Raw genomic sequence first — 56,382 nt, 5'->3', positions numbered from 1 at the left:
GGACAGGAAGCGTTGGATTTTACGCGCGCGCATCACAGTCAGTTTGTCTTCGTCAGACAATTCGTCCATACCCAGAATGGCGATAATATCGCGCAATTCTTTGTATTTCTGCAGGGTGGACTGTACGCCGCGCGCCACGTCGTAGTGCTCTTGACCCAAAACCATCGGATCCAATTGGCGTGAAGTAGAGTCAAGCGGATCGACTGCCGGGTAAATACCCAAAGATGCAATATCACGGCTCAATACGACGGTCGCGTCCAAGTGGGCGAAAGTTGTCGCCGGAGACGGGTCAGTCAAGTCATCCGCAGGTACATATACGGCTTGGATGGAAGTAATGGAACCGGTTTGGGTAGAGGTAATACGCTCTTGCAAACGGCCCATTTCTTCGGCCAATGTCGGTTGGTAGCCCACTGCAGACGGCATACGGCCCAGCAATGCGGATACTTCGGTGCCGGCCAGGGTGTAACGGTAGATGTTGTCCACGAAGAACAATACGTCGCGACCTTTGCCGTTTTCATCTTTTTCGTCACGGAAGTATTCCGCCATCGTCAAACCGGTCAATGCGACGCGCAGACGGTTGCCCGGAGGTTCGTTCATCTGACCGTAAACCATCGCCACTTTATCCAATACGTTGGAATCTTTCATCTCGTGGTAGAAGTCGTTACCTTCGCGGGTACGCTCGCCCACGCCGGCAAATACGGACAGACCGCTGTGTGCCTTGGCGATGTTGTTGATCAACTCCATCATATTGACGGTTTTACCTACACCGGCACCGCCGAACAGACCTACTTTACCGCCCTTAGCAAACGGACACAGCAAATCAATCACTTTAATACCGGTTTCCAACAATTCGGTCGTGGAAGACAGCTCGTCGAATTTCGGGGCGGTTTGGTGGATGGCGCGGCTCTTGTCGGTATCGATCGGGCCTGCCTCATCAACAGGCGTACCCAATACGTCGACAATACGGCCCAACGTACCTTTACCTACCGGTACAGTAATGGGCGCACCGGTATTGCTCACAGTCATGCCGCGTTTCAAACCGTCCGAGCTGCCCATCGCAATGGTACGGACTACGCCGTCGCCCAAAAGCTGTTGGACTTCCAAAGTCAGACCGTTCTCGTCCAATTTCAGGGCATCGTAAACATGCGGAATCGCGTCGCGTGGAAATTCCACGTCAACTACCGCACCAATAACTTGCACGATTTTGCCTTGGCTCATTATCGTATCCTAATTTCCTGTTCAGGCTTCAGACGGCATCAAACTGCCGCCGCACCTGCTACAATTTCTGACAATTCCGTGGTAATCGCGGCTTGGCGCGATTTGTTGTACACCAGGCGCAATTCTTTGATGGCATTGCCCGCATTGTCTGTTGCAGCTTTCATGGCAACCATGCGGGCTGCCTGTTCGGATGCCATATTGTCGCTCAACGCCTGATAAACCACAGACTCTAAATAGCGGCGAACCAGATATTCCAACACTGCAAGTGCAGTCGGTTCGTAGCGGTATTCCCAGCTGAACGGTGATTTGGGAGCTGAATCGCCAATCACGTTCTCACCGATAGGCAGCAATACTTCCATTCTCGGTTCCTGACGCATGGTATTGACAAAACCCGAATACACCAGATGGATTCTGTCAATTTCATGTTTCTCATACCGTTGGAAGAGTTCTGTCAAAGGTCCGAGCAGCATTTCCATTTTTGGGGTATCGCCCAAATTTACGGCACTGGCAACCACATTCAGACCAATGCTCTGACACGCCATCAGACCTTTACTGCCAAGGCATACGATTTCCTCTTCAATACCTTGATTCTGATACTCTTGAACTTGTGCCAAAAACTTTTTCAGTACGTTGGCGTTCAAACCGCCACACAAACCCTTATCAGACGTAATCAAAATAAAACCGACACGTCCGATCTCCCGATGAGATTCCAGTAACGGAATACCATGATCGGTATTGGTTTGCGCAAGATGGCTCATCACCATACGCACTTTTTCGGCATACGGACGCGCCAAACGCATCCGTTCCTGAGTCTTCCGCATTTTAGAGGTTGACACCATTTGCATCGCTTTAGTGATCTTTTGGGTATTCTGAACACTGCGGATTTTGGTGAGAATCTCTTTTCCTACTGCCATTTCAGACTCCTTTCACTTCAAGCCTTATGCCTGATAGGCGTAAGAAGATTTGAAGGATTTCATGGCTGCTTCAAGCGTTTTCTCGCTCTCGTCGGACATTGCACCTGAAGCATTGACGGCTTCCAAAACTTCCGGATGTTGGGTACGGACAAAGCTCAAAAATTCAGATTCAAAAGCCAGAGCTTTGGCAACCGGAACATCAGAATACGAACCGTTGTTGATTGCCCAAAGGGTCAAAGCCATTTCAGCCGTATTCAACGTACTGAACTGTTTCTGTTTCATCAGTTCGGTTACGACTTCGCCATGCTCCAATTGTTTGCGCGTAGCTTCATCCAAATCGGATGCAAATTGCGAAAACGCCGCCAATTCACGATATTGCGCCAATGCCAAACGGATACCGCCACCCAGCTTTTTAATCACTTTGGTTTGTGCAGCACCGCCTACGCGGGATACGGAAATACCGGCATTGATTGCAGGACGAATACCGGCGTTGAAGAGGTCGGTTTCCAAGAAAATCTGACCGTCGGTAATCGAAATGACGTTAGTCGGAACGAAAGCAGATACGTCGCCCGCTTGGGTTTCGATAATCGGCAACGCGGTCAGAGAACCGGTTTTGCCTTTTACTTCGCCGTTGGTCAATTTCTCCACTTCGTGTTCATTGACACGTGCCGCACGCTCCAACAGACGGGAGTGCAGGTAGAATACGTCGCCGGGATAGGCTTCGCGGCCGGGCGGACGGCGCAAAAGCAGGGAAATTTGACGGTAAGCCACAGCCTGTTTGGACAAATCGTCATAAACAATCAAGGCATCTTCGCCGCGGTCGCGGAAGAATTCACCCATCGTACAACCGGAGTAAGGTGCGATATATTGCAATGCCGCCGCTTCAGATGCAGTCGCAGCAACCACGATAGTGTGTTCCATCGCACCATGCTCTTCCAATTTGCGCACTACGTTGGCAATAGAAGATGCTTTTTGACCGATAGCCACATAAATACAGATAACGCCTGTACCTTTTTGGTTAACGATGGCATCCAGTGCTACGGCTGTTTTACCGGTTTGACGGTCACCAATGATCAGCTCACGTTGGCCACGACCAACCGGAACCATAGAGTCAATAGCTTTCAGGCCGGTTTGCATGGGTTGGTCAACCGATTTACGTGCAATCACACCCGGTGCGATTTTTTCGATTGGAGCAGTCAAAGTTGTATTGATTGGACCTTTACCGTCGATAGGACGACCCAATGCATCAACTACGCGACCAACCAATTCGCGACCGATCGGCACTTCCAAAATACGGCCGGTACGGGTAACTGTATCGCCTTCTTTAATATGTTCGTACTCGCCCAACACTACGGCACCGACGGAGTCGCGCTCCAGGTTCATCGCCAAGCCGAACGTGTTGCCCGGGAATTCGAGCATCTCACCTTGCATTGCATCTGACAAACCATGGATGCGAACGATACCGTCAGTTACCGAAATCACCGTACCACGGGTACGCACTTCAGCATTTACAGACAGATTTTCGATCTTGGCTTTAATCAGATCGCTAATTTCAGCAGGATTAAGCTGCATGAAAACTCTCCTAATTCGTCATAGTCGTGTACAAGGCACTCAGTTTGCCTTGTACAGACAAATCCAAAACCTGATCACCCACTTCAACTTTTATGCCGCCAATCAGCTCCGGTTCGATTTCGACAGAGATTTTCAGCTCGCTGTCGAAACGCTTATTCAGCATTTGCGCCAACTCGCCAACCTGTTTGTCGGTCAACGGATAGGCACTGTAAATGACGGCAGATTTGATATGGTTGAATGATAAGGTCAAGTCTTGATATTGAGCATATACTTCCGGCAATATCGACAAACGTTTCTGCCCGGCCAAGACGATAACAAAGTTTTTCAACTCCTTGTCTTTCAAACCGACCAAATCGATGAGGATATCTGCTTTTTCTGAAGCATTCGTTTCAGGACGGTCAATCAATGAAGCCACCTTCCCTTCCTGAACAACCGCCGCAAGTTTTTCCAGTCCGCCCAACCAAGACTCAATTTGGTTTTTTTCCTGAGCCAGACCGAACAATGCCTTTGCATAAGGTCTGGCGATCGTTGCGAACTCTGCCATAAGATTACAGCTCCTGTTTCAGGGTATCGAGCAGTTTTGCGTGTTTGGAAGCATCGACTTCGCTGCGCAAAATAGATTCGGCACCTTTGACAGCCAACACGGCAACCTGCTCGCGCAGGGATTCGCGCGCGCGGAACAATTCCTGCTCCACATCGGCCTTTGCCTGAGCTGCAATGCGCGCCGCCTCGGAAGAAGCCTGTTCTTTGGCTTCTTCGACAATTTTGGCGGCACGTTTTTCGGCGTTGGCAACCATTTCGGAAACCTGATTACGCCCTTCTGCCAAGAGTTCTGCAACCTTTTTTTCAGCCTGCTCGAAATCGCTCTTACCGCGCTCGGCGGCAGCCAAGCCTTCGGCGACTTTTGCGGCACGCTCATCCAAAGCTTTTGCAATCGGCGGCCACACAAATTTCATGGTAAACCATACCAAACCGAAAAAGACGATGATTTGAGCGAATAATGTTGCATTGATATTCACGTTACTTAACCTTCGTATTGGGGTTAATCAAACAGGCTGCGCCTGTACGGAACGGACGAATCCGTCCTGATTATGCACCTGCAAACGGGTTAACGAAGGCGAACAGCAGTGCAATGGCGACACCGATCAAGAAGGCCGCATCAATCAAACCGGCAATCAGGAACAGTTTGGTTTGCAGCGGACCGATCAGTTCGGGCTGGCGGGCAGAAGATTCCAAATATTTAGAACCGACCATTGCGATACCGATAGAGGCACCCAGTGCGCCCAATGCAACGATCAAACCACATGCGATAGCAATCAAACCCATTTTAAACTCCTTAAAGAAACAAAGGTTAAACTACAAAAACAAACTACTTGGGAAAATCAGTGTGCATCGTGCGCCTGCCCGATATAGACGAACGCCAACGCCATGAAAATAAACGCCTGTAGGGTAATCACCAAAATATGGAAAATCGCCCATGCCAAACCGGCAATAATGTGGAATACAAACAGAATCGGATCCATGACTTCAACGCTGCCGGAAGCCGCCCAAGCACCGCCAAGCAAGGCTATCAGCAGGAATACCAACTCACCCGCATACATATTACCGAACAACCGCATACCGTGTGATACGGTTTTAGAAAGAAACTCGACCAAATTCAGCAGGAAGTTCGCAGGTGCGAGTTTTGCACCGAACGGCGCGCTGAACAGCTCGTGAAACCAGCCGCCCAATCCTTTGATTTTGATGTTGTAATAGATACAAATCAGCAACACGCCGACAGCGAGTGCCAAAGTAGTGTTCAAATCGGCAGTAGGTACGACGCGTAGCAGGGCGTGATGATTGCCGGTAATGCCCTGCCATACCATCGGCAGCAAATCGACCGGCAGCATATCCATCGCGTTCATCAGGAAAATCCAGACAAACAGCGTCAGACCCAACGGCGCGACGGCTTTTCTAGACTTTTCGTTGTGAATGATGCTCTTACACATATCGTCCACAAACTCGAACAGGATTTCCACCGCAGCCTGGAAACGCCCGGGAACGCCTGCCGTTGCTTTTTTTGCACCGCGCCACAACAGGAAGCTGCCGATTACGCCCAACAGGACGGCGAAAAAGACGGCATCAAGGTTAATAAACGAAAAATCAGCAATGTTTTTCAGTCCCTGACCCTGAGTAACGTCCGACAAACTGGTCAAGCTCTGCAAGTGGTGCTTGATGTAGTCGGCAGCGGTAATGGTTTCACCTGCCATAATCTTTCACTCTCAACAATACTAAAAAAACCAAATGGCTGACACCGAACAGCCCCATCAAAAACGGGGCGAACACCAGCGATTGATGCCATATTGCAAATACGGCGAGCATAGACAACAGCGACAGCACTACTTTTAAAATCTCTCCGAAGACGAACATCCTGCTTTGCAGGAAGGGGTTTCCCCTGAAAAGTTTTAAAAGTAAAACTGCAACAAACGTGGGAAGCAGGTAGGACAAACCGCCCCCGACCGCCGAAAGGAATCCGGCAAAACCCCATACGGCAAAGGCAACTGCGGCGCATATGGACAATACGGCGGATTGTAGGATGATAATCTGCTTCATAAAGGGAATGTTTCCGCCTCGGATTTGAGGCGCGGCTAATATAATTTAGAAGCCTTATTACGTCAAGCGACAGTTAATCTTTGTGAAACAACGTATCCCAATCCGCCGCACCCGCCGCCTGAATAACGGCGGCAGGTGTCATTCTAACACACATTACATATAATTACAGATTATTGGAAAGTTTGTCCGAATTTCTTTACGTTTTATGTTTCAGACGGCATATCCCGCAAAATTAAGGCAGGTAATCTATTCCCAACTGCTCCAACAGGTGGCCGAACGTTTCAGGCGTATCGAAATACAGGACAATCCTGCCTTTTTTGTGGTTGGCGGTTTTGACTTCAGCGTTGACACCCAGTTTTTCAGTCAGCAAATCATTCAGGCGGCCGATGTCGGCGGCGGCAGTTTTTTTGGGCTCGGGACGTTTGTTTTGAAGGGCGGCCTGGCTGCGGCGTTCGACTTCGCGCACCGACCAGCCGTTTTTGACGGCCTTTTGCGCCAATTCGAGCTGTTCGACGACGGGCAGGGTCAGCAATGCGCGGGCGTGCCCCATTTCGAGGCGGCGTTGGTAAAGCATTTCCTGCACGGGTTCGGGCAGGCTTAAAAGGCGCAGGCTGTTGGAAATCGCGCTTCGGCTTTTGCCGACGGCTTGGGCGATGGTTTCGTGGGTCAGCCCGAACTCGTCGGCAAGGCGTTTCAAGCCTTGTGCTTCTTCGATGGGGTTGAGGTTTTCGCGCTGGAGGTTTTCGATCAAACCCATTGCCAACGCGGTTTCGTCGCTGATGGTTTTGATAACGGCGGGGATTTCGGTCAGGCCGGCAATCTGTGCGGCACGCCAACGCCGCTCCCCCGCAATCAGTTCGTATCGGGACAGTCCGTGTTCGCGCACGATGACGGGCTGTATCACGCCTTGCGCCTTAATCGAATCCGCCAGCTCCTGCAAGGCTTCGTCATCGATTTGAACACGCGCCTGATAGCGGCCGGGCCGGATATCTTTAACCGCAACCGTAGTCAATCGGTCGCCGCTGCTGTTGTCCGCGCCGTTGGCGAGCAGCGAATCCAAACCGCGCCCCAATCCGCCTTTTACTTTTGCCATACCGCCCTCCCGTGCCTATTCAGATAGGATGTTAAATCGGGTATTTTATCGGATATTGGGTGTTGCCGACAATTTGTATCCGTGTTTATCGGATTTCTGTTTTTTCACTATAATAGCCGGTTTGCCGTTGCAGGCGGTTTTATGGGAAAGGCGGATGATGGTACGGCGTTTGATAATCGGCATCAGCGGGGCGAGCGGTTTCCAATACGGCGTGAAGGCTTTGGAACTTTTGCGCGCGCAAGATGTCGAAACGCACCTTGTGGTATCGAAAGGCGCGGAGATGGCGCGCGCTTCGGAAACGGCTTATGCGAGAGACGAAGTGTATGCCTTGGCGGACTTCGTGCATCCGATCGGCAATATCGGGGCGTGCATTGCCAGCGGTACGTTTAAAACGGACGGGATGCTGGTCGCCCCCTGTTCGATGCGGACGCTTGCCTCGGTCGCGCACGGCTTCGGCGACAACCTCTTGACGCGTGCGGCGGATGTGGTTTTGAAGGAAAGGCGGCGGCTGGTGCTGATGGTGCGCGAAACGCCGCTGAACCTTGCCCATTTGGACAATATGAAGCGGGTAACGGAAATGGGCGGCGTGGTGTTTCCCCCTGTTCCTGCGATGTACCGCAAGCCGCAAACCGCAGACGATATTGTTACACACAGTGTCGCACACGCGCTGTCGCTGTTCGGAATCGATACGCCGGATTCGGCGGAATGGCAGGGGATGGCGGATTAAAGGACAAAAATGCCGTCTGAACACGGAATGCGGTTCAGACGGCATCATTTTATACGACTGCCTTATTTGGCTGCGCCTTCATTCCATGCGGCAGGGTATTTGTAGCCCTCGAAGCGTTTGTGCGCGTAGGCTTTGAACGCGTCGGAGTTATAGGCCTCGGTTACGTCTTTGAGCCATTGGCTGTCTTTGTCGGCGGTTTTGACGGCAGACCAGTTGACATAGGCAAAGCTCGGTTCTTGGAACAAGGCTTCGGTCAGCTTCATGCCGCTGCTTATGGCGTAGTTGCCGTTGACGACGGCAAAATCCACGTCGGCACGGCTGCGCGGCAGTTGCGCGGCTTCAAGCTCGACGATTTTGATGTTTTTCAGATTTTCGGCAATGTCCGCTTTGGATGCGGTCAGCGGATTGATGCCGTCTTTGAGTTTGATCCAACCCAATTCGTTCAGCATCACCAAGGCGCGTGCGAAGTTGGACGGGTCGTTGGGCGCGGATACGGTGCTGCCGTCTTTGACTTCTTCCAGCGATTTCAGCTTGCCCGGATACAGTCCCAAAGGCGCGGTCGGCACTTGGAAAGCTTCGGTGATGTCCAGGTTGTGTTCTTTTTTGAAATCGTCAAGATAGGGTTTGTGTTGGAAGACGTTGATGTCCAACTCACCCTCAGCCAATGCCAGATTCGGGCGCACATAGTCGGTAAACTCGACCAATTTGACAGTGTAGCCTTTTTTCTCCAACTCGGGTTGGATTTGTTCTTTGACCATATCGCCGAAGTCGCCGACGGTCGTGCCGAAGACGATTTCTTTTTTCGCCGCGCCGTTGTCGGCGGCGGCAGAAGCGGATGCGGCGGGCGCGCTGTCTTTTTGACCGCCGCAGGCGGCGAGGACGAGCGCGAGTGCGGCGGCGGAAAGGGTTTTGAAGAAGGTTTTCATATTTTCTCCTGATGTTGTGGCGGTTTCAAACAAAAATGACGGGCAGGAAACCCTGCCGTCCGGATTCGGCGTTCAGACGGCATTTGCCGCGAACAGGGGGATTTTATAGCATTTTTCGGATAGCGGTGGGGATTTTGGCGTTCAGACGGCATTCGGGTTTAACGTTTGTCCAATTTCCGCGCCAACGCGTTGCCGGTGCTTTGAATCAGGATGACCAGCAGCACGAGGAGGGCGACGATGAAGACGATGACTTCGGTTTGGTAGCGGTAGTAGCCGTAGCGGATGGCGAGGTCGCCCAAGCCGCCGCCGCCTATCATCCCTGCCGCCGCGCTGTATGACAAAAGCCCGATGGCAAGCACGGTAATGCTGGAAACCATACCCGCGCGCGCTTCGTTTAAGAGGACTTTGCGGACGATGGCAAGCGGCGGCGCACCCATCGCGGCGGCGGCTTCAATCACGCCTTTGGGGACTTCGCGCAGGTTTTGTTCCACCAAACGGGCAAAATAAAACAATCCCGACACGCTCAACACCAGCGAAGCGGCAACCGGGCCGATGGTGCTGCCGACGATGGCGCGTGTCGCGGGTATCATGGCAATCATCAGGATGACGAAGGGGAAGGCGCGCATTAGGTTGACTAAGTTGTCGAGCAGGAAATTTACCGGCTTGTTGTAATGCAGCTGGCGGCTGGAAGTTACGAAGAGCAACACGCCCAACAGCGTGCCGAAAATGACGGCAAACGTGGTGGACAGCCCGACCATCACAAAGGTTTCGCCCAATGCGCGGACGATTTCGCCTTTCATACCGATGATGTTGGAAACGGCTTGTTGGAATGTTAAGTCTGCCATATCAGTCCTCCCGAATCAGTTCGCGCCCGATTTCGGATTGGGCGTGGATTTGGTTGCCGCGTACTTCGACGATTTCGACGACTTTGCCTTTATCCAAGAGGGCGGCGCGGTCGCACAGTCGTCTGATGACGCTCATTTCGTGGGTTACGATGACGATGGTTACGTTGAAGCGTTTGTTGATGTCTTCCAAACATTCCAAGACGCTGCGCGTGGTGGCGGGATCGAGGGCGGAAGTGGGTTCGTCGGCGAGGATGACTTGCGGCTTGGGCGCGAGCGCACGGGCGATGCCGACACGTTGTTTCTGCCCGCCGGACAGCTGGGCGGGATAGTGGCCGGCGCGTTCGGTCAAGCCGACGATTTCAAGGCATTCTTTAACGCGCGCTTTGATTTTTTCAGACGGCCATCCGGCGATTTCCAATGGGAAGGCGACGTTACCGGCGACGGTGCGGTTGTTCAACAGGTTGAACTGCTGGAACACCATACCGATATTTTGCCGCGCCCGGCGCAATGCGGCGGCATTCAGCTTGGTTAAATCTTGTCCGCACACGCCGACCGTGCCGCTGTCGGGGCGTTCCAACAGGTTAATCAGGCGCAGCAGAGTGGATTTGCCCGCGCCGGAATAGCCCATCAGCCCGAAGATTTCGCCGTCGCGGATTTCGAGGCTGGTCGGCTCGACGGCGGCAAAACGGGTCTTGTCGCGCGTTTGGTAATGCTTGGAAACCTTGTCCAAAATAATCATTGTCTTTCCCATACAACAAAGCCCGATGTCGGACACAACGGGCGCGGAAGATAAAGCTGAAATTGTCGGAACGCTTTAGCTGTTATGCCCGCAAGCTGTGTCAAATCGGCAGGTTAATTTTCGTAGGATATTATCGGGAAAGCGTTTTTTTGTCAATAAAGCAGGAAGCAGGCAACCATTTCGGACAATGCCGTCTGAAACGGGCAAAGGCAGCGGTTCGCACCAAAACGGCAAATAATTGAAAAATATATAGTGGATTAACAAAAATCAGGACAAGGCGACGAAGCCGCAGACAGTACAAATAGTACGGAACCGATTCACTTGGTGCTTCAGCACCTTAGAGAATCGTTCTCTTTGAGCTAAGGCGAGGCAACGCTGTACTGGTTTTTGTTAATCCACTATAAATTATGTCGGAAACATTCCAAAGGCGGTGCAGTTTCGGCATATAATTCGGGCAAACGCCTGTTCAGACGGCATTTTGTCTTTTCCAACCCTGACCGTTCAGGGTTCTGATTCTTAAGGAAATCCGATGTACCTACCCTCTATGAAGCATTCCCTGCCGCTGCTGGCGGCTCTGGTGCTTGCCGCGTGTTCTTCGACACACGCGCCCAGCGGCAAGACCCTGGCAGACAATATAGAAACTGCCGGTCTTTCGGCAAGCGTTCCCCCCCGCCCTGCCGAACCCGAAGGAAAAACGCTGGCAGATTACAGCAGCTACCCTTCCGCACTGGATGCAGTGAAACAGAAAAACGATACCGCCGTCGCCGCCTATTTGGAAAACGTCGGCGACAGCGCGATGGCGGAAAATGTCCGCAACGAGTGGCTGAAGTCTTTGGGCGCACGCAGACAGTGGACGCTGTTTGCACAGGAATATGCCAAACTCGAACCGGCAGGGCGCGCCCAAGAAGTCGAATGCTACGCCGATTCGAGCCGCAACGACTATACGCGTGCCGCCGAACTGGTCAAAAATACGGGCAAACTGCCTTCGGGCTGCACCAAACTGTTGGAACAGGCAGCCGCATCCGGCTTGTTGGACGGCAACGACGCCTGGAGGCGCGTACGCGGACTGCTGGCCGGTCGCCAAACCACAGACGCACGCAACCTTGCCGCCGCATTGGGCAGCCCGTTTGACGGCGGCACACAAGGTTCGCGCGAATACGCCCTGTTGAACGTCATCGGCAAAGAAGCACGCAAATCGCCGAATGCCGCCGCCCTGCTGTCCGAAATGGAAAGCGGTTTAAGCCCCGAACAACGCAGTTTCGCGTGGGGCGTATTGGGGCATTATCAGTCGCAAAACCTCAATGTGCCTGCCGCCTTGGACTATTACGGCAAAGTTTCCGACCGCCGCCAACTGACCGACGACCAAATCGAATGGTACGCCCGCGCCGCCTTGCGTGCCCAACGTTGGGACGAGCTGGCTTCCGTTATCTCGCATATGCCCGAAAAACTGCAAAAAAGCCCGACCTGGCTCTACTGGCTGGCACGCAGCCATGCTGCGCTGGGCAACTTGCAGCAGACAGCAAAACTCTATGAACAGGCGGCAGCGACGGGCAGGAATTTTTATGCCGTACTGGCAGGGGAAGAATTGGGTCGGAAAATTGATACGCGCAACAATGTTCCCGATGCCGACACAAACAGCGTCCGCCGCATGGCGGAAGACGGTGCAGTCAAACGCGCGCTGGTGCTGTTCCAAAACAGCCGAACCGCCGGCGATGCGAAAATGCGCCGTCAGGCTCAGGCGGAATGGCGTTTTGCCACACGCGGCTTTGACGAAGACAAGCTGCTGACCGCAGCGCAAACCGCGTTCGACCACGGCTTTTACGATATGGCGGTCAACAGCGCGGAACGCACCGACCGCAAACTCAACTACACATTGCGCTATATTTCGCCGTTTAAAGACACCGTAATCCGCCACGCGCAAAATGTTAATGTCGATCCGGCGTGGGTTTACGGGCTCATCCGTCAGGAAAGCCGCTTCGTTATGGGCGCGCAATCCGGCGTAGGCGCACAGGGGCTGATGCAGGTTATGCCTGCCACCGCGCGCGAAATCGCCGGCAAAATCGGTATGGATGCCGCACAACTTTACACCGCCGACGGCAATATCCGTATGGGGACGTGGTATATGGCGGACACCAAACGCCGCCTGCAAAACAACGAAGTCCTCGCTACCGCAGGCTATAACGCCGGCCCCGGCAGAGCGCACCGATGGCAGGCGGACACGCCCCTTGAAGGCGCGGTATATGCCGAAACCATCCCGTTTTCCGAAACGCGCGACTATGTCAAAAAAGTGATGACCAATGCCGCCTACTACGCCTCCCTCTTCGGCGCGCCGCACATCCCGCTCAAACAGCGTATGGGCACCGTTCCTGCACGCTGACGTACCGATGCCGTCTGAAACCCGCCCGGTCTTTCAGACGGCATTTTTATCCCGAACGGCATTGACGGCGAACCATAAATATAAGATAATCCGAAAATTGTTTTTCCTGCTTTTTCAAGCAGCTTGACACGGCACAAGCCAACCCGTTAGGAGGTGATGTTTCCGTCACGGCGCGTATCCCGCCGCCGCAAGGCACAGCGATACGGTAAACCTTCAACACCGTCTGCCCTACCCTTTCCACCGATATGATGGGCAGATGAAACAACCGAATTTATTAAAGGAAATAAAATGCCTGCAATCCGCGTAAAAGAGAACGAACCCTTTGAAGTCGCTATGCGCCGTTTCAAACGCGCCGTAGAAAAAACCGGCCTGCTGACCGAGCTGCGCGCCCGCGAAGCCTACGAAAAACCGACTACCGAACGCAAACGCAAAAAAGCGGCTGCCGTAAAACGCCTGCAAAAACGCCTGCGCAGCCAACAACTGCCGCCCAAAATGTACTAAACGTTCAAGTACAGATTACAGGTCAGCCCTGTGATATGAGGACACACCGCAAGACCTGCTCTGCGGTGTGTTTTGCTTTTCAGACGGCATCGAAACCCGCCGTTTCCATCCGACATCCCAGCGAGGACATTATGAGCCTGAAAATCCGCCTTACCGAAGACATGAAAACCGCGATGCGCGCCAAAGACCAAGTTTCCCTCGGCACCATCCGCCTCATCAACGCCGCCGTCAAACAGTTTGAAGTGGACGAACGCACCGAAGCCGACGATGCCAAAATCACCGCCATCCTGACCAAAATGGTCAAACAGCGCAAAGACAGCGCGAAAATCTACACTGAAGCCGGCCGCCGGGATTTGGCAGACAAAGAAAACGCCGAAATCGAGGTACTGCACCGCTACCTGCCGCAAATGCTCTCCGCCGGAGAAATCCGTACTGCGGTCGAAGCCGCCGTTGCCGAAACCGGCGCGGCAGGTATGGCGGATATGGGCAAAGTGATGGGCGTATTGAAAACCCGCCTCGCCGGCAAAGCCGATATGGGCGAAGTCAACAAAATCCTGAAAGCCGTGCTGACCGCCTGATTGCCCGAATATCAGACAAAATGCCGTCTGAAGCCCGTATCGCAGGTTCAGACGGCATTTTCAATATCCCAATATCGAATCGGCAGGGGCAACACGGTTTTGATACGCCGAAACGGGTTTTGCCGATAAACGGATTCCGTTTGCGCCCCATCGGACAAAATGCCGTCTGAAACACGATTCCGTTCAGACGGCATAGATTTATTTGACCAATTTCAAACCTTTTTTGGCGGGCCGGGGCGCGGTTTCGGCAGAAGTGTTTTCAGGCGGCGTATCGGGGCGGTACTCCTCCAATTCAAACCCCATACCTTCGCCGGTCTCCCGTGCGAAAAGGCTGAGGACGTGTCCGACAGGTATCCATATGTCGTGCGCCTGTCCGCCGAAACGGGCGGAAAAACTGATCCAATCGTTGTCGATTTGAAGGTTTTGCGTGGCGGTCGCGCCGATGTTGAGCATAATTTCGTTGTCGCGGACGTACTGCATGGGAACGCGCGTGTGTTCGTTGACCCAGACAAGAATGTGCGGTGTGAGGCTGTTGTCGCTGCACCATTCGTAAAGTGCGCGGAGGATGTAGGGTTTGGTGGAAGTGGGCATAATGGGTTCCGTGTTGTACGCCAAAATAGGAAAATGCCTGCAAAACGGCGGGTTTTGCAAGCATTCCGAGCTTATTTGCGCATGGCTTTTTCGGCGGGTGTCAGTGCTTCGATAAAGGCTTCGCGCTGGAAGATGCGCTCGGCGTATTTGAGCAGCGGCGCGGCACTTTTGCCCAGTTTGACATCGTAGTGGTCGAGCCGCCACAGCAGCGGGGCAATGGCGACATCAATCATAGAAAAATCTTCGCCGAGAATGTATTTGCTTTTGCTGAACGAAGGGGCAAGCATCGTCAGTCCGTTGCCGATGGCTTCGCGCGCTTTTGCCTGTTCCTTGTTGGTGGCGGCGGGGTTTTCCAAAACTTGGACGTGGTTGAACAATTCTTTTTCCATACGGTACAGCACCAGCCGCCCCCGGCCGCGCATAACGGGATCGCCGGGCATAAGCTGCGGATGGGGGAAGCGTTCGTCGATGTATTCGTTGATGATATTGGACTCATGCAGCACCAAATCGCGCTCGACCAGTACGGGGACTTGGTTATACGGATTCATGACGGCAAGGTCTTCGGGTTTGTTGTAAATATCGACGTCTTTGATTTCAAAATCCATACCTTTTTCGTACAAAACGAAGCGGCAGCGGTGGCTGAAGGGGCAGGTAATGCCGGAATAGAGGGTCATCATAATAATTGTCGCTCCTGTGTGATGCCTGCAAAACGGCTGATTTATAAAGGTTTAATCGCGCAATTATACGCGTTTTCCGGCACTTAATCCAGAAATTCGGCTCAATCTGTTGTTTTTAATATATTTTCCCCGGTTTTCCGTATCAGTGCGAACTTACTGTCTTTGTTGCGCGGGCGCGCACCCTGCCAGACCGTCTGCCAGCCTTGCGGCGCATCCGCGTTTTGGGGCAGGCGGACGATGCGGTAGCGGCAATGGGTATCGCCGACGCGGTGCGGCAATGTGCCGTACTGTGTCCAAACAATCCGCGTGTGCAGGTCGCCGCTGTCTATGCCGATACACTCGATGCCGTCTGAAAGCTCCCGTTTTAATTCCGGGGAAAGCGATGCCTCCATACTCCGGACGACCGGCGCGTGGCTTTTCGCCGCGTCCAGCCACGGCAGGAACAGCGTCATCAGCAAAGCCCAGGTCAGGGTAACGCCTGCCGCCCAGTTGGTAACCGCCTGCCTGCCGCGTATGTTTTTGCGGGTAATCGCCCACAGCCACAAGGGTGTGAACAGTACGGCAACCGCCATCGGAATGGGATCGATGTCGGGAACGTAATACGGGCTGAAGTAGGCGGCGCGTTCGGCAAGCTTGGCGGGCCAGCCGTAATTCATGGCGAAAAAGCCCGTCCACAGGAACACGGCAAACAGTCCGAACGCCATAATGCCGAACCAGTTGACAAACGCCGCCGCGCCGCGCCTCAGGCTGTCCAGTTGCGCCGCGCCGAACAGGGCAAGCGGCGGCAGCAGCCAGACGAGGTTGTCTTGAAAACGCTGCGGATTAAAGGCGAGCAGCACCAAAACGGCAAGCATCCACACAACACCCAAAATCCCCCAATCGGTCGAAAACAGACGCGTGCGGCAAACCGTCCAAACCGCCAGCGGCAGCGCGGGCAGTGCAAACCAAAGCAGATTTTTCAGATAGTAAAACAAACTGAATGCCGTCTGAATGTGCCGCACGCCGCCGAACGTACCGAAAACGTGATAGTCGAGCCATTGCGCGAACAGCGCGGGCTGCGTTTTTGCCAAGAGCAGCGGGTAAACGGTCATAAGCGGCAGGGCAAAGGCAAGCGAGGCGACTGCCGTCAACATCAAACGCCTGCTTTGCCACGGACGGAAAAACATCAGTACGGGCAGGGGCAGCATCAGGGCAAATGCTGCCGGATAAGCTGCCGCCAGCGACATCAGCGTCCAACCCGTACCGAGCAGGAAAGAGGCGGCAATCACACGGCGGCGTGCCAGCGAGTAGCCGTGCAGCACCAGTCCGGCGGCGGCAAAGGCGGCGGCGGCGGGATTGAGGAAATGGGCAACCGGAATCAGCCCGATACAGCCGATGAGAATCAGGACGACGCTGCGCCCGTGGTGTCTGCCCAAAAAGTTGAAACCGGCAAAGCCGCAGGAAGTCAGTCCGATAACGGCAAAAAATACGCCTGCAAAGCGTGTGGCATCGTATGGGTCGGCAGCCCACGGCGACAGCAAATGTTTGAACGCGGCGGCAACCCAAAGATACACGGGCGGTATGCCGAAATCGGCATGCCCGAACAGATGGGCAACCAAAGGAACGCGGCTGTCTGCCAACGCTTCGACGGCGGTATAAACGGCAGGTTCGGCAGGATTCCATAAATCATGTGAAAATACACCCGGCCACAACCAGGCAAACGCCATCAGCATCAGCAGCCACGGTTTTTCGTGGGTTTTGGCGGGCGGGCGGGTATCGGGCGGGGTATAGGTCAACATAAGCGTAAGAAGAAATGGATGGATTGCCAAGTGTAGCAAATATTTGCACAAAGGTCGTGCAGAGACTGCTTCAGACGGCATCAGACACAAAAAGACCGGCAACAAAAAAGACTGCACGGGGCAGTCTTTGCAGATACTATCTTTTTCATAATATTTTTTCCTGGCCCAACACAGTCCATAGCATATCAAAACTGTTGTTTTCAATCAGGATATATATCCCCAATCCTAAATAAACAACAGCAACAAACCATCTGCTATATTTTTCCAAAGTTTCTCCAACAGAAGGGACTTGTGCCAATTTTTGGGCAGAAAAAACCAAGAGATAAATCATGACTAGAAAGGTAAGTAAAGCCACTATCAAATTCGCTAAATTTAAGGTAGTAAAATATGGGACAAAGACACCAATATTGTCAGCGCCACAACTTGCAAAAGTAATCATAGCGACTAGAAAAATCAGGTTTTTATTATCTTTGCGCAAACCCTCTTTAGCAATAGCCTCTCCATCAGAATCTCCTAAAAGCAAAACTTTGATGCCTAGGAAAATTGGAATAAAGCCGAGCAAACCTAAAATCTCTTTACTAGGAATATAATCTAAGACAAATGCAAAAAGCAAACTTAGCAATATCAGACTAACAGAGCCTAGAAATTGTCCTAAATAAATGTTAATGATGTCTTTTCTGCTTTTTCTTTTGGCAAAAAATAACATTAGGATAATAAGTAAGTCTACGGCTGTCCCAGAATACAGGATTATTGAAGTAACAACATTTTGAATCATAAAACATCTCATTCAAATATATTTTTGAATGTATTCAAACATTAAACTTTGTAGATGTCAACTTCAACCCCGTCAAAATATAGTGGATTAACAAAAACCAGTACGGCGTTGCCTCGCCTTAGCTCAAAGAGAACGATTCTTTAGGGTGCTGAAGCACCAAGTGAATCGGTTCCGTACTATCTGTACTGTCTGCGGCTTCGTCGCCTTGTCCTGATTTTTGTTAATCCACTATATAGATAAGAAGTCAGTGTGCCAAATATTAAAAAGCCCTGCCATCGAAATGATGGCAGGGCTTAATTCTTGCAAAGCGGCAATCAGCGTTTGAACAGGTTGCCGAATTTGTTGTTGAATTTGTCCACGCGACCGGTGGTATCGACGATTTTTTGAGTGCCGGTATAGAACGGGTGGCACAGGGAGCAAACCTCGATATTGAAGTTTTCTTTTTCCATCGCGGATTTGGTTACGAATTTGTTGCCGCAGGAACAGGTAACGTTGACTTCGTGGTAGTTCGGGTGAATACCTTGTTTCATTTGATTTCCTTTCAAAAAAGCGGGCATAGGGGATGTACCTATGCTTCAGACAAGCTCGGCATTCTCGCTATTTTCTGTTGTTTCGTCAAGAGGATATTCGATAAAATGTAAAAAGTTCTTTTGAGGGAGGTTTGATGGGGTCAAAATTCTTTTTCCTGCTGCTGCGTTTTGCCGGTTCGGTGCTGCCGCCGTCGCATATGCGCGGCATCGGCATCATCGGCAAAAGCGTACGCGTATTTCTGGCACGGCGGATTTCTCCGCATATCGGACGCGGGGTCAATATCGAACGCGGGGCGTATGTGTTTCCGGATACGGTTTTGGGCGACGGCTCGGGCATCGGGGCAAACTGTGAAATCTGCCGTGGGCTGGTGGTCGGCAAAAATGTGATGATGGGGTCGGAATGTCTGTTTTATTCAAATAACCACAAATTTGACCGTTCAAAAAAACGCTTTGAGGGCTATACGGAAATCCGTCCGATTACGTTGGAGGACGATGTCTGGCTGGGGCGCAGGGTGATTGTGATGGCGGGCGTAACCGTCGGACGCGGCTCGGTCGTGAGCGCAGGCGCGGTGATTACAAAAGACATTCTGCCCTACTCTTTGGCGGCAGGCAATCCGGCAGTAGTGAAAAAGAATCTGCCGGAAGGTTGAATGCCGTCTGAACGTGTCGGGGCGGATGATCTGAAAAAACAGGAACATCGTTCCTGTTTTTTTTACGTTTCAGACGGCATCGCTATTGCGCCAGCGCGGTATCGATTTCTTGGTAGAGTTTGCCGAAATCGGGTTCGCCGACATAAGTTTTGAGGATTTCGCCTTTTTTGCCGATAAGGACGGAAGTCGGATAAACCTGTGTGCCGAACGCCTGTCCGACGGCTTTATCCGCATCATACATGACGGCAAAGGGCAAGCCGTAGTCTTTGATGTATTGGCGGACGCTTTCTATCGGATCGATAGGTTGTGCAACGGCGAGGACTTGGAAGTTTTTGTTTTTATAGTCATTTGCCGTTTTAATGATTTTGGGCATTTCGCTCACACAACCCGGACAGGAGGGAAACCAAAAATTAATCAGGGTTACTTTGCCTTGCAGGTCGGCGTTGGAAACGGTTTTTCCGTGCAGGTCGGGCAGGGAGAAGGCGGGCGCGGTTTTGCTGTCGGGGGTGAGGACGATGGCAAGGAGGATGCCGATCAGTGCGACGGCGGCGGCGGTGAGTATTTTTTTCATTCGGACAAGGCTTCCAATGCGCGGGCAAGGGTGGCGGGCAGGCTGACGGTGCGTTGTGTGGCGGCGTGGACGGGCATCAGGGTGATGTCGGCTTCTGCGGCGGTTTTGCCGTTTGGCAGTGTAATCTTCTGGGTCAGCACAATGCGGCGCGTACCCGGGGTTTTCAGACGGCATGAAAACTGCAATACGTCGCCTTCGACGGCGGAACGGCTGTATCGGATGTCGATGCGGGCGACAATCAGTATGAGGCCTGCCAACTCGTGCAGCAGTCCGCGTTCTTCAAAAAACGCCCAGCGCGCTTCTTCGAGAAATTCGAGGTAGCGCGCATTGTTGACATGGCCGTAGCCGTCGAGATGGTAGTTGCGGACGGTCAGCTTCATCAGTTCAGGTTGATGGGTTGGAAGGCTTCGCGGGCAAGCGGTTCGTGTTCGAGGTCGGTGATGACGGTAGAAAGCTGGATGTCGAACCATTCGTTGAAAATGTCGGCATCGAGCGCAGGCCACTCGCGTTCGTCTTCGCACCAGTCGGCAAGTTCGGCGGCGAAAATGTCTTCAAAACGGGCTTCGATTTCGTCCCATACTTCGTCGGCGGTTTCACACGGACGGACAAGGTAGGAATTGGCATCGGCTTGGATGTCTTCGAGGGTCAGTCCGTCGAGGTGGTTGCCCGGCAGGGTTTGCAGCCAGTTCCAGAAGGGTTCAAGCGGAATGAGGACGAATACGCTGCGGTTGACTTCGTACATGGTTTTTCCTTTGCTGTCGCGCGGTATGCGCAAAAAAGGGATTATAGCCCAATCTGTAGTGTCGGACTGTCCGTTCCGACAGAAGGGAATGCCGTCCGAACACGGATTTTCAGACGGCATGGCTTTAGGGTTGTGTTCCGGGTTGCGTTTCGGCTTCCCCTGCTGCTTCTGCCTGTGTTTCGGATACGGAATCTTCTTGAACGGCAGTTTCCGCCGCCCCGGTTTCGGCACTTTCGACCAATTCGTCGATGTCGATGTTATCTTCCGTACCTTCGGCAGGTGTTGCACCGGTCTGCCGCGCGCGGACCTTCATATAGAAATCGCGCATATAACTGTATTTGTCGATGGCGGCATCATCAAGGCTGTCGGTCAAATCGAGCAGGCCTTCGCGGGTGCTGACGGCGGAGGCGGCAGCCGTACCCCAACGTCCGGCGGGGGTGCGGAAGACGATATTCTTGGGCGGGTAAACGGAGGTAATGCCCGTGCCGAGCGCGTCGCGGACGGTGGACGGCCCTAAGACGGGCAGCACGAAATAATTGCTGTTTTTCCATCCCCACGAGGCAAACGTGTCGCCCAAAGTGTTTTTATTGTCGGGAACGCCGCCCGCGCCGGCGATGTCGATCAGTCCGCCCAAACCGAAAGTGGTGTTGATGCCGACGCGGACAAGGTCTTCGCTTGCGCGTTTGATATCCAAGCGCAAGATATTGCTGCCGAAGCTGACTACGTCGCGCAGGTTGTTAAAAAAATTGGACACGCCGGCGCGGACGGGTTTCGGCGTGACTTTGCGGTAGCCGCGCGCGGCAGGGGCGAAAATGTAGCGGTCGGCTTGGTCGTTGAATTTGGAAACGGCGCGGTTGTAGCCTTCATAAGGGTCGGCAGGGCGGGTTTCTGCAAATGCAGGGACGGAAGCGAACCCGATCAGCAGGAGGACGGCGTAGGCGGTTTTTTTCATGATTTCAACCAGTCTTTGATTTCGTACAGTTCGGACAGCGCGCGCACGGATTCGGGAATGCCGGTCAGACCGATGCTGTCTTTGCGTCGGCGCAATATTTCGAGCAGCAGCGACACGCAGGCGGAATCGGCACGCTTTACACCGCCGAAATCGACGGCAATGGTTTCTTTCAGACGGCATTGTTGCCGGAAACGCTCAAATGCGTCCCTAGTCAGGGTTTTGACAGTGATGTCGCCGCCGATGTGCAGTGTTCCGTTGTTGAGTTCTGTATGCATAGTGTTCGGTAGGAAAAAATCCATGCCGCCTTCAGACTGGCGGCATGGCTTATGGATTACTTGCTGCCGTTTTTGGCTTTCAACTCGGCAATCAGTCCGTCCACGCCTTTCGCCTTGATGATTTCGCCGAATTGGTTGCGGTACACGGTAACCAGGCTCGCGCCTTCGATGGCGACGTTGTAGGCACGGTATTTGCCGCCGCTTTGGTAGGTGGTGAAGTCCATATTGACGGGCTTCTGACCGGGGATGCCGACTTCGGCGCGGACGACGATTTCCTTGCCGCCTTTATTGACGATGGGATTGTCTTTGACGTTGACGGTCGCGTTTTTGAATTTCAGCATCGTGCCGGAATAAGTGCGGATCAGCAGGGTTTGAAATTCTTTGGCCAACGCTTGTTTTTGCGCGTCGGACGCGGTGCGCCAAGGGTTGCCGACCGCCAATGCGGTCATGCGTTGGAAATCGAAATAAGGGGCGGCGTATGCTTCGGCTTTTTGGCGGGCAGTGTTGGCATCGCCGTTTTTTAAGATGCTCAATACTTGAGTGGCATTTTGACGGATTTGGTTCACTGCGTCGGCAGGGGCGGCAACCGCCATGCTGATGCTCAAGATGCCGATGCTTAGTGCGCTGATGAAAGAGGTTTTTTTCATGATTAAGTGTCCTAGTTTGAATATGATGGTGTACGTTTATTCAGTGGCTTTTGCCGCATCGTCGCCGCCCGCCGCGTTTTTCTCGGCGAAGCTGGTCATGAATTTACCGATTAGGTTTTCCAGAACCATGGCGGAGCTGGTAACGGAAATGGTATCGCCTGCGGCGAGATTCTCGGTGTCGCCGCCTTGTTGCAGGCCGATATATTGTTCGCCCAACAGACCGGAAGTCAGGATTTGCGCGGAAACGTCGCTGCTAAACTGATATTTGCTGTCCAAATCGAGGCGGACCTTCGCCTGATAGGATTTCGGGTCAAGCTCGATGGAACCAACGCGTCCGACCAATACGCCTGCGGATTTAATCGGCGCATTGGCCTTCAAACCGCCGATGTCGCTGAAATCGGCATATACGGTATAAGTCTTGCCGGAATTGCCGAACGCCGCGCCGCCCGCCACGCGGAAAGCGAGAAAGGCAACCGCCGCCACGCCGAGCAGGACAAACAGTCCGACCCAAAATTCCAATACATTCTTTTTCATTAAAGTTCCTTGAATATCCAAATGTTTTTTATTTCGTTTTCAGACGGCCTGTCAATCTGTAAACATCCACGCGGTCAACACAAAGTCGATCGCCAAAATCGTCAGGGCGGACGAAACCACCGTGCGCGTGCTGGCGCGCAAAATGCCTTCCGAAGTCGGCACGCAGTGAAAGCCCTGATGCACGGCAATCAGCGTTACCGCCATGCCGAACGCGGCGGATTTAATCAGACCGTTGATTACATCGTAATGTATCGTGATATTGTTCTGCATTTGCGACCAGAAAATGCCGCTGTCCAAGCCCAGCCAGGTTACACCGACCAAATACGCGCCGAAAATACCCGCCACGTTGAAAATCGAAGCCAAAAGCGGCATGGAAAACACGCCCGCCCAAAAGCGCGGCGCAACCACACGGGCGACAGGGTTTACCGCCATCACGTTCATCGCTTCGAGCTGTTCGGTCGTTTTCATCAAACCGATTTCGCTGGTCATCGCACCGCCCGCACTGCTGGCAAACAAAATCGCTGCCAATACCGGACCCAGCTCGCGCAACAGCGAAGCCGCGACCATATAGCCCAAAATATCGGCGGATTTGAATTTTGCCAGCTGCGTATAGCCCTGCAAACCCAAGACCATGCCGACAAACAACCCTGAAACGGCAACAATCAACACCGACAACACGCCAGCAAAATACACTTGGCGCACGCTCAGGCGCGGACGGACGAAAGCCGTACCGGATTTCGCCAGAATATTCAGCAGAAACAGCGTAATACTGCCGATGGATTGAATAAAGCCGAGGGTTTTCGCCCCGACGGAACGGATAAAATTCATAAATTTCTATATGTAAAGTTCAACGGTTTCAGACGGCACCTGCTCATTTACCCGAGCAAATCCTGCTGCAACGACGTTTGCGCCGGATAACGATATGCTACGGGGCCGTCTGCCAGCCCGCCGACAAACTGGCGTACCCAAGGAGAATCCAGTTCGCGCATTTCCTGCGGCGAGCCGGAGAACATAATTTCGCCGTGCGCCAAGAAAATCACCTGATCGACGATTTCCAAAGATTTTTCAATGTCGTGCGTTACCATAATGCTGGTCGAACGCAAAGCCTTGTTGACGCGGCTGATCAAGTGGGCAATCACGCCCAAGGAAATCGGATCGAGGCCGGTAAACGGCTCGTCGTACAACATAATTTCGGGGTCGAGCGCGATTGTGCGGGCAAGTGCGACACGGCGCGACATCCCGCCGGACAACTCGGACGGCATCAGGTTTTCCACGCCGCGCAGACCGACCGCGTTCAGTTTCAACAAAACCAAATCCCGAATCACCGCTTCCGGCAGGCGCGTCAGTTCGCGCATCGGAAAAGCGATATTGTCGAATACCGACAAATCGGTAAACAGCGCGCCGTGTTGGAACAATACGCCCATACGGCGGCGGTGTTCATACAACTCGTCAGCCGAAAAGCCCGCCAAATCCCGTCCTTCAATCAAAACCTGCCCGGACTGCGGACGAATCTGTCCTGTAATCAGCCTCATCAGCGTGGTTTTGCCGCTGCCCGAACCGCCCATTACGGCAGCAAAATTGCCTTGCGGAATACTGAAATTGATATTCTTCAGAATCGGGCGGTCGCCATATGCAAAGGCGACATCTTTCATTTCGATAAAAGGGAAGGGACTCATGTGCAGGCAAAACGATAGGTTTGACGGCGTGTATTTTAAGGCTTATCGGAAAGACGGGCAATTTTCAGACGGCATACGGACGGTAAGTGTTGTGAAAATGCCGTGCCCGGCAGCGGATTGTTTACCGAAGTGAAAAATGTTATCTTTCAAATGATAATTTTTCTCAAGAAATAACCATGGCAGAAGAATATTTGAACAGCAGCCAATTCGTCAACCTGGTTAACAGCGGGGGTGGAGATTATGTCGAAGGCAGCTACCGTTTCGATACTTTGTCCAACGGCATTTCCATCCACGGCGGCACAGTAACGGCACGGTGTGATTTTTGCAGCAGCCGCCTCGCCGAACCTTATGTGTCGTTCGTACTTTTGCTGGAAGGCTCTTTGAGCTTCGGCATCAACCGGAGCCGCTTCCAAATCGATGCGGACGGCGGCAAGGTCATCCTGATTTCAGTCGGGGAAGAAGTCCTGTTCAGCCGCTATCTTTATCGCGGCGGCAAAACGGTCAAAATGACAATTAAAGGTATGGAGCAATGGCTGCTGCGTCCGGAGTATGCGGGTTTTACACCCATACTTTACCGCGAACCGGTCAGGATATGGGATTTGTCCCCAAACCTGCGCGGCTTGGCGGCATCCTGCCTGCAACCTGCCCCAAGGGGGCATTTGGGCAAAACATTGCGCCGCGAGGCAGACGTTTTGCGGCTGCTGTCGGATTTGTGGGACACGGTGTCGGACAGCATCGGATCGGCGGCAGGAGAAACAGCGGAAGCAAACACCATGCCGTCTGAAAACTTCAGCCGCATCCTGAACGGGGCATTTGCCAACGGCGCACACCAAGTCAACCGGCTGACAGACGCACTGAACATCAGCGAAAGGACGCTGCAACGCCGTATGCGCGACCATTTCGGCATTACGGCAAGCGAGTGGCTGCACCACAAACAAATGCAGCACGCGCTCTATCTGTTGCAAAACGGGGAGAAAAGCATAGGCGAAACCGCATATTTATGCGGCTACCGCCACGTTTCCAGCTTTACTCAGGCATTCAGGCAATATTTCGGCAGCACGCCTGCGGAAACCAAAAAAGAAAACCGGTAAGCCGCATTTAATTTAAAACCCGAAATCTGCATGTAAAGAAACTTGTACGATAATTTATTTGGGAATAAACTAAAACTACATCTGACTACAAAACTGGAGAACCCGAAATGAAACAATTGGCCATGTACATCAACGGTCGCTTTGAAAACGACTTCGACGGCGAATGGCGCGACGTATTGAACCCGTCCACCGAAGAGGCCATCGCCCGCGAACCCAAAGGCGGCAAAGCTGACGTTGACCGCGCCGTAGCGGCGGCACGCGCGGCACAACCGGCATGGGAGCGGCTGCCTGCGGTCGAACGCGGCGCGTATTTGCGCAAAATCGCCCAAGGCATACGCGAACGCGCCGACGAGCTGACCGACACCATCGTTGCCGAAGGCGGCAAAACCAAAGACTTGGCGCGCGTGGAAGTCATGTTCACCGCCGACTATCTCGATTATCAGGCCGAATGGGCGCGCCGTTACGAAGGCGAAATCATCCAAAGCGACCGCCCGCGCGAAAATATTTTATTGTTCAAACGTCCGCTGGGCGTAATCGCCGGCATTTTGCCGTGGAACTTCCCCTTCTTCCTGATTGCCCGCAAAATGGGCCCCGCCTTGGTAACGGGCAACACCATCGTCGTCAAACCCAGCAGCGTAACCCCGATCAACTGCCACATCTTCGCCGAAATCGTCGATGCGGTCGGATTGCCCGCAGGCGTGTTCAACGTAGTGAACGGCCCTGGTGCGGAAATCGGCAATGCCTTGTCCGCCCATCCGCAAGTCGATATGGTCAGCCTGACCGGCTCCGTCGAAGCAGGCCGCCAAGTGATGGAAGCCGCTTCCGCCAACATCACCAAAGTCTCGCTGGAACTCGGCGGTAAAGCGCCTGCCATCGTTTTGAAAGACGCGGATGTAGACTTGGCAGTGAAATCCATCTTGGCTTCGCGCGTCGGCAACACCGGTCAAATCTGCAACTGCGCCGAGCGCGTTTATGTCCACAGCAGCCTGAAAGACGCGTTTATCGAAAAAATGACCGCCGCCATGAAAGGCGTGCGCTACGGCAACCCTGCCGAAGCCGAAGCAGGTGCGCTGGAAATGGGCCCGCTGATTGAAGAACGCGCCGTCAAAGCCGTTGCCGAAAAAGTGGAACGGGCAGTCAAACAAGGCGCGAAACTGGTTTGCGGCGGCAAACGCGCCGAAGGACGCGGCTATTTCTTCGAGCCTACCCTGCTGACCGACACCGACAACAGTATGGACATTATGAAAGAAGAAACCTTCGGCCCCGTACTGCCCGTTTCCGCTTTCGACACGCTTGACCAAGTCATCGCACTGGCTAACGATTGCGAGTTTGGTCTGACCAGTTCTGTTTATACGACTAATTTAAACGAAGCCTTCTACGTTACCCGCCGCCTGCAATTCGGCGAAACCTACATCAACCGCGAAAACTTCGAAGCTATGCAGGGTTTCCACGCCGGTTGGAAAAAATCCGGTATCGGCGGCGCGGACGGCAAACACGGTTTGGAAGAATATCTGCAAACCCAAGTCGTTTATCTGGAAACCGATATTTAATACCGCTTTGAAACCCCGATAGAAAATGCCGTCTGAACCCGATTTCAGGTTCAGACGGCATTTTTACGGTTTCACCGGTAATCAGTCATGACCGATATCGATGGTTTTCTCTTTGTAACGCGTATCGGGGACGAGGACGATTTTTTCATCCACTTTGCCGATGGCTTTCACGTCTTTACCCGGGTAGTCCAACTGGTGCAGGAAGTAGCGGATACAGTTCAAACGGGCGCGTTTTTTGTCGTCGGAACGTATAATGACCCAAGGCGCGTCGCCGGTGTGGGTATGGAAGAACATCGCGTTTTTGGCTTCGGTGTAGTCGTCCCAGCGGTCGAGCGACTGGATGTCCACAGGGGAGAGTTTCCAGTGTTTCAGCGGATCGTCGCGACGGGAGATGAAGCGGCGCAGTTGTTCTTCGCGGGATACGGAGAACCAGAATTTAAACAGGTGGATGCCGCTGGCGACGAGCATACGCTCCAATTCGGGGGTTTGGCGCATAAAGAGCATATATTCGTTGGGTTCGCAGAAGCCCATCACGCGTTCCACGCCGGCGCGGTTGTACCACGAGCGGTCGAAGAATACCATTTCGCCTGCAGTCGGCAGGTTTTGGATGTAGCGTTGGAAATACCATTGTCCGCGTTCGGTAGTGGTCGGTTTTTCCAGTGCGACCACGCGCGCACCGCGCGGGTTTAAATGTTCCATAAAGCGTTTGATCGTGCCGCCCTTGCCTGCCGCGTCGCGGCCTTCAAACAGGCTGACGATGCGCTGGCCGGAGTCTTTGACCCAGCTTTGCACTTTCAGCAATTCGATTTGCAGTTTGGCTTTTTCGGCTTCGTAGGCGGCGCGGCGCATACGTTTGCGGTAGGGGTAGTTTTCGGGCAGCGGGGCTGTGCCGGAATCTTCGGCAGAACCTTTGCCTTCATGTTCCAAAACAGCTTTTTCAAATACTTGGAGCTGGTCTTGCTTTTCGCCCAATTCCACACTTTCAAACGGTTGCAGCTGGTGGTCTGTCATAAAGGTCTCCTTATTGTATTTCAGGTTGGAAATCGAAATTTGTTTTCACAATTTTACACCTTCGCCCCCACTTTCTCTACATAAAATTACATTTTACCGATATTTGCCGAATCGTCTGAAAATATGTGTAAAAAGGGCGTATAATCAAACCATTTGACTGAACCGCCATGCCCTATTTCGCCCTATTTGACGATGCCGTAAGCGGCCGCGCAAAACGCTATCAAAATCATGTAGAAAGCCGTTTTTTCCGTCCCGAAGAACTCGATGCTTTGGACGGCGCGCTGCAAAAGGGCTGGCAAAAAGGGTTGCATTCGGTGTTGTTTGCAGACTACGGATTCGGTTTGCCGCTGATGGGGGTTGAGTCCGAACGCGGCGGCAATCTTGCCCTGCACTGGTTTGCCGACTGCACCGACACCGATGCCGCAAGCTGGCTTGCCCGACATTCAGACGGCCTCCCCGCCGGCATTTCCACGCCGCAATCCTCCGTATCCGAAACCGATTACCTCGACCACATCCGCCAAATCCACGAAGCCATCCGGCGCGGCGACACCTATCAAATCAACTACACCACCCGCCTGCACCTGCAAGCCTACGGCAATCCCGTCAGCCTCTACCGCCGCCTGCGCCAGCCCGTCCCCTATGCCGTCTTGTCCCACCTGCCCGATGCGGAGGGGCAATCCGCGTGGACGCTGTGTTTCTCGCCCGAACTCTTCCTCAAAATCGGTTCAGACGGCACCATCAGCACCGAACCGATGAAAGGTACCGCGCCGATTTTGGGCGACGGACAAGACGAACGCCGCGCCGCCGAGTTGCAAGCAGACCCGAAAAACCGCGCCGAAAACGTGATGATTGTCGATTTGCTGCGTAACGACCTCGGCAAAATCGCCCGAACCGGCAAAGTATGCGTGCCAGAGCCGTTTAAAGTGTCGCGTTTCGGCAGCGTCTGGCAGATGACCAGCACCATCCGGGCGCAAGCCCTGCCGCACACCTCGTTCGCCGACATCCTCCGCGCCGCCTTCCCCTGCGGCAGCATCACCGGCGCGCCCAAAAAAATGAGTATGCAGATTATCGAATCGCTCGAAACCGAAGCGCGCGGACTTTATACGGGCAGCATCGGCTATTTGAACCCGTGTTCCGGCGGCTTGGGGTTTGAAGGCACGTTCAACGTCGTTATCCGCACCTTGTCGCTCACGCCGCTTTCAGACGGCATTTATCAAGGCGTATACGGTGTCGGTTCCGGCATCGTCATCGACAGCGACCCCGCCGCCGAATATCGCGAATGCGGCTGGAAAGCCCGTTTCCTCAACGAATTGCGCCCCGATTTCGGCATTTTTGAAACCCTGCGCGTGGAAAACGGACGCTGCGCCCTGCTCGACCGCCACCTATGCCGTCTGAAAGCCGCCGCCCAAGCCCTTAACCTGCCCCTGCCCGAAGGCTGCGAAAATCAAATCAAACAATACATCGCCCGCTTGCCCGACGGCGCGTTCCGCGTCAAAGCCCTGCTCGCTTCAGACGGCATCAGCCTGTCCCGCGCCGTTTTAAACCATTTGGCTGACAAACAACGCGTCATCATTTCGCCGACCATCCTGTCCGCACAAAACTACCTGCGCCGCTTCAAAACCACCTGCCGCGCCCTCTTCGACCAGGCGTGGCAAACCGCCGAAACACAAGGCGCGTTCGACAGCCTGTTTTTCAATTCAGACGGCATCCTGCTCGAAGGCGGCAGAAGCAACGTGTTCATCAAACATCGCGGACAATGGCTTACGCCCTCTTTAGATTTGGACATTTTAAACGGCATAATGCGCCAAGCCGTATTGGACGAACCGCAAAAATATTTGCACACAAATCAAGTAATCGAAACACATATCACACAAAAAACACTGCAAGAAGCCGAAGAAATCCGCCTCTCCAACGCCCTGCGCGGCGTATTTGCCGCCGCCCTTGCCTGAACGCGCAAAAATGCCGTCCGAACCTGTTTCCAAAGTTCGGACGGCATTTTCCCACCATTCAAAACCGCCAATCCGCCGACACAAACACCTCGCTGTTGCGGCGTTTCGCATACGGCACATTACTTTCCGTCCTGCCGAAACGATAATTCAACGCGGGCACGATACCTTTGTACGACAACTTGTCGTGGCTCAAAGCCAGCGAGACATTCCATTCGCGGTTGCGTTGCGCCTCTGTCGAGAAAGCCGCAACGCCCTTATAGTTGCGGCGGGCATAAGACGCGGAAACCCGACTGTTCAAACCGCCCAACTGCCGCCACTCCTGCACCCAACCGGCATAAACACCGTTGCGCCGGTAGGCGGCATTATTGACCGCGCCGCCCACCGTTTCGCGTTTCGGCACAAACCGCACAAACTGCCAGCCGCCGAACACAGTTGCCGATTCGCCCAAACGTTTTGCCGACGAAACATAAAACCCGTCCTGCCTGCCGTTATTGTATTCCGCCCTATCCTGTTCGCGGTAGCGTTGGCGGTAATGTTCCAGCGCGACCGAAAATTGCCATCCCGGGTTTGGGCGGTAAGTATGGGACAGCTGCACGCCGACTCCGTGCGCCAGCATATACGGCGACAGGCGGCGGTTGTTTACCCGTTTTGTTTTCGCATCAAAGCCGTCGCTGCCCGACAACTGCACCTGATAAAACGGCAAAATCCCCACCGTCTGCCGCGCATTTTTATACTGCCAACCCAAATACGCCCTGCCGAACCCGTCGTCATAAGCTGATTTTTTACTGAAATAATAGCTCGTGCCGCCGATATTGGAACGGAACAACAAATAATGATTATCTGCCAACGCCGTCAGTTTTTCCGCCTCGATTTCATAATTCAACCCTGCCGCCCGCTCCGCCCGGCTGACACTGCATATCTGACTGCCTCCGTTTTGCCAGCAATACTGCGGCGCGGCATTATTGGCATTTCTATTGACCGCCGGGCTGATGCCGCCCGAAAAACGCCAGCCCGTCAGCCCCTCCGTTTTTTTCCGGAAACGCCCCACATTTTCCAAAACCGGCGACGGCAAATCCAATTTTGCCGCCTCCGCAAAATGCCTTTCTGCCGACTTCAGCCGGAAATCGTCAAACTCCGCCGCCGCCAAATCCAGCAAAATCCGCTCGTCTGCCGCATTTTCCCCGTGCAGTTCCCGATACCGCGCCACCGCCTCCGCCGGCCTTCCCGCCAATTTCGCCAGCAAAGCCCGCGCCCTGCCGTACAAAACCGCGTCATAATCCGGCAGCTTGGCATACAAATCCGCCAACGAAGCAATCAAATCCGCCTGATTGCCGTTGAGCGCGTCGCGCAAACTATGTTCCAACATTTTCGGATGCGCCAACAAAAAATCCCCGTCAACCACGCGCGGGGCATCATTTTCAACTTTCCAATCCGATTCCGCCCACTTATCCGACACCGACCGCTGCACCTGCAACAATGCCTTGTCATCCAAAATCGCGGGCGCATCCGCCCCATAGGCGGCAGAAACACCTGCCGCACACCAAACAACCAAAAAACCGTATCTGAAATACAACATATCCTGTCATTTACCTTTCCGGCAAACACGCCGCCGAAACACGTCAAACCATCCGAAAAACAGGCAGAAAACCGTGAAAACCGGTTTTGCATCGCCTCACAAAACAGTTGACATCATATAACATTTAAATTGATAATCAAAACTATTATTAACACATCATCAAGATTGAGTATGCGATGAAATACAAAGCCCTGTCCTTACTGCCGCTTGCCGCCGCCCTTGCCGCCTGTGCCGGGGGGGGGGTAGCCGAACCGCACGTCCCCGTGTCCATCCCCACCGCCACGCCGCTGACCGGTGAGGTAACGTTATCAAGCGATAGCAACAATATCGAAAACATCAACACCGCCAACACTGGAAACACATCCGGCATTTCCATTCAGCAGCGGGAATATCAAGTAACCAGTTACGGCTTCACAAGAACAGAAAAAGCATTCATCTTCAAAACACCTGGCGGTGCGCAATACACCCTTTCATCCTACTCCGACCCCATTGTCCCCAGCTCCTTCTCCCCCGACTACAAAATTCCCGACCGCCACGCAGGGCAGCGGCTCGCCGACGGCAGCCGCATCTTTATCTGCTGCAGCGACTCCGGGGCAACCGATGAAGCGGAAATTACCAAACAAGATTATATGAAATTCGGGGCGTGGATAGGTTCCAACGGCGAAATCGACCTCTTCGCCGGCGGCTTCCCCATCGGCAAAACGCCGCCTCCTGCGTTCTCCTGGGGCAGCCCCACGACCGAAACCGCATTGTCAAAAGGCAAAATCACTTATCAGGTTTGGGGCATCCGCGTCAGAAACGGGCAATTTGTTACTTCCTCTTATACGCCGCCCAAAGGCAGCTCTTGGAGCGGTTATCAAAACACCCCCGTCCTTTCCTTTATCACTGCCAATTTCAACAGCAACAAACTGGCAGGCGAAATCATCGGCAACAGCGATTACGGGCCGAGTGTGAAAATTGAAGACGCAACGATTAACCAATTATCCTTTTCCGGCACTGCCACATCCGGCGGACAAACCGGCAACTTGGAAGGTAAGTTTTTTGGAAAATTCGACGGCGGCTACGGCAACACCGAAACCAGCATAGGCGGCAAAATCACCTTTAAAGACGACCGCTCCCTCGATACCGTATTCGGCGGTGTGAGTTATGAGAAAGACCTTAATAACAGCACCAATCAAGATACCACCCATCTCACAAAATAATAATTAATCCGCTTTTAAAAAGGTTTTCTTATGCACATCCCCTTCAAACCCGTATTGGCTGCCACCGCCATCGCCCAAGCGTTTCCTGCCTTTGCGGCAGACCCCGCGCCGCAGTCCGCCCAAACGCTGAACGAAATCACCGTTACCGGCACGCACAAAACCCAAAAACTCGGCGAAGAAAAAATCCGCCGCAAAACCTTAGACAAGCTCTTGGTCAACGACGAACACGACCTGGTGCGCTACGACCCCGGCATTTCCGTCGTCGAAGGCGGCAGGGCGGGTTCTAACGGCTTTACCATACGCGGCGTGGACAAAGACCGCGTCGCCATCAACGTTGACGGGCTGGCGCAGGCGGAAAGCCGCTCTTCCGAAGCCTTCCAAGAATTGTTCGGCGCGTACGGCAACTTCAACGCCAACCGCAACACTTCCGAGCCGGAAAACTTTTCCGAAGTTACCATCACCAAAGGCGCGGACTCGCTCAAATCCGGCAGCGGCGCATTGGGCGGCGCAGTCAATTACCAAACCAAATCCGCAAGCGATTATGTTTCCGAAGACAAGCCCTACCATTTGGGGATAAAGGGCGGCAGCGTCGGCAAAAACAGCCAAAAATTCAGCAGCATCACCGCCGCCGGCAGGCTCTTTGGTTTGGATGCCTTATTGGTTTATACCCGCCGCTTCGGCAAAGAAACCAAAAACCGCTCGACCGAGGGCGATGTCGACATTAAAAACGATGGATATGTCTTTGACCCAACCAACCCCTCGCCCAGCAAGTACCTGACCTATGTAGCCACAGGGGTTGCGCGCTCCCAACCCGACCCGCAGGAATGGGTAAACAAAAGCACCCTGTTCAAGCTGGGCTACAACTTCAACGATCAAAACCGTATCGGCTGGATTTTTGAAGACTCGCGCACCGACCGTTTTACCAACGAGCTGTCCAATTTGTGGACGGGTACGACCACGTCTGCCGCAACGGGCGACTACCGCCACCGCCAAGACGTGAGCTACCGCCGCCGCACCGGCGTCGAATACAAAAACGAATTGGAACACGGCCCGTGGGACAGCCTCAAGCTGCGCTACGACAAGCAGCGCATCGATATGAACACCTGGACTTGGGACATCCCGAAAAATTACGATACAAACGGCATCAACGGCGAGGTTTACCATTCGTTCCGGCATATCCGCCAAAACACCGCGCAATGGACTGCCGATTTTGAAAAACAACTCGACTTTTCCAAAGCCGTTTGGGCGGCGCAATACGGCTTGGGCGGCGGCAGAGGGGACAATGCCAACTCGGATTACAGTTATTTTGCAAAACTGTACGCCCCCAAAATCCTCGCTTCCAACCAAGCCAAAATCACAATGCTGGTCGAAAACCGGTCGAAATATAAATTTGCCTATTGGAACAATGCGTTTCACTTGGGCGGCAACGACCGCTTCCGCTTGAATGCGGGCATACGCTACGACAAAAACAGCAGCAGCGCGAAAGACGATCCGAAATACACCACCGCCATCCGGGGCCAGATTCCCCATTTGGGTTCGGAACGCGCGCACGCGGGCTTCAGCTACGGCACAGGGTTCGACTGGCGGTTTACCAAGCATCTGCACTTGTTGGCAAAATACAGCACCGGCTTCCGCGCACCGACTTCGGACGAAACCTGGCTACTGTTCCCACACCCCGATTTCTACCTGAAAGCCAACCCCGAACTGAAAGCGGAAAAAGCCAAAAACTGGGAATTGGGTCTGGCGGGCAGCGGCAAAGCGGGCAACTTCAAGCTCTCGGGCTTCAAAACCAAATACCGCGACTTTATCGAATTGACGTATATGGGCGTTTCGTCAGACAACCCTAACAAGCCCACCTACGCCCCGCTTTCAGACGGCACAGCATTGGTCAGCTCGCCCGTTTGGCAAAACCAAAACCGCACCGCCGCCTGGGTGAAAGGCATAGAGTTTAACGGCACTTGGAATCTCGACAGCATCGGGCTGCCCAAAGGGCTGCACACCGGCCTCAATGTCAGCTACATCAAGGGCAGGGCAACGCAAAACAACGGCAAAGAAACGCCCATCAACGCGCTTTCGCCGTGGACGGCGGTTTACAGCCTGGGCTATGACGCGCCTTCCAAACGCTGGGGCATCAACGCCTACGCCACGCGCACCGCCGCCAAAAAGCCGTCCGACACCGTACACAGCAACGACGACTTGAACAACCCGTGGCCTTATGCCAAACACAGCAAGGCCTATACGCTGTTCGACCTTTCCGCCTACCTCAACATCGGCAAACAGGTTACGCTCCGCGCCGCCGCGTACAACATTACCAACAAGCAGTACTACACTTGGGAATCTTTACGCAGCATCCGCGAGTTCGGCACGGTCAACCGCGTTGACAACAAAACCCACGCCGGCATCCAACGCTTTACCTCGCCGGGCAGGAGCTACAATTTCACCATCGAAGCGAAGTTCTAAGCTCCTGATGTGCCAATGCCGTCTGAAACCCGATGATTTGGGTTTCAGACGGCATTTTTTACGGTCGCACCGCCGCCCCCTTTCAGGCTTGTACCAAGCCCAATCCCGCAACTCTCCGTCATTCCCACGGAAGTGGGAATCTAGAAACGCAAAGCTGCAAGAATTTATCGGAAATGACTGAAACTCAACGAACCTGGATTCCCGCCTGCGCGGGAATGACGAAGCCATCCGCACGGAAACCTGCACCACGTCATTCCCACGAAAGTGGGAATCTAGTTCGTTGAGTTCCAGTTATTTAAAATAAATTTTGAAACTTTAATCCCGTCATTCCCACGAAAGTGGGAATCTAGTTCGTTGAGTTCCAGTTATTTAAAATAAATTTTGAAACTTTAATCCCGTCATTCCCACGAAAGTGGGAATCTAGGACGTAACATCTAAAGAAACCGTTTTCCCGATAAGTTTCCGTGCCGACAGGGCTGGATTCCCGCCTGCGCGGGAATGACGGCGGAGCGGTTTCTGTTTTTTCCGATAAATTCCTAAAACTTAAAATTTCATCATTCCCACAAGGACAGAAAACCAAAAACAGAAACCTAAAATTCGTCATTCCCACGAAAGTGGGAATCTAGTTCGCTGAGTTTCAGTTATTTAGAATAAATTTTGAAACTTTAATCCTGTCATTCCAGCGAAAGCGGGAATCTAGGACGTAACATCTAAAGAAACCGTTTTTCCCGATAAGTTTCCATGCCGACGGGGCTGGATTCCCGCCTGCGCGGGAATAACGGCGGAGCGGTTTCTGTTTTTTCCGATAAATTCCTAAAACTTAAAATTTCATCATTCCCACAAGAACAGAAAACCAAAAACAGAAACCCAAAATTCGTCATTCCCACGAAAGTGGGAATCTATTTCGTTAAGTTTCAGTTATTTAGAATAAATTTTGAAACTTTAATCCCGTCATTCCCGCGAAAGTGGGAATCCGGAACGTAAAATCTAAAGAAACCGTTTTTCCCGATAAGTTTCCGCACCGACGGGGCTGGATTCCCGCCTGCGCGGGAATGACGGTATTTCAGTTTTCTGTTTTTGATTTTTTTGTTTTTACAGGAATGACGGTCTTTTCATATCGAAAAAAGTTGCCGTACCGCACCGATAATTTCCACCTGCGCGGAATGAAGATTCAAGTGTTGCCCGAAATTCAAAAAAAAACCAAAACCAAACGGATCGGATTCCCGTTTTTATGGGATAACGGAATGTTCAGCCGGACACCGCCACGATGCTTTCGATCCGTTTATTTTCCGATACAAAACCTCGAAAAAATCACGCCGAGCAGGTCGTCCGCCGTAAACTCGCCCGTAATTTCGCCGCAAGCGACCTGCGCCAGCCGCAAGTGTTCGGCAAACAGCTCGATTTGATGGTTGCCGCACAATGCCGCCAGCGACAATTCTTCCTGCGCTGCTTTGAGTGCGTTGACGTGCCGCGTCCGCGCCAAAAACAGCCCTTCGCTTTCGCCCTGCCAACCGGCCTCGCGCAACAGCGTCCGTTTCAGCGCGTCCAAGCCGTCGCCGGTTTTCGCCGACAGCGCGATGACGGTTTCCGCGCCCGTACCGAACCCGCCTGCCGCGTGTGCATGTAAATCGGATTTGCTGTGGATTTCGATGCGTTTCAAATCCGACGGCAGCGCGTCCAAAATCGCCCGTGTCTTGTCGTTCACGCCTTCGCGCGGATCGACCAACACCAGCGCGACATCGGCTTCGGATACGGCTTTGCGGCTGCGTTCGATGCCGATGCGTTCGACCACGTCGTCCGTCTCGCGCAAACCTGCCGTATCGACAATATGCACCGGAACGCCATCAATCAGGATACGTTCCCTGACCGCGTCGCGCGTCGTTCCGGCAATATCGGTAACAATCGCCACTTCGTCGCCCGCCAACGCGTTCAGCAGGCTGGACTTGCCCACATTCGGCGCGCCGACCAATACGACATTCAGACCTTCGCGCAAAATTGCGCCCTGCTGCGCGTTGGCAAGCACATCATCCACGGCGCGGCGCAAGCCGTCCAATTTGCCGCGCGCATCCGCCGCTTCGAGAAAATCAATGTCTTCCTCGGGAAAATCCAGCGTCGCTTCGACCAGCATCCGCAAAGTAATCAAATCTTCGACCAGACCGTGTATCCGCCGCGAAAAATCGCCCTTGAGCGAGCGCAACGCCAGACGCGCCGCCGAACGGCTGGATGCGTCAATCAAATCCGCCACGCCTTCCGCCTGTGCCAAGTCCAGTTTGTCGTTCAAAAACGCACGCTTCGTAAACTCGCCCGGCTCGGCAAGGCGCGCGCCCAGTTCCAAACAGCGGTTCAGCAGCATATCCATCACCACCGGCCCGCCGTGTCCCTGAAGCTCGATGACATCTTCGCCCGTAAAACTTGCCGGTGCGGCAAAAAACAGTAGCAGCCCGCTGTCGATTGCCTGTCCGTCCGCGTCCGTAAAATCAGCATAGGTTGCCACGCGCGGCTTGGGCGTTTTCCCGCACAAAGCCTGCGCCATCGGCAGCAGGTTTTTCCCCGATATGCGTATCACGCCCACGCCGCCGCGTCCGGGCGCGGTAGCAACTGCCGCAATCGTTGGAACGTTATCCGACATAAAACCCCCGAAAAACAATCAAAAACAGCCGCGATTATAGCAAATGCCGTCTGAAGTCCAACGGTTCGGCTTTCAGACGGCATAAAACCGCAAAAATGCTTGATAAACCCGTCCGCCTGACCTAATATAACCATATGAAAAAACGAAACACATACGCTCTCCTGCTCGGCATAGGCTCGCTGTTGGGCCTGTTCCATCCCGCAAAAACCGCCATCCGCCCCAATCCCGCCGACGATCTCAAAAACATCGGCGGCGATTTTCAACGCGCCATAGAGAAAGCGCGAAAATGACCGAAAACGCACAGGACAAGGCGCGGCAGGCTGTCGAAACCGTCGTCAAATCCCCGGAGCTTGTCGAGCAAATCCTGTCCGACGAGTACGTGCAAATAATGATAGCCCGGCGTTTCCATTCGGGACCGTTGCCGCCGCCGTCCGACTTGGCGCAATACAACGACATTATCAGCAACGGAGCAGATCGCATTATGGCAATGGCGGAAAAAGAACAAGCCGTCCGGCACGAAACCATACGGCAAGACCAAACCTTCAACAGGCGCGGGCAACTTACGGCTTCATCAGCGTCATCCTGATACTGCTTTTTGCCGTCTTCCTCGTATGGAGCGGCTACCCCGCAACCGCCGCCTCCCTTGCCGGCGGCACAGTGGTTGCCTTGGCGGGTGCTTTCGTGATTGGAAGAAGCCGAGACCAAGGCAAAAATTAATTGCAAATCCTAGGGCGGGCTTCATATCCGCCCGACACGCCGAACCGCACATATAGCCACATCCCGCGCGCCGCGCGGAAGCGGAAGCCGCGTCCTCCCAAACAAACCCGAATCCCGTCAGATAAGGAAAAATAATGAAAACAACCGACAAACGGACAACCGAAACACACCGCAAAGCCCCGAAAACCGGCCGCATCCGCTTCTCGCCTGCTTACTTGGCCATATGCCTGTCGTTCGGCATTCTGCCCCAAGCCCGGGCGGGACACACTTATTTCGGCATCAACTACCAATACTATCGCGACTTTGCCGAAAATAAGGGGAAGTTTGCAGTCGGGGCGAAGGATATTGAGGTTTACAACAAAAAAGGGGAGTTGGTCGGCAAATCAATGACAAAAGCCCCGATGATTGATTTTTCTGTGGTATCGCGTAACGGCGTGGCGGCATTGGTGGGCGATCAATATATTGTGAGCGTGGCGCATAACGGCGGCTATAACAATGTGGATTTTGGTGCGGAGGGAAACAATCCCGATCAGCACCGTTTTTCTTATCAAATTGTAAAAAGAAATAATTATAAGCCTGACAATTCACACCCTTACAACGGCGATTACCATATGCCGCGTTTGCATAAGTTCGTAACCGATGCAGAACCTGTCGAAATGACGGGTGACATGAGGGGAAATACCTATTCCGATAAAGAAAAATATCCCGAGCGTGTCCGCATCGGCTCAGGACACCACTATTGGCGTTATGATGATGACAAACACGGCGATTTATCCTACTCCGGCGCATGGTTAATTGGCGGCAATACACATATGCAGGGTTGGGGAAATAATGGCGTAGTTAGTTTGGGCGGCGATGTGCGCCATGCCAACGACTATGGCCCTATGCCGATTGCAGGTGCGGCAGGCGACAGCGGTTCGCCAATGTTTATTTATGACAAAACAAACAATAAATGGCTGCTCAACGGAGTTTTACAAACCGGCTACCCTTATTCCGGCAGGGAAAACGGTTTCCAGCTGATACGCAAAGATTGGTTCTACGATGACATTTACAGAGGCGATACACATACCGTCTTTTTCGAACCGCGCAGTAACGGACATTTTTCCTTTACATCCAACAACAACGGTACGGGTACGGTAACAGAAACCAACGAAAAGGTTTCCAATCCAAAGCTTAAAGTACAGACAGTCCGACTGTTTGACGAATCTTTGAATGAAACTGATAAAGAACCAGTTTACGCGGCAGGGGGTGTTAATCAGTACCGTCCAAGGTTAAACAACGGTGAAAACCTTTCTTTTATCGATTACGGCAACGGCAAACTCATCTTATCAAACAACATCAACCAAGGCGCGGGCGGTTTATATTTTGAGGGTAATTTTACGGTCTCGCCTGAAAACAACGAAACGTGGCAAGGCGCGGGTATCCATACCAGCGAAGGCAGTACCGTTACTTGGAAAGTAAACGGCGTGGCAAACGACCGCCTGTCCAAAATCGGCAAAGGCACGCTGCTGGTTCAAGCCAAAGGAGAAAACCAAGGCTCGATCAGCGTGGGCGACGGTAAAGTAATCTTGGATCAGCAAGAGGATGAACAACACAAAAAACAAGCCTTTAGTGAAATCGGCTTGGTCAGCGGCAGGGGTACGGTGCAACTGAATGCCGATAATCAGTTCAACCCCGACAAACTCTATTTCGGCTTTCGCGGCGGTCGTTTGGATTTGAACGGGCATTCGCTTTCGTTCCACCGCATTCAAAATACAGATGAAGGGGCGATGATTGTCAACCACAATCAAGACAAAGAATCCACCGTTACCATTACAGGCAATAAAGATATTGCCACAACCGGCAATAACAACAGCTTGGATAGCAAAAAAGAAATTGCCTACAACGGCTGGTTTGGCGAGAAAGATGCGGCCAAAACGAACGGGCGGCTCAACCTTGTTTACCAGCCCGCCGCAGAAGACCGCACCCTGCTGCTTTCCGGCGGAACAAATTTAAACGGCAACATCACGCAAACAAACGGCAAACTGTTTTTCAGCGGCAGACCAACACCGCACGCCTACAATCATTTAAACGACCATTGGTCACAAAAAGAGGGCATTCCTCGCGGAGAAATCGTGTGGGACAACGACTGGATTAACCGCACGTTTAAAGCGGAAAATTTCCATATTCAGGGCGGACAGGCGGTGGTTTCCCGCAATGTTGCCAAAGTGGAAGGCGATTGGCATTTGAGCAATCACGCCCAAGCAGTTTTTGGTGTCGCACCGCATCAAAGCCACACAATCTGTACACGTTCGGACTGGACGGGTCTGACAAGCTGTACCGAAAAAACCATTACCGACGATAAAGTGATTGCTTCATTGACCAAGACCGACATCAGCGGCAATGTCAGCCTTGCCGATCACGCTCATTTAAATCTCACAGGGCTTGCCACACTCAACGGCAATCTGACCGCAGGCGGAGACACGCACTATGAGGTTACGCACAACGCCACCCAAAACGGCAACCTTAGCCTCGTGGGCAATGCCCAAGCAACATTTAATCAAGCCACATTAAACGGCAACACATCGGCTTCGGGCAATGCTTCATTTAATCTAAGCAACAACGCCGCACAAAACGGCAGTCTGACGCTTTCCGACAACGCTAAGGCAAACGTAAGCCATTCCGCACTCAACGGCAATGTCTCCCTAGCCGATAAGGCAGTATTCCATTTTGAAAACAGCCGCTTTACCGGACAAATCAGCGGCGGCAAGGATACGGCATTACACTTAAAAGACAGCGAATGGACGCTGCCGTCGGGCACGGAATTAGGCAATTTAAACCTTGACAACGCCACCATTACACTCAATTCCGCCTATCGACACGATGCGGCAGGCGCGCAAACCGGCAGTGCGGCAGATGCGCCGCGCCGCCGTTCGCGCCGTTCCCTATTATCCGTTACACCGCAGGCTTCGGCAGAATCCCGTTTCAACACGCTGACGGTAAACGGCAAATTGAACGGTCAGGGAACATTCCGCTTTATGTCGGAACTCTTCGGCTACCGCAGCGACAAATTGAAGCTGGCGGAAAGTTCCGAAGGCACTTACACCTTGGCGGTCAACAATACCGGCAACGAACCCGTAAGCCTCGAGCAATTGACGGTAGTGGAAGGGAAAGACAACAAACCGCTGTCCGAAAACCTTAATTTCACCCTGCAAAACGAACACGTCGATGCCGGCGCGTGGCGTTATCAGCTTATCCGCAAAGACGGCGAGTTCCGCCTGTATAATCCGGTCAAAGAGCAAGAGCTTTCCGACAAACTCGACCAAGCGGGAAAAACAGAAGCCGCCCTGGCGGCGAAACAGGCGCAACTTGCCGCCAAACAACAGGAGGAAGAAGAAAAGGTGCGCTTGAAAAAGGCGGCAATTTCCGGTGCTGTGCCGTCTGAAAGCGAATTGAACCTCCTCAATGCCGAACTTGAAGAGGCAAAAAAACAAACCGCCGCCGCCCAAGCCGCACAGGCGGAAAAAGAAGCCGCGTGGGCGCAGGCAAAAACGGCGGCAGCCGAAGCAGGCAGGCGCGCCGAAGAAGCCGATGCCGGCTACCGGCGCGGCAACACCTTGGAAGGTGCGGAAAATGCGGACGCGGCAAACCTTGCGCTGGCGAAGGAGCAAATTGCCGAACAAACCGCCAAAATCGATTGGGCGGAAGCCAAATTGACGCGCCTGAACCGAATCAGGGACGAACGTGAAAAAGCCGTTGCCGCCGCCGGGGAGGCAAAAGCCCTTGCCGACAAAATCGCGGAAATAGCGAAAGAAAAACAAGATTTGCAATCAATGGTGCTTTCACTGGCGAACGTGAAGGAAGAGCTGGTTATAACGGAGGCGGAACTGCAAAACGCCAAAGCCGAACGCGCAGGGCTGGAGGCAAAACGGGCATTGTTGGAACGCAGGCAGTCCGATAAAGCGCAAAAAGAACAGGAGGCGCAAACCGCCCTAACCGCCGCCCGGCAATCGGAAGCGGCGCGAGAAGGCGCGGCGGAAGCCAAGAAACAGGCGGAAAAAGACAACGCGCAAAGCCTTGACGCGCTGAATGCGGCCGGGCGCGATGCCGCCGAAAAGGCAGAAAGCGTTGCCGAACTGGCCCGGCAGGCAGGCGGGGAAAATGCCGGCATTATGCAGGCTGAGGAAGAGAAAAAACAGGCGCAGGCGGATAAAGACACCGCCTTGGCGAAACAGCGCGAAGCGGAAACCCGGCCGGTTACTACCGCCTTCCGCCGCGCCCGCCGGGATTTGCCGCAACCGCAGCCCCAACCGCAACGCGACCTGATCAGCCGTTATGCCAATAGCGGTTTGAGTGAATTTTCCGCCACGCTCAACAGCGTTTTCGCCGTACAGGACGAATTGGACCGCGTGTTTGCCGAAGACCGCCGCAACGCCGTTTGGACAAGCGGCATCCGGGACACCAAACACTACCGTTCGCAAGATTTCCGCGCCTACCGCCAACAAACCGACCTGCGCCAAATCGGTATGCAGAAAAACCTCGGCAGCGGTCGCGTCGGCATCCTGTTTTCGCACAACCGGACCGAAAATACCTTCGACGACGGCATCGGCAACTCGGCACGGCTTGCCCACAGCGCCGTTTTCGGGCAATACGGCATCGGCAGGTTCGACATCGGCATCAGCGCGGGCGCGGGTTTCAGCAGCGGCAGCCTTTCAGACGGCATCGGAAGCAAAATCCGCCGCCGCGTGCTGCATTACGGCATTCAGGCACGATACCGCGCCGGTTTCGGCGGATTCGGCATCGAACCGTACATCGGCGCAACGCGCTATTTCGTCCAAAAAGCGGATTACCGCTACGAAAACGTCAATATCGCCACCCCCGGCCTTGCGTTCAACCGCTACCGCGCGGGCATTAAGGCAGATTATTCATTCAAATCGGCGCAACACATTTCCATCACGCCTTATTTGAGCCTGTCCTATACCGATGCCGCTTCGGGCAAAGTCCGAACGCGCGTCAATACCGCCGTATTGGCTCAGGATTTCGGCAAAACCCGCAGTGCGGAATGGGGCGTAAACGCCGAAATCAAAGGTTTCACGCTGTCCCTCCACGCTGCCGCCGCCAAAGGCCCGCAACTGGAAGCGCAACACAGCGCGGGCATCAAATTAGGCTACCGCTGGTAAGCAAACAAAAGGGGTTATCATTAAAATAGAAAATAGCCATATCGCCATTCCCGCGAAAGTGGGAATCCGGTTTTTTGAGTTTCGGTCGTTTCCGATAAATTCTTGCCGCTTTGAGTTTCCGGATCCCCGCTTTCACGGGAATAACAAATTAAAAGTTACTCAAAACTCAAAAGAAACCGAAACCGAACGGACTAGATTCCCACTTTCGTGGGAATGACGGATTTTAGGTTTCTGTTTTTGGTGAAAATAACGGGATTTTAGCTTGTGGGTATTTACCGGAAAAAACAGAAACCGCTTCGCCGTCATTCCCGCGCAGGCGGGAATCCAGCCTCGTCGGCACGGAAACTTATCGGAAAAAAGGTTTCTCCAACCCTGCATCCTAGATTCCCACTTTCGTAGGAATGACGAATTAAAAGTTACTCAAAGAAACTGAACAGACTCAATTCCCACTTTCGCGGGAATGACGGCGGCAAGGTTTTTTCAGATAAGTTTCTGCAACATTAATGCGCCTCTTCCCAATTCATACCCGACCCACTGCCGCTATAATCTGCGGCAGTTTTTCTTTCACCAAATCCAACTCGGCTTCAGGGACTTCCAACATCGGTTTGGCAGACCGGATTCTCGAATCCGACGGCTATTTGAGATGGCAGACTTTTGTCGGATACAAGTATCCGACCTACGGCTTGCTGCGATTCCTCTGATGCCAATGCAATTTCTAAGAATTCTTTACCTACACCATGCCGATAAGTTGTGTGTGGCGGAGATGTGTTGCTACGTGTTTCATATTGTTGTAGCATGGACTTTGCACACGGGGAGATTATTGCTAACAAGGTCGTCTGAAAAGCGTTTTCGGACAACCTTTTGTTTTGATGGCGTAGATGGTAGAACCCCGCTATGCGGCTAATGACTTAATCCTCCCTTCGTAATACCTGCTTTACTTGAATTTCACTTCCTCCCCGAACACTTCCCGCCACAATTTCCTGACATTGCCGTAATGGGACAGTAATTCGTCGGTTACTTCGGTTTTTTCCGCATCGCGCAGTTTGGTGTTGTGTTGTTGCTGGCGGTAGAAGCGGTAGGCGGTGCGGCTTTGTTCGGCGAGGGTTTTGTCGATGAGGCCGCAGTCGGTGGCGATGTTCAACAGGGCGATGTTGCCGTAGTTGTCGAGGAGTTGCGGATACTGGCGTGCATGGGCAAGTATCAGATATTGGACGATAAATTCGACATCGACCACGCCGCCGCGCGCGTATTTGACGTTGCTGTCAACCGGCGGATGGGTGGGGAACATTTTTTCGCGCATTTCGATGATTTCACCTGCCAAGGCGGTTTGGTCGCGTTCGGCGGTGAGGATTTCGGTGCGGATGCGGTCGAATGCCGTCTGAATTTCGGGCGTGCCGCAGATGAAGCGGGCGCGGGTAAGGGATTGGTGTTCCCACGTCCATGCGTTTTCGCGCTGGTATTTTTCAAAGGCGGCGATGCTGTGGGCGAGGAAGCCGGTGTCGCCATTGGGGCGCAGGCGCAGGTCGGTTTCGTAGAGGCTGCCCGCGCCGGTGGCGGCGGAAAGCCAATTGGTCAGGCGGCGGGCGAGCCGTCCGTAAATATCGCCTGCTTCGGGATGGGGGTCGTCGTAAAGATAGACCAAGTCGAGGTCGGAGGAATAGCCGAGTTCTTTGCCGCCGAGCTTGCCGTAGCCGACAACGGCGAATTGCGGCGTGTCGCGGTGTTTTTTGGGCATATCCGCCCACGCGCACGAAAGAGCGGCGGCAATGACGGTGTCGGCAAGAGCGGAGAGTTGGTCGGAGAGGGATTCTACCGTCCACAATCCGGCGAGGTCTTGGACGGCGAGGCGGAAGACTTGGGCGTGTTGGAAGCGGCGCAGGGTGTCCATTTGCGCTTCGGTGTCGCCGCCGCAGGCTTCGATGCCGTCTGAAAGGGCGGCGGCGAGTGCCTGCCAATCAAACGCGGTATCCAAAAGCTGCGCGCTGATGAGTTCGTCCAACAAAATCGGATATTTGTTCAGATACGCCGCCACCCACGAGCTTTGGCTCATAATCTGCGCCAGTTGCGCCAAGGTTTGCGGATGTTCGTTGAGGAAGGCGAGATAGGCGGAGCGGCGGCTGATGTTTTCGAGGAAGTCAAACAGCCGCATCAGCGTATCGGTCGGGTTGTTCTGCTCTGCCGCCGCCTGTACGAACAGCGGCACAATGGCGTCAAAACGCGGCTGGGCGTGTGCGGAAAGATGGCGGTATTTATGGCCGTTGCGGATTTGGTCGAGCCGCGTGGCGATGGTTTCGGCATCAAACCCATATTCTTTCAGACGGCCTAGCCGTTCTTCTTCATCAGGCTTTTCCTGCCATGTCCATTGCCATTCGCTGTTGCTTTGCGTTTGTTCTTCGGGTTCGCTCAAAATTTCGTTGAACAACTGATTGACCTTGTTCCGATGAACGTTGAGGTCGTCTGAAAAGGCGGCGTAGCTGTCGAAGCCCATGCTTTCGGCGAGCAGTTGCTGCTGTTCGGGCGAAGTAGGCAGGGTTTGGGTTTGTTGGTCGTCCCAGTATTGCAGGCGGTGTTCGACATCGCGCAGGAAGCGGTAGGCGGCAAGCAGGGTTTCGACGTTTTCAGACGGCATGATGCCCAATTCGGCAAGTTTTTTCAGCGTTTCCTGCGTGCCTTTCAGTTGCAGCGTGCGCATTTGTCCGCCGCGTATCATCTGGAAAATCTGGGCGATAAATTCGACTTCGCGGATGCCGCCCGCGCCGAGTTTGATGTTGTCCGCCATGCCTTTTTTGCTGACTTCGCTGCGGATTTGGCGGTGCAGGTTGCGCATCGCCTCATACGCGCTGTAATCCAGATATTTGCGGAATACAAATGGGCGCACCAACGCTTTGATGTCGTTCGGATACGGCGTAACTACGCGGCCTTTGCACCACGCGTAGCGTTCCCATTCTCGCCCTTGCGTAATTAAATATTGCTCCAGCGCGGTTTCACTCAACACCAGCGCGCCCGAATCGCCGTCCGGCCGCAGCCGCATATCGACGCGGAACACCTGCCCGTCGGCGGTAATGTCGTTCAGCAGCGCAATCAGTTTCTGCCCGACTTTGGTGAAAAACTCCTGATTGCCGCGTTCGCGCCTGCCGTCGGTATCGCCCGATTCGGGATAGATGAAAATCAAATCGATGTCGGAAGACACGTTCAACTCATAGCCGCCCGCCTTGCCCATCGCCACCACGCTCAAATGCTGCGGCGATTTCGTATAACGCCCGATTGGCGTACCGTACATATCCTGATAATAGGCGTAGGCGAAATCCAGCGCGGTATTGACGGCAAAATCGGCAAACAGCGTAATCGTACGGGTTACTTCGTTCAAATCGCTGATGCGGTTGATATCGCGCACGATAATCTGCGACACGACATAACGGCGCAACTCGCGCAACTGCCGCGCCAATTCTTCCTCGTTTTCTTCCGCGCGGATTTTGTCCCAATCGGCAAAAGCTTGGAAATCCGCTTCGGTCAACACCTTGTTCAACATCGGCAGGAAAATTTCGGGCTTGAGTTTGCCGTTGTCGAGCTGGCGGGCGAGGAAGAGGGAATGGCGGCGGGCAGTGTCGAGGCGGTTGTCGGACATTTCGGATTCCGTTTGGAAGGATGGCGGGAATGGGATAGTGGATTAACTTTAAATCAGGACAAGGCGAGGGGATGCCGTACCGGTTTAAAGTCAAGCTACTATATCATAGCAACCTTCGATGCCGTCTGAAACCTTGCCCCGATATTCGGACGGATGCCTGCCGATAAAAAACAGCGGCAAATGCCGCTACCCTTGTTTAGCCTTCGCCACGTTCTTTCAGAACTTTGCGGGCAATGGCTTTTTCTTGTGCCGAATTACCGAAAAAACCTTCGCTTTTTACGACACGGCGTAATTTTTCACTGGATTCCTGCTGATATTCGTTCTGCAATTTACGGCTTCTCTCGTTAAATCGCTTTACGCCTTCTCCTGCTTCTTTTGCCAAATTTGCCGCGCTATCCCAAAAGCCCATAATCATGTTCTCCAATCGTTTCAAATAAATAAGGTCGTTGTTTCTGTCAAGAAACAACGACAGTTTATAAACTGTCGGAAAACAAAATGCCGTCTGAAGACAGATTCTGACTTTCAGACGGCATTTCAAAACAGATTAAGCGTTCAGCAGGCTTTCATCCAAAGCCAAATCGTCGTTTCGGTTAACCGCCACTTTGCGCGCCAACACGTTTTGCGCGATTTGCTGCGCTTCGGCAAGCGAGTGCATCAGATAGGTGCCGCATTGGTATTCGTTCAACTCGGGGATTTTGCTTTGGTCTTGGACGGTCAAAACATCCTGCATTGAAGCGAGCCATGCGTCGGCCACTTTTTGCTCGTCGGGCGTACCGATGAGGCTCATGTAGAAACCGGTGCGGCAGCCCATCGGGGAAATGTCGATGATTTCCACGCCGTTTCCGTTCAAGTGGTCGCGCATAAAGCCTGCGAACAAATGCTCCAGCGTGTGAATGCCTTTTTCAGGCAGGATTTCTTTGTTGGGAACGCAAAAGCGCAGGTCGAATACGGTAATGGTGTCGCCTTTGGGCGTGGTCATGGTTTTCGCCACGCGTACGGCGGGGGCGTGCATACGGGTGTGATCGACTTTGAAACTGTCTAACAGGGGCATCGTGTTATCCTTTTGAGTAGGTTATGTAGATTTTCGGGATAGGATTTTGTCCAGCAATTCATCGTCCAAGACGCGGTCTGTGACTTTCGGCCATTCGCCTTGTGCTTCAGGGAAGCCGTTGCGGCAATATCCTGCCTGCGCGACAAAATCATAGACGGCATGGATGTAGTCGTTGATGCACAAAGCTGCCAAAGTGCAGGCTTCGTCCCATAAGATCAAAACATGATTGGGGATATGTTTGTCGGATACATCTTCGACATTGTAGATATGTAAAGCATCCAAAATCCCATCTTTCGAGGAAGCATAAAAGTAGCCTGTGTCGCCGTCGTCTTCAAAGACGACGCCATAAGGGACATGTTCGAAAAATGATTCTAAAACTTCGGGCGTGCCGACAGTAAAGTCTCTGATTTCGGCAGTCCGATATAGAGGTAATTGTGCCATTGGGTAACAATCTTTTTATATCGAAAATTGAATCACAATTCGGCAATTGCCACCGCTTCGCCCGAAGCCGCGCTTAAGGTTTCGTTCAAAACATCATAAAAATCGCGATTGTCGCGCGTTGCCAGCCATTTGCCGTTTTGCTCGGCGAAATGGTAGCCGCCGCTTTTTGCGGCAATCCACAATTCTTGGTTGGGCGTGTGGCGGTTGACGATGATTTGCGTGCCGTCTCCGGCTTCGATGGTCAGGACGTTTCCGGCAAACCGGCAGTCGAAATCCCAGCCGTTTTCGTCGATTTGGTCTTCGATGTGTTCGAACAATGCTTCGCTCGTGCGGATAAACTCGCTTTCGGTCATCATAGCTTTTTGCGTGTTTTTTGTTTAAGATGCCGAATCTTGCCACATTCGCGCTTATGAAGGAAGTTTACCGATGAAATACGGCGTATTTTTTGCGGCGGCAACCGCCCTCCTGCTTTCCGCCTGCGGTTACAAAGGCGATCTCTACCTGCCCAAAGAAGGCGACAAGGCGCGCTTCGGCGTAATCCAAACCGGTTTGCAGCTTCAAAGCAAACCGCAATCCGCTTCACAAACCCAAAAATGAAAACGAAAACATGACCCTATTTTGCGAACAAGTCCCCTACCCCCGCCTTGCCGAAGCATTCGGCACGCCGCTTTATGTGTACAGCCAATCCGCGCTGACCGAAGCATTTGAACACTACCAAACCGCGTTTGCCGAGCTCTCCCCGCTCGTCTGCTATGCGGTTAAAGCCAATGGCAACCTAAGCATCATCAAGCACTTTGCTTCTTTGGGAAGCGGTTTTGACATTGTGTCCGGCGGCGAATTGGCACGCGTTTTGGCGGCAGGCGGCGACGCGGCGAAAACGATTTTTTCCGGCGTGGGCAAGAGTGAGGCAGAAATTGAATTTGCGCTGAATGCCGGCGTGAAATGCTTCAATATGGAAAGCATTCCCGAAATCGACCGCATTCAGAAAGTTGCCGCGCGTTTGGGCAAAACCGCGCCCGTCTCCCTGCGCGTCAACCCCGATGTCGATGCGAAAACCCATCCCTACATCTCCACAGGTCTGAAAGCCAACAAATTCGGCATCGCCTACGCCGACGCGCTCGAAGCCTACCGCCACGCCGCACAACAGCCCAATTTGAAAATCGTCGGCATCGACTGCCACATCGGTTCGCAACTGACCGACTTAAGCCCGCTCATCGAAGCCTGCGAACGCATTTTGATTTTGGTTGACGCGCTTGCCGCCGAAGGCATTGTTTTGGAACATTTGGACTTGGGCGGCGGCGTCGGCATTGTTTACCAAGACGAAAAAGTGCCTGATTTGGGCGCGTATGCCCAAGCGGTTCAAAAACTGATCGGCGCACGCCGTCTGAAACTCATTCTTGAGCCCGGCCGCAGTTTGGTGGGCAACGCAGGTGCATTGCTGACGCGCGTCGAGTTCGTCAAACACGGCGAAGAGAAAAACTTTGTGATGGTCGATGCGGCGATGAACGATTTGATGCGCCCCGCCCTATACGATGCCTACCACCACATCGAAGCGGTTGAAACCAAAAACATCGCGCCGCTGACCGCCAACATCGTCGGCCCGATTTGTGAAACCGGCGACTTCCTCGGCAAAGACCGCACCATCACCTGCGAAGAAGGCGATTTGCTGCTTATCCGCAGCGCAGGCGCATACGGTGCCAGCATGGCGAGCAATTACAACGCGCGCAACCGTGCGGCGGAAGTGTTGGTTGACGGCGGCGGATACAAGCTCATCCGTCGACGCGAAACCTTGGAACAACAAATGGCAAACGAACTCGCCTGCCTGTAAGCCGAACATCAAAATGCCGTCTGAAGCCTTCAGACGGCATTGCCCGTTTAAAGTTACATCTTAGGGCTGCATCGGCGGAATATTCAAACACAGCCTGTTTTCAAATGACGACGCAACAAATCCCCGTCTCGCCCGGCTGACGAAGGGAATTGTTGAAAAAAATTACGCGCCCCTTTTATGGGGTGCAATATCTAAGGAATTGAAATGAAGCACGCCCCGATTATCCTCCTGCTTGCCGCTTTGTCTGCCCTCCTTTCGGCGGGCTGCACCGCCCTTCCCTCCGACCAGCCGCCGCTTCACACCCTGCCGAAAAGCGCGCCCATCCGACCCGCCAACCCATACAGCCGGCCGCCTTCAGGCACGCCGGACGGCGCGTACAGCATCCGTTCTTCAAACGGGCGCGTCTTGAAAAGCATCGTCAAAAACGGCGTGTTCGACCGCTTTGTCGATATTTACCACCCAAACGGCAAACTGCATTCGCACACGCCGGTTGAAAACGGCGTGGCGCAAGGCTGGTCGCAAGGCTATACCGAACAGGGCATATTGCGGACGCGCATCCTGTACCGGGACGGGCATATCGTCCGAGCGCAAACTTTGGATGCGTCGGGCAAGGTGGAACGCGAATGGCAGCCGTAAAGGCAAATGCCGTCTGAACAGTTCAGACGGCATTTTTAACGCTCTAAAGGCTTACTCTTCCGGCAGCCTTAACAGGGAAAGCAGCAGACCTCCCCAGATTATCACGATTGAGACAATCATCATCACAATGGCGGAAGTACTCATTTTTCTCCTCCTTGTTCATGTTCGTGTTCGTCTTTGACATTAAAATCCTGACCGTGTTTCCAAGGCAGCAGCGACAGCAGCAGCCCGAACACGATTAACGCCGCCGACATCCCCCAGCCGAAAATATTGAGGAAACCATCCGGATAGTCGCCGTAGTTTTTCTCCAACAATCCGGCGGTGTCCTGATACAGGATATAGCCGAGCATCACGACGGTAAACACGACGCAGACCGTCCACAAGCCGCCGACGCGGATGGAAGACAAGGCGTTCAGGTGCTTGCGTAATTCCGGCAGCCTGCCGCTGATGATGATGGCGGCAACATAAACAAAGCCGGCGGCAACAATGCCGTAAGTATTGACGAATTTGTCCAACACGTCCAAAACGGGAACGCCCGTAGTCGTACCGAACAGCAGGGTGGAAACGATGCCCATCGGAATGCAGACAAGCAATGTGGCGTTGACGCGGCCGATGTTCAGCTTGTCCTGAATGGCGGCGATGATGACTTCGAGGATGGAAATCATCGAAGTGATGCCCGCAAACACCAGCGAACCGAAAAACAATATGCCGATCAGCCAGCCCATCGGCGCTTGGTTGATAATGGTCGGAAAAGCGATAAATGCCAAACCGATACCGCTGGAAGCGACCTCATTAACCGCCTGCCCGTTTGCCTGCGCCATAAAGCCCAGTGCGGCAAACACGCCGATACCGGAGAGCAGCTCAAAGCTGCTGTTGGCAAAGCCGACCACCAGCCCCGTTCCGCCCAAGTCGGTTTTTTTCTTCAAATAAGAAGAATAGGTAACCATAATGCCGAAACAGATGGAAAGCGAGAAGAAAATCTGCCCGTATGCGGCCACCCAGACCTTGGGGTCGGAGAGCTTCGACCAGTCGGGCGTAAACAGCGCGTCCAACCCCTTTGCCGCGCCCGGCAGCGTCAGCGAAATGCCGACCATAATCAAAAACATCACCAAAAGCAGCGGCATAAAGAACGACGATGCGCCCGCCACGCCCTTTTGCACACCCAAAGCCATAATGACGGAAGTGAAAATCCACACGCCGATCAGCGGACCAACAACTTTGCCGACAAAATCCAAGCCCAACGCGTCCGCACCCGCCATTTGCAGGAAATCTTTAAAGAAGAAATCCTGCGGATTCGCACCCCAGGCGGCATCAAACGAATAATAGGCATAGCTTGCCGACCAGCCGATAATCACTGCGTAATAGATGCAGATGACGATATTGGTCATCACATTCCACCAGCCTACTGGTTCAAACCAGCGTCCGAGGCGGCGGAAAGCCAAGGGCGCAGAACCACGGTAACGGTGGCCGATGGCATAATCGAGCAGCAGCAGCGGGATGCCCGCCGTCAGAAGTGCGACCAGATAGGGCAGGATGAACGCGCCGCCGCCGTTTTCAAAAGCAATATAGGGGAAACGCCAAATATTGCCCAAGCCGACGGCGGACCCGATGGCGGCAATCATAAACGCGCGACGCGTGCCGAATGTGGCGCGTTCTTTCGTTTTGGAATCAGACACGTTGATACCTCTTGAATTATTTATTAAAAACAAGCCGTTATAGGCGAAATATATAGAAACAGCGTCTGACAGGGATAATGTCTTCTGAAAAAACAAACCGGCTTGTGGCCGATTGTTTACAATCTATGTGCTTATCGTAAAAAAATTTAACGCCGATGGCAAGCGGTGAAGGCTTGAAAACGAAAAAATTTTTTATCCAAATACAAAAACCACTTCATAAGAAACAACCGCAAACTTCCCCGTCATTCCCGCAAAAACAGAAAAACAAAAACCTAAAGTCCCGTCATTCCCGCGCAGGCGGGAATCCAGACCCCCAACGCGGCAGGAGTCTATCGGAAATAACCGAAACCGGACGAACCTAGATTCCCGCTTTCGCGGGAATGACGGCGGAAAGGTTGCTGTTTTTCCGATAAATTCCTGCCGCTCTTCGTTTTGGGGATGGCGGGAAATAAAACAAAAGCACGCGTATCAAAAAACAACAATGCAAAGAACGGCGTTGGCAATTTTAAGGTTTGCGCCTTAGCTGCACTTATTCGCAAAAAAACCGCACGGCGTTGACCGTGCGGCTTGTTGTCTGAAGGCTTCAGACGGCATTTCTTACATCATGCCGCCCATACCACCCATGCCGCCCATGTCAGGCATAGCAGGTTTTTCTTCAGGGATTTCTGCAATCATGCAGTCGGTCGTCAGCATCAGGCCGGCGATAGACGCGGCGTGTTGCAGCGCGGAACGGGTTACTTTGGCAGGGTCGAGTACGCCCATTTCGATCATGTCGCCGTATTCGCCGCTGCCAGCGTTGTAGCCGTAGTTGCCTTTGCCTTCCAACACTTTGTTCACGACTACGCTAGGCTCGCCGCCTGCGTTGGCAACGATTTGGCGCAGCGGAGACTCGACGGCGCGCAATACGATTTGTACGCCTGCGTCTTGGTCGGCATTGCCGGTGTGCAGGTTTTCCAAAGCAGCACGGGCGCGCAACAGGGCTACACCGCCGCCTGCAACCACACCTTCTTCAACGGCTGCGCGGGTAGCGTGCAACGCGTCTTCCACGCGGTCTTTTTTCTCTTTCATTTCGACTTCGGTAGCGGCACCAACTTTGATGACTGCCACGCCGCCTGCCAGTTTGGCAACGCGCTCTTGCAGTTTTTCTTTGTCGTAATCGCTGGTCGCGGTTTCGATTTGTTGGCGGATTTCGGCAACACGCGCTTCGATTTGGGCTGCGTCGCCGAAGCCGTCGATGATGGTGGTGTTTTCTTTACCGATTTCGATGCGTTTGGCTTGACCCAAGTCGTCCAAAGTCGCTTTTTCCAGAGACAGGCCGACTTCTTCGGAAATCACCGTGCCGCCGGTCAGGATGGCGATGTCTTGCAGCATCGCTTTGCGGCGGTCGCCGAAGCCCGGGGCTTTTACGGCAACGGTTTTCAGGATGCCGCGGATGTTGTTCACGACCAAAGTCGCCAAGGCTTCGCCTTCTACGTCTTCAGCGATAATCAAGAGCGGACGGCTGGCTTTGGCCACTTGTTCCAAAACAGGCAGCAGGTCGCGGATGTTGCTGATTTTTTTGTCGAACAACAATACAAACGGATTGTCCAGACCGGCGATTTGTTTTTCCGCGTCGTTGATGAAGTAAGGAGACAGGTAGCCGCGGTCGAACTGCATACCTTCTACGACATCCAATTCGTTTTCCAAAGATTTGCCGTCTTCAACGGTAATCACGCCTTCTTTGCCGACTTTTTCCATCGCTTCGGCGATAATCGCGCCGACTTGTTCGTCGGAGTTGGCGGAAATCGAGCCGACTTGGGCGATTTCTTTAGAAGTGTCGCAAGGTTTGGCGATGTTTTTCAGCTCTTCAACCAAAGCGGCAACGGCTTTGTCGATACCGCGTTTCAGGTCGGTCGGGTTCATACCGGCGGTAACGTATTTCATGCCTTCGGCAACGATGGATTGCGCCAATACGGTGGCGGTAGTCGTACCGTCGCCCGCCACGTCGTTGGTTTTGGATGCGACTTCTTTCACCATTTGCGCGCCCATATTTTCAAACTTGTCTTTCAGTTCGATTTCTTTGGCGACGGTTACGCCGTCTTTAGTGATGTGCGGGCCGCCGAATGCGCGGTCAACCACTACGTTGCGGCCTTTGGGACCCAAGGTTACGCGCACGGCGTTTGCCAGAATGTTCACGCCGTTTACCATTTTTTGGCGGACTTCATTGCCGAACTGTACGTCTTTTGCTGCCATTTCAATTCTCCAAAAATCATTAAAACTGTCTGATAAAACCGTTTATGCCGTCTGAAGGCGGTTTGCCGTTTCAGACGGCATCGTGTCCGTATTTATTTTTCAACGATGCCGAAAATATCTTCTTCGCGCATTACCAACAGCTCTTCGCCGTCGGCTTTAACGGTTTGGCCGCTGTATTTGCCGAAAATGATTTTGTCGCCAACTTTGACATCCAGCGGACGGCGCGCGCCGTCTTTGCCGATTTTGCCCGCGCCCACGGCGATCACTTCGCCCATATCGGGTTTTTCGGCGGCCGCGCCCGGCAAAACGATGCCCGATGCGGTTTTTTCTTCAGCTTCCAAGCGTTTGACGACGACGCGGTCGTGTAAAGGACGGATGGTCATATTTATGCTCCGATAAATGGTTTGAAAACAATCATCTGCCCGAACGGTTCGGACAGATTGAAGTGGAAACCGGGCTGCCGCCTGCCGGCCCGCCCGTATAAGTCGGCAAAATTAGGGTGTGTGCGGGCAAATTCAAGTGAGGCGGAAAAAAATTTATAGTGGATTAACAAAAACCAGTACAGCGTTGCCTCGCCTTAGCTCAAAGAGAACGATTCTCTAAGGTGCTCAAGCACCAAGTGAATCGGTTCCGTACTATCTGTACTGTCTGCGGCTTCGCCGCCTTGTCCTGATTTCCGTTCGTTTTCGGTTATTCCCGATAAATTACCGCCGTTTCTCGTCATTTCTTTAACCCTTCGTCATTCCCGCTCAGGCGGGAAGGACGCGGAAAGGTTGCTTTTCGTCATTCCCGCGCAGGCCTCGTCATTCCCGCGCAGGCGGGAATCCAGTCTGTTCGGTTTCAGTCATTTCCGATAGATTCCTGCCGCGTTAGGGGTTCTAGATTCCCGCTTTCGCGGGAAGGACGCGGAAAGGTTGCTTTTCGTCATTCCCGCGCAGGCTTCGTCATTCCCGCATTTGTTAATCCACTATATTTCCGCCGTTTTTTACATTTCCGACAAAACCTGTCAACAAAAAACAACACTTCGCAAATAAAAACGATAATCAGCTTTGCAAAAATCCCCCCCCCC

The 56,382-nt window shown here is 53.3% G+C and carries 54 protein-coding genes and 1 pseudogene (1 of these 55 only partly in view); 17 read left to right on the top strand and 38 right to left on the bottom strand.

Annotation, left to right across the window (positions count from 1 at the left end; all coding sequences use genetic code 11):
* From atpD to Q9J79_RS07060, 9 genes are all read right to left on the bottom strand, one after another.
* Window positions 1-1,218, bottom strand: partial view of a F0F1 ATP synthase subunit beta gene (gene atpD, locus Q9J79_RS07100; RefSeq protein ID WP_301912555.1) — the 5' portion only. 180 nt of this gene lie to the left of the window's left edge; the window shows 1,218 of its 1,398 coding nt (coding positions 1-1,218); its start codon is at window positions 1,216-1,218; its stop codon lies off the left edge, out of view.
* 38 nt (window positions 1,219-1,256) lie between these two features.
* Window positions 1,257-2,132, bottom strand: coding sequence for a F0F1 ATP synthase subunit gamma (gene atpG, locus Q9J79_RS07095; RefSeq protein ID WP_301912556.1), 876 nt, complete (start codon window positions 2,130-2,132; stop codon window positions 1,257-1,259).
* A gap of 24 nt (window positions 2,133-2,156) precedes the next feature.
* Entirely contained in the window at window positions 2,157-3,704 is a 1,548-nt protein-coding gene (atpA, locus tag Q9J79_RS07090; RefSeq protein ID WP_301912557.1) for a F0F1 ATP synthase subunit alpha, read from the bottom strand.
* A gap of 10 nt (window positions 3,705-3,714) precedes the next feature.
* Window positions 3,715-4,248, bottom strand: coding sequence for a F0F1 ATP synthase subunit delta (locus Q9J79_RS07085; protein WP_002214793.1), 534 nt, complete (start codon window positions 4,246-4,248; stop codon window positions 3,715-3,717).
* A 4-nt stretch (window positions 4,249-4,252) separates the two neighbouring features.
* Window positions 4,253-4,723, bottom strand: a complete 471-nt coding sequence (locus tag Q9J79_RS07080) for a F0F1 ATP synthase subunit B (protein WP_002214796.1) — start codon at window positions 4,721-4,723, stop codon at window positions 4,253-4,255.
* A gap of 70 nt (window positions 4,724-4,793) precedes the next feature.
* Window positions 4,794-5,030, bottom strand: a complete 237-nt coding sequence (atpE, locus tag Q9J79_RS07075; RefSeq protein WP_002214801.1) for a F0F1 ATP synthase subunit C — start codon at window positions 5,028-5,030, stop codon at window positions 4,794-4,796.
* Window positions 5,031-5,086: 56 nt separating this feature from the next.
* The gene (gene atpB, locus Q9J79_RS07070; protein ID WP_002214802.1) at window positions 5,087-5,953 is read right to left on the bottom strand and encodes a F0F1 ATP synthase subunit A; all 867 of its coding nucleotides are present in this window, start codon (window positions 5,951-5,953) and stop codon (window positions 5,087-5,089) included.
* Complete coding sequence (locus Q9J79_RS07065) at window positions 5,943-6,296, bottom strand: ATP synthase subunit I (protein WP_301912558.1); 354 nt, start codon at window positions 6,294-6,296, stop codon at window positions 5,943-5,945. The genes atpB and Q9J79_RS07065 overlap by 11 nt, the downstream gene beginning before the upstream one ends.
* A 232-nt stretch (window positions 6,297-6,528) precedes the next feature.
* A complete protein-coding gene (locus tag Q9J79_RS07060) occupies window positions 6,529-7,389 on the bottom strand; it encodes a ParB/RepB/Spo0J family partition protein (RefSeq protein WP_013449551.1) in 861 nt (286 codons plus the stop codon).
* 157 nt (window positions 7,390-7,546) lie between these two features.
* Between Q9J79_RS07060 and Q9J79_RS07055 the strand changes: the two genes are divergently transcribed.
* A complete protein-coding gene (locus Q9J79_RS07055) occupies window positions 7,547-8,116 on the top strand; it encodes a UbiX family flavin prenyltransferase (protein ID WP_180303396.1) in 570 nt (189 codons plus the stop codon).
* A 62-nt stretch (window positions 8,117-8,178) separates the two neighbouring features.
* Here the strand turns inward: Q9J79_RS07055 and Q9J79_RS07050 are convergent, their stop codons facing one another.
* From Q9J79_RS07050 to Q9J79_RS07040, 3 genes are all read right to left on the bottom strand, one after another.
* Window positions 8,179-9,042, bottom strand: a complete 864-nt coding sequence (locus Q9J79_RS07050) for a MetQ/NlpA family ABC transporter substrate-binding protein (RefSeq protein ID WP_301912559.1) — start codon at window positions 9,040-9,042, stop codon at window positions 8,179-8,181.
* Between the two features lie 158 nt (window positions 9,043-9,200).
* Window positions 9,201-9,887, bottom strand: coding sequence for a methionine ABC transporter permease (locus tag Q9J79_RS07045; RefSeq protein ID WP_301912560.1), 687 nt, complete (start codon window positions 9,885-9,887; stop codon window positions 9,201-9,203).
* A 1-nt stretch (window position 9,888) separates the two neighbouring features.
* Window positions 9,889-10,626, bottom strand: a complete 738-nt coding sequence (locus tag Q9J79_RS07040) for a methionine ABC transporter ATP-binding protein (protein WP_301912561.1) — start codon at window positions 10,624-10,626, stop codon at window positions 9,889-9,891.
* Window positions 10,627-11,155: 529 nt separating this feature from the next.
* Here Q9J79_RS07040 and ltgA point away from each other — a divergent pair.
* From ltgA to Q9J79_RS07020, 4 genes are all read left to right on the top strand, one after another.
* On the top strand, window positions 11,156-13,003 hold the full coding sequence (ltgA, locus tag Q9J79_RS07035) for a lytic transglycosylase LtgA (protein WP_301912563.1): 1,848 nt from the start codon (window positions 11,156-11,158) through the stop codon (window positions 13,001-13,003).
* Window positions 13,004-13,291: 288 nt separating this feature from the next.
* Window positions 13,292-13,504: a 30S ribosomal protein S21 gene (gene rpsU / locus Q9J79_RS07030; RefSeq protein WP_002214819.1), complete on the top strand. Its 213-nt coding sequence runs from the start codon at window positions 13,292-13,294 to the stop codon at window positions 13,502-13,504.
* Window positions 13,505-13,635: 131 nt separating this feature from the next.
* On the top strand, window positions 13,636-14,082 hold the full coding sequence (locus Q9J79_RS07025) for a GatB/YqeY domain-containing protein (protein WP_250314951.1): 447 nt from the start codon (window positions 13,636-13,638) through the stop codon (window positions 14,080-14,082).
* 20 nt (window positions 14,083-14,102) lie between these two features.
* Window positions 14,103-14,252: a hypothetical protein gene (locus Q9J79_RS07020; protein ID WP_164734218.1), complete on the top strand. Its 150-nt coding sequence runs from the start codon at window positions 14,103-14,105 to the stop codon at window positions 14,250-14,252.
* A 28-nt stretch (window positions 14,253-14,280) separates the two neighbouring features.
* Here the strand turns inward: Q9J79_RS07020 and Q9J79_RS07015 are convergent, their stop codons facing one another.
* From Q9J79_RS07015 to rpmE, 5 genes are all read right to left on the bottom strand, one after another.
* Window positions 14,281-14,673 carry a ClpXP protease specificity-enhancing factor gene (locus Q9J79_RS07015; RefSeq protein WP_301912564.1) on the bottom strand — a complete coding sequence of 131 codons (393 nt, stop codon included), beginning with the start codon at window positions 14,671-14,673 and terminating at the stop codon, window positions 14,281-14,283.
* Window positions 14,674-14,744: 71 nt separating this feature from the next.
* A complete protein-coding gene (locus Q9J79_RS07010; RefSeq protein WP_301912565.1) occupies window positions 14,745-15,350 on the bottom strand; it encodes a glutathione S-transferase N-terminal domain-containing protein in 606 nt (201 codons plus the stop codon).
* 101 nt (window positions 15,351-15,451) lie between these two features.
* Window positions 15,452-17,209 carry an ArnT family glycosyltransferase gene (locus Q9J79_RS07005; protein ID WP_301912566.1) on the bottom strand — a complete coding sequence of 586 codons (1,758 nt, stop codon included), beginning with the start codon at window positions 17,207-17,209 and terminating at the stop codon, window positions 15,452-15,454.
* Window positions 17,210-17,273: 64 nt separating this feature from the next.
* Window positions 17,274-17,903: a CadD family cadmium resistance transporter gene (locus Q9J79_RS07000; RefSeq protein ID WP_301912567.1), complete on the bottom strand. Its 630-nt coding sequence runs from the start codon at window positions 17,901-17,903 to the stop codon at window positions 17,274-17,276.
* A gap of 314 nt (window positions 17,904-18,217) precedes the next feature.
* Window positions 18,218-18,433 (bottom strand): 50S ribosomal protein L31, encoded by a 216-nt coding sequence (gene rpmE, locus Q9J79_RS06995; protein WP_003713538.1) that lies wholly within the window; start codon window positions 18,431-18,433, stop codon window positions 18,218-18,220.
* Between the two features lie 134 nt (window positions 18,434-18,567).
* Between rpmE and Q9J79_RS06990 the strand changes: the two genes are divergently transcribed.
* Complete coding sequence (locus tag Q9J79_RS06990; protein ID WP_301912568.1) at window positions 18,568-19,083, top strand: acyltransferase; 516 nt, start codon at window positions 18,568-18,570, stop codon at window positions 19,081-19,083.
* 82 nt (window positions 19,084-19,165) lie between these two features.
* On the opposite strand, the gene Q9J79_RS06985 is transcribed toward Q9J79_RS06990, so the two are convergent.
* From Q9J79_RS06985 to Q9J79_RS06945, 9 genes are all read right to left on the bottom strand, one after another.
* On the bottom strand, window positions 19,166-19,654 hold the full coding sequence (locus Q9J79_RS06985) for a peroxiredoxin family protein (protein WP_301912569.1): 489 nt from the start codon (window positions 19,652-19,654) through the stop codon (window positions 19,166-19,168).
* Window positions 19,651-20,034 carry an acyl-CoA thioesterase gene (locus tag Q9J79_RS06980; protein WP_301912570.1) on the bottom strand — a complete coding sequence of 128 codons (384 nt, stop codon included), beginning with the start codon at window positions 20,032-20,034 and terminating at the stop codon, window positions 19,651-19,653. Before Q9J79_RS06980 ends, Q9J79_RS06985 begins: the two co-directional genes overlap by 4 nt.
* Window positions 20,034-20,396, bottom strand: a complete 363-nt coding sequence (locus Q9J79_RS06975) for a hypothetical protein (RefSeq protein WP_002229974.1) — start codon at window positions 20,394-20,396, stop codon at window positions 20,034-20,036. Before Q9J79_RS06975 ends, Q9J79_RS06980 begins: the two co-directional genes overlap by 1 nt.
* A 124-nt stretch (window positions 20,397-20,520) precedes the next feature.
* Complete coding sequence (locus Q9J79_RS06970; protein ID WP_003711038.1) at window positions 20,521-21,348, bottom strand: MlaA family lipoprotein; 828 nt, start codon at window positions 21,346-21,348, stop codon at window positions 20,521-20,523.
* On the bottom strand, window positions 21,345-21,623 hold the full coding sequence (locus Q9J79_RS06965; RefSeq protein ID WP_301912571.1) for an STAS domain-containing protein: 279 nt from the start codon (window positions 21,621-21,623) through the stop codon (window positions 21,345-21,347). The genes Q9J79_RS06970 and Q9J79_RS06965 overlap by 4 nt, the downstream gene beginning before the upstream one ends.
* Window positions 21,624-21,679: 56 nt before the next feature.
* Entirely contained in the window at window positions 21,680-22,270 is a 591-nt protein-coding gene (locus Q9J79_RS06960; protein ID WP_301912573.1) for an MlaC/ttg2D family ABC transporter substrate-binding protein, read from the bottom strand.
* Window positions 22,271-22,306: 36 nt separating this feature from the next.
* Complete coding sequence (mlaD, locus tag Q9J79_RS06955) at window positions 22,307-22,804, bottom strand: outer membrane lipid asymmetry maintenance protein MlaD (RefSeq protein WP_167435421.1); 498 nt, start codon at window positions 22,802-22,804, stop codon at window positions 22,307-22,309.
* Between the two features lie 51 nt (window positions 22,805-22,855).
* Window positions 22,856-23,632 (bottom strand): lipid asymmetry maintenance ABC transporter permease subunit MlaE, encoded by a 777-nt coding sequence (gene mlaE, locus Q9J79_RS06950; protein WP_301912574.1) that lies wholly within the window; start codon window positions 23,630-23,632, stop codon window positions 22,856-22,858.
* Window positions 23,633-23,679: 47 nt separating this feature from the next.
* Window positions 23,680-24,480 carry an ABC transporter ATP-binding protein gene (locus Q9J79_RS06945; RefSeq protein ID WP_301912575.1) on the bottom strand — a complete coding sequence of 267 codons (801 nt, stop codon included), beginning with the start codon at window positions 24,478-24,480 and terminating at the stop codon, window positions 23,680-23,682.
* A gap of 176 nt (window positions 24,481-24,656) precedes the next feature.
* Here Q9J79_RS06945 and Q9J79_RS06940 point away from each other — a divergent pair, with 176 nt between their 5' ends.
* Both Q9J79_RS06940 and aldA read left to right on the top strand, forming a co-directional pair.
* Window positions 24,657-25,571 (top strand): helix-turn-helix transcriptional regulator, encoded by a 915-nt coding sequence (locus Q9J79_RS06940; protein WP_301912576.1) that lies wholly within the window; start codon window positions 24,657-24,659, stop codon window positions 25,569-25,571.
* A 107-nt stretch (window positions 25,572-25,678) separates the two neighbouring features.
* Entirely contained in the window at window positions 25,679-27,121 is a 1,443-nt protein-coding gene (gene aldA / locus Q9J79_RS06935) for an aldehyde dehydrogenase (RefSeq protein WP_301912577.1), read from the top strand.
* 81 nt (window positions 27,122-27,202) lie between these two features.
* Here aldA and ppk2 read toward each other — a convergent pair whose 3' ends face one another.
* Complete coding sequence (gene ppk2 / locus Q9J79_RS06930) at window positions 27,203-28,132, bottom strand: polyphosphate kinase 2 (protein WP_301912578.1); 930 nt, start codon at window positions 28,130-28,132, stop codon at window positions 27,203-27,205.
* 167 nt (window positions 28,133-28,299) lie between these two features.
* On the opposite strand from ppk2, the gene Q9J79_RS06925 reads away from it, so the two are divergent.
* Entirely contained in the window at window positions 28,300-30,081 is a 1,782-nt protein-coding gene (locus Q9J79_RS06925) for a bifunctional chorismate-binding protein/class IV aminotransferase (protein WP_301912579.1), read from the top strand.
* A gap of 58 nt (window positions 30,082-30,139) precedes the next feature.
* Here the strand turns inward: Q9J79_RS06925 and Q9J79_RS06920 are convergent, their stop codons facing one another.
* A complete protein-coding gene (locus tag Q9J79_RS06920) occupies window positions 30,140-31,657 on the bottom strand; it encodes a surface lipoprotein assembly modifier (RefSeq protein WP_301912580.1) in 1,518 nt (505 codons plus the stop codon).
* Window positions 31,658-31,833: 176 nt separating this feature from the next.
* Between Q9J79_RS06920 and hupA the strand changes: the two genes are divergently transcribed.
* Together hupA and hupB are read left to right on the top strand one after the other, a co-directional pair.
* Window positions 31,834-32,859: a hemoglobin-haptoglobin-utilization protein HupA gene (gene hupA / locus Q9J79_RS06915; protein ID WP_304685292.1), complete on the top strand. Its 1,026-nt coding sequence runs from the start codon at window positions 31,834-31,836 to the stop codon at window positions 32,857-32,859.
* 30 nt (window positions 32,860-32,889) lie between these two features.
* Window positions 32,890-35,319, top strand: a complete 2,430-nt coding sequence (gene hupB / locus Q9J79_RS06910) for a hemoglobin-haptoglobin-utilization protein HupB (protein WP_304685291.1) — start codon at window positions 32,890-32,892, stop codon at window positions 35,317-35,319.
* Between the two features lie 1,282 nt (window positions 35,320-36,601).
* Here hupB and mnmE read toward each other — a convergent pair.
* The gene (mnmE, locus tag Q9J79_RS06905) at window positions 36,602-37,948 is read right to left on the bottom strand and encodes a tRNA uridine-5-carboxymethylaminomethyl(34) synthesis GTPase MnmE (RefSeq protein WP_301674045.1); all 1,347 of its coding nucleotides are present in this window, start codon (window positions 37,946-37,948) and stop codon (window positions 36,602-36,604) included.
* Window positions 37,949-38,082: 134 nt separating this feature from the next.
* Here mnmE and Q9J79_RS06900 point away from each other — a divergent pair, with 134 nt between their 5' ends.
* The 3 genes and pseudogenes from Q9J79_RS06900 to app all read left to right on the top strand — a co-directional run bounded on the left by Q9J79_RS06900 (window position 38,083) and on the right by app (window position 43,824).
* Window positions 38,083-38,238, top strand: coding sequence for a hypothetical protein (locus tag Q9J79_RS06900; protein WP_002244333.1), 156 nt, complete (start codon window positions 38,083-38,085; stop codon window positions 38,236-38,238).
* A pseudogene (locus Q9J79_RS06895) lies at window positions 38,235-38,665 on the top strand (DUF2335 domain-containing protein). The gene Q9J79_RS06900 and the pseudogene Q9J79_RS06895 overlap by 4 nt, the downstream one beginning before the upstream one ends.
* A gap of 134 nt (window positions 38,666-38,799) precedes the next feature.
* Entirely contained in the window at window positions 38,800-43,824 is a 5,025-nt protein-coding gene (gene app / locus Q9J79_RS06890; protein WP_301911648.1) for an adhesion and penetration autotransporter App, read from the top strand.
* A gap of 934 nt (window positions 43,825-44,758) precedes the next feature.
* On the opposite strand, the gene glnE is transcribed toward app, so the two are convergent.
* From glnE to cyaY, 5 genes are all read right to left on the bottom strand, one after another.
* Complete coding sequence (gene glnE, locus Q9J79_RS06885) at window positions 44,759-47,449, bottom strand: bifunctional [glutamate--ammonia ligase]-adenylyl-L-tyrosine phosphorylase/[glutamate--ammonia-ligase] adenylyltransferase (RefSeq protein WP_301911650.1); 2,691 nt, start codon at window positions 47,447-47,449, stop codon at window positions 44,759-44,761.
* A gap of 196 nt (window positions 47,450-47,645) precedes the next feature.
* The gene (locus Q9J79_RS06880) at window positions 47,646-47,915 is read right to left on the bottom strand and encodes a hypothetical protein (protein ID WP_003751664.1); all 270 of its coding nucleotides are present in this window, start codon (window positions 47,913-47,915) and stop codon (window positions 47,646-47,648) included.
* 78 nt (window positions 47,916-47,993) lie between these two features.
* Window positions 47,994-48,500, bottom strand: coding sequence for an S-ribosylhomocysteine lyase (gene luxS, locus Q9J79_RS06875; protein ID WP_301911653.1), 507 nt, complete (start codon window positions 48,498-48,500; stop codon window positions 47,994-47,996).
* Window positions 48,501-48,521: 21 nt separating this feature from the next.
* The gene (locus Q9J79_RS06870; protein WP_301911654.1) at window positions 48,522-48,941 is read right to left on the bottom strand and encodes a DUF2251 domain-containing protein; all 420 of its coding nucleotides are present in this window, start codon (window positions 48,939-48,941) and stop codon (window positions 48,522-48,524) included.
* Between the two features lie 32 nt (window positions 48,942-48,973).
* Window positions 48,974-49,297 (bottom strand): iron donor protein CyaY, encoded by a 324-nt coding sequence (gene cyaY, locus Q9J79_RS06865; RefSeq protein WP_301911655.1) that lies wholly within the window; start codon window positions 49,295-49,297, stop codon window positions 48,974-48,976.
* 70 nt (window positions 49,298-49,367) lie between these two features.
* On the opposite strand from cyaY, the gene lptM reads away from it, so the two are divergent.
* The 3 genes from lptM (at window position 49,368) to Q9J79_RS06850 (ending at window position 51,405) form a co-directional block, all read left to right on the top strand.
* Window positions 49,368-49,538, top strand: a complete 171-nt coding sequence (gene lptM, locus Q9J79_RS06860) for an LPS translocon maturation chaperone LptM (protein WP_002246479.1) — start codon at window positions 49,368-49,370, stop codon at window positions 49,536-49,538.
* A 10-nt stretch (window positions 49,539-49,548) separates the two neighbouring features.
* Window positions 49,549-50,769, top strand: a complete 1,221-nt coding sequence (gene lysA / locus Q9J79_RS06855) for a diaminopimelate decarboxylase (protein ID WP_301911656.1) — start codon at window positions 49,549-49,551, stop codon at window positions 50,767-50,769.
* 204 nt (window positions 50,770-50,973) lie between these two features.
* Window positions 50,974-51,405: a toxin-antitoxin system YwqK family antitoxin gene (locus Q9J79_RS06850; protein WP_301911657.1), complete on the top strand. Its 432-nt coding sequence runs from the start codon at window positions 50,974-50,976 to the stop codon at window positions 51,403-51,405.
* A 51-nt stretch (window positions 51,406-51,456) separates the two neighbouring features.
* Here Q9J79_RS06850 and Q9J79_RS06845 read toward each other — a convergent pair whose 3' ends face one another.
* The 4 genes from Q9J79_RS06845 to Q9J79_RS06830 form a co-directional block, all read right to left on the bottom strand.
* A complete protein-coding gene (locus Q9J79_RS06845; RefSeq protein ID WP_304685361.1) occupies window positions 51,457-51,549 on the bottom strand; it encodes a methionine/alanine import family NSS transporter small subunit in 93 nt (30 codons plus the stop codon).
* Window positions 51,546-53,081: a sodium-dependent transporter gene (locus tag Q9J79_RS06840; RefSeq protein WP_301911658.1), complete on the bottom strand. Its 1,536-nt coding sequence runs from the start codon at window positions 53,079-53,081 to the stop codon at window positions 51,546-51,548. Before Q9J79_RS06840 ends, Q9J79_RS06845 begins: the two co-directional genes overlap by 4 nt.
* 597 nt (window positions 53,082-53,678) lie before the next feature.
* Entirely contained in the window at window positions 53,679-55,313 is a 1,635-nt protein-coding gene (gene groL, locus Q9J79_RS06835; RefSeq protein WP_002227699.1) for a chaperonin GroEL, read from the bottom strand.
* A gap of 92 nt (window positions 55,314-55,405) precedes the next feature.
* Window positions 55,406-55,696, bottom strand: coding sequence for a co-chaperone GroES (locus Q9J79_RS06830; protein WP_002214868.1), 291 nt, complete (start codon window positions 55,694-55,696; stop codon window positions 55,406-55,408).
* Window positions 55,697-56,382 lie beyond the last annotated feature (686 nt).

It is taken from the genome of Neisseria viridiae, from assembly GCF_962747995.1.
Lineage (GTDB): Bacteria > Pseudomonadota > Gammaproteobacteria > Burkholderiales > Neisseriaceae > Neisseria > Neisseria viridiae.
Note: the sequence above shows the minus strand (reverse complement) of the source record. Positions and strands in the feature narration are given on the sequence as shown.

What these genes read in the sequence shown, in the direction of transcription:
- Q9J79_RS06870 (WP_301911654.1), bottom strand. Translation starts at nt 48,941, where the DNA reads ATGGCACAATTACCTCTATATCGGACTGCCGAAATCAGAGACTTTACT.
- Q9J79_RS06965 (WP_301912571.1), bottom strand. Translation starts at nt 21,623, where the DNA reads ATGCATACAGAACTCAACAACGGAACACTGCACATCGGCGGCGACATC.
- aldA (WP_301912577.1), top strand. Translation starts at nt 25,679, where the DNA reads ATGAAACAATTGGCCATGTACATCAACGGTCGCTTTGAAAACGACTTC.
- ppk2 (WP_301912578.1), bottom strand. Translation starts at nt 28,132, where the DNA reads ATGACAGACCACCAGCTGCAACCGTTTGAAAGTGTGGAATTGGGCGAA.
- Q9J79_RS06980 (WP_301912570.1), bottom strand. Translation starts at nt 20,034, where the DNA reads ATGAAGCTGACCGTCCGCAACTACCATCTCGACGGCTACGGCCATGTC.
- Q9J79_RS06975 (WP_002229974.1), bottom strand. Translation starts at nt 20,396, where the DNA reads ATGTACGAAGTCAACCGCAGCGTATTCGTCCTCATTCCGCTTGAACCC.
- Q9J79_RS06940 (WP_301912576.1), top strand. Translation starts at nt 24,657, where the DNA reads ATGGCAGAAGAATATTTGAACAGCAGCCAATTCGTCAACCTGGTTAAC.
- Q9J79_RS07040 (WP_301912561.1), bottom strand. Translation starts at nt 10,626, where the DNA reads ATGATTATTTTGGACAAGGTTTCCAAGCATTACCAAACGCGCGACAAG.
- Q9J79_RS06900 (WP_002244333.1), top strand. Translation starts at nt 38,083, where the DNA reads ATGAAAAAACGAAACACATACGCTCTCCTGCTCGGCATAGGCTCGCTG.
- rpsU (WP_002214819.1), top strand. Translation starts at nt 13,292, where the DNA reads ATGCCTGCAATCCGCGTAAAAGAGAACGAACCCTTTGAAGTCGCTATG.
- Q9J79_RS07005 (WP_301912566.1), bottom strand. Translation starts at nt 17,209, where the DNA reads ATGCCGTCTGAAGCAGTCTCTGCACGACCTTTGTGCAAATATTTGCTA.
- mlaD (WP_167435421.1), bottom strand. Translation starts at nt 22,804, where the DNA reads ATGAAAAAGAATGTATTGGAATTTTGGGTCGGACTGTTTGTCCTGCTC.
- hupB (WP_304685291.1), top strand. Translation starts at nt 32,890, where the DNA reads ATGCACATCCCCTTCAAACCCGTATTGGCTGCCACCGCCATCGCCCAA.
- Q9J79_RS06970 (WP_003711038.1), bottom strand. Translation starts at nt 21,348, where the DNA reads ATGAAAAAAACCGCCTACGCCGTCCTCCTGCTGATCGGGTTCGCTTCC.
- Q9J79_RS06945 (WP_301912575.1), bottom strand. Translation starts at nt 24,480, where the DNA reads ATGAGTCCCTTCCCTTTTATCGAAATGAAAGATGTCGCCTTTGCATAT.
- luxS (WP_301911653.1), bottom strand. Translation starts at nt 48,500, where the DNA reads ATGCCCCTGTTAGACAGTTTCAAAGTCGATCACACCCGTATGCACGCC.
- Q9J79_RS06830 (WP_002214868.1), bottom strand. Translation starts at nt 55,696, where the DNA reads ATGACCATCCGTCCTTTACACGACCGCGTCGTCGTCAAACGCTTGGAA.
- Q9J79_RS07050 (WP_301912559.1), bottom strand. Translation starts at nt 9,042, where the DNA reads ATGAAAACCTTCTTCAAAACCCTTTCCGCCGCCGCACTCGCGCTCGTC.
- Q9J79_RS07055 (WP_180303396.1), top strand. Translation starts at nt 7,547, where the DNA reads ATGGTACGGCGTTTGATAATCGGCATCAGCGGGGCGAGCGGTTTCCAA.
- atpE (WP_002214801.1), bottom strand. Translation starts at nt 5,030, where the DNA reads ATGGGTTTGATTGCTATCGCATGTGGTTTGATCGTTGCATTGGGCGCA.
- atpG (WP_301912556.1), bottom strand. Translation starts at nt 2,132, where the DNA reads ATGGCAGTAGGAAAAGAGATTCTCACCAAAATCCGCAGTGTTCAGAAT.
- atpB (WP_002214802.1), bottom strand. Translation starts at nt 5,953, where the DNA reads ATGGCAGGTGAAACCATTACCGCTGCCGACTACATCAAGCACCACTTG.
- Q9J79_RS07010 (WP_301912565.1), bottom strand. Translation starts at nt 15,350, where the DNA reads ATGATGACCCTCTATTCCGGCATTACCTGCCCCTTCAGCCACCGCTGC.
- lptM (WP_002246479.1), top strand. Translation starts at nt 49,368, where the DNA reads ATGAAATACGGCGTATTTTTTGCGGCGGCAACCGCCCTCCTGCTTTCC.
- Q9J79_RS07045 (WP_301912560.1), bottom strand. Translation starts at nt 9,887, where the DNA reads ATGGCAGACTTAACATTCCAACAAGCCGTTTCCAACATCATCGGTATG.
- rpmE (WP_003713538.1), bottom strand. Translation starts at nt 18,433, where the DNA reads ATGAAACAAGGTATTCACCCGAACTACCACGAAGTCAACGTTACCTGT.
- Q9J79_RS07060 (WP_013449551.1), bottom strand. Translation starts at nt 7,389, where the DNA reads ATGGCAAAAGTAAAAGGCGGATTGGGGCGCGGTTTGGATTCGCTGCTC.
- Q9J79_RS06925 (WP_301912579.1), top strand. Translation starts at nt 28,300, where the DNA reads ATGCCCTATTTCGCCCTATTTGACGATGCCGTAAGCGGCCGCGCAAAA.
- glnE (WP_301911650.1), bottom strand. Translation starts at nt 47,449, where the DNA reads ATGTCCGACAACCGCCTCGACACTGCCCGCCGCCATTCCCTCTTCCTC.
- Q9J79_RS06985 (WP_301912569.1), bottom strand. Translation starts at nt 19,654, where the DNA reads ATGAAAAAAATACTCACCGCCGCCGCCGTCGCACTGATCGGCATCCTC.
- Q9J79_RS07085 (WP_002214793.1), bottom strand. Translation starts at nt 4,248, where the DNA reads ATGGCAGAGTTCGCAACGATCGCCAGACCTTATGCAAAGGCATTGTTC.
- groL (WP_002227699.1), bottom strand. Translation starts at nt 55,313, where the DNA reads ATGGCAGCAAAAGACGTACAGTTCGGCAATGAAGTCCGCCAAAAAATG.
- Q9J79_RS06990 (WP_301912568.1), top strand. Translation starts at nt 18,568, where the DNA reads ATGGGGTCAAAATTCTTTTTCCTGCTGCTGCGTTTTGCCGGTTCGGTG.
- Q9J79_RS07000 (WP_301912567.1), bottom strand. Translation starts at nt 17,903, where the DNA reads ATGATTCAAAATGTTGTTACTTCAATAATCCTGTATTCTGGGACAGCC.
- hupA (WP_304685292.1), top strand. Translation starts at nt 31,834, where the DNA reads ATGAAATACAAAGCCCTGTCCTTACTGCCGCTTGCCGCCGCCCTTGCC.
- mnmE (WP_301674045.1), bottom strand. Translation starts at nt 37,948, where the DNA reads ATGTCGGATAACGTTCCAACGATTGCGGCAGTTGCTACCGCGCCCGGA.
- Q9J79_RS06920 (WP_301912580.1), bottom strand. Translation starts at nt 31,657, where the DNA reads ATGTTGTATTTCAGATACGGTTTTTTGGTTGTTTGGTGTGCGGCAGGT.
- ltgA (WP_301912563.1), top strand. Translation starts at nt 11,156, where the DNA reads ATGTACCTACCCTCTATGAAGCATTCCCTGCCGCTGCTGGCGGCTCTG.
- Q9J79_RS07020 (WP_164734218.1), top strand. Translation starts at nt 14,103, where the DNA reads ATGCCGTCTGAAGCCCGTATCGCAGGTTCAGACGGCATTTTCAATATC.
- Q9J79_RS07015 (WP_301912564.1), bottom strand. Translation starts at nt 14,673, where the DNA reads ATGCCCACTTCCACCAAACCCTACATCCTCCGCGCACTTTACGAATGG.
- Q9J79_RS07025 (WP_250314951.1), top strand. Translation starts at nt 13,636, where the DNA reads ATGAGCCTGAAAATCCGCCTTACCGAAGACATGAAAACCGCGATGCGC.
- app (WP_301911648.1), top strand. Translation starts at nt 38,800, where the DNA reads ATGAAAACAACCGACAAACGGACAACCGAAACACACCGCAAAGCCCCG.
- atpA (WP_301912557.1), bottom strand. Translation starts at nt 3,704, where the DNA reads ATGCAGCTTAATCCTGCTGAAATTAGCGATCTGATTAAAGCCAAGATC.
- Q9J79_RS06850 (WP_301911657.1), top strand. Translation starts at nt 50,974, where the DNA reads ATGAAGCACGCCCCGATTATCCTCCTGCTTGCCGCTTTGTCTGCCCTC.
- lysA (WP_301911656.1), top strand. Translation starts at nt 49,549, where the DNA reads ATGACCCTATTTTGCGAACAAGTCCCCTACCCCCGCCTTGCCGAAGCA.
- cyaY (WP_301911655.1), bottom strand. Translation starts at nt 49,297, where the DNA reads ATGATGACCGAAAGCGAGTTTATCCGCACGAGCGAAGCATTGTTCGAA.
- Q9J79_RS06845 (WP_304685361.1), bottom strand. Translation starts at nt 51,549, where the DNA reads ATGAGTACTTCCGCCATTGTGATGATGATTGTCTCAATCGTGATAATC.
- Q9J79_RS07065 (WP_301912558.1), bottom strand. Translation starts at nt 6,296, where the DNA reads ATGAAGCAGATTATCATCCTACAATCCGCCGTATTGTCCATATGCGCC.
- mlaE (WP_301912574.1), bottom strand. Translation starts at nt 23,632, where the DNA reads ATGAATTTTATCCGTTCCGTCGGGGCGAAAACCCTCGGCTTTATTCAA.
- Q9J79_RS06960 (WP_301912573.1), bottom strand. Translation starts at nt 22,270, where the DNA reads ATGAAAAAAACCTCTTTCATCAGCGCACTAAGCATCGGCATCTTGAGC.